Consider the following 56,812-nt stretch of genomic DNA (forward strand, 5'->3'; position numbering starts at 1 on the left):
ACCGACGACGAAGGTGCGGTCCAGGCGGGCGACGGCATTACCGATATCCTCTTAATGCCCAAGGCGCATCCGTTCGTTGCGCCAATCCTGTCCGCAATCCCTGTGCAGCTGCTGGCCTATCACACAGCCGTGTTCATGGGTACCGACGTCGATCAGCCGCGAAATCTGGCAAAATCGGTCACTGTGGAATAATGGTTGCAACTTTGTTCTGTTGAAAAAACTGTCAAGCTTGCCACCTATACAATTCGACGCAGCGATTCTCTGTGGTGGAGCAAAAATTGGACCAGGACCAAACACCTGAAAACCCTCTCGAGGCCTTGATTCATCCTGAAAAGCCATCCTTTGGCCGACGGATTGTAAACTATTTTTTCGCCGGGCTGGTTCTGGCAGGGCCGATTGCCATTACGCTTTATCTTGCCTGGGCATTTATCGGGTTGGTTGATGGCTGGGTGGTGCCCCTGTTGCCGCAATGGCTCAACCCGTCGCGATATCTGCCATTTGGTATTCCCGGCCTTGGATTGATCGTTGCGATCGTGGCCATCACGCTCGTCGGCTTCTTTGCCGCCAATTTTGTCGGGCGCCGCCTGTTCCATCTAGGAGAGCGGATCGTATCGCGGGTGCCGGTAATTTCGTCGGTTTATGGAGCGCTCAAGCAGATTTTCGATACGCTGATCACGCAGCGGGGTACGAGTTTCAAGAATGTCGGGCTCATCGAATATCCCCGCAAAGGCGTCTGGGCTGTCGTTTTGATTGCTTCGGAAGCGCGTGGCGAAGTCGCGTACAAAATACCGGGTGAGGATCTGATCGGTGTTTTCATGCCCACGACCCCAAACCCAACAACGGGGTTTTTGATGTTCCTGCCGCGTAAGGACGTTATCGTTTTGGATATGTCGGTCGAAGAGGGCGCAAAGCTGATTATTTCGGCGGGCCTTGTAGCGCCTGTTTATCATCCGAAGGTAGCAAAACTGGCCGAAGAGGCGATGAACAAGCGCAACCTGGAAGAGCAGGGAGCTACCGCCGAGCCTTTATCCGGCCTTGATGAGCGGGATGGCGAGGTCCTTTCGGAAAAGGTAGAGGAGCGCACGTAGCGCATCACCGTCCGGCCCTGTCAGGCCAGGATTGCGCTCCAGCGCGGCGCGGGCATCTTCGTGGGCCATTTCCAGAAGATGCCTGTGAACGTCCGGTACAGCGATGCGGTAGCCGGGCATGCCGGATTGGCGCGTGCCCAGAAGATCGCCGTGCCCGCGCAGTTCAAGGTCTTTTTCGGCAATCTCAAAACCGTCCTCGGTCTTGCGGATGGTTTCCAGCCGCGCTTTTGCCGTTTCGCTCAAAGGCTCAGAATAGAGCAGCAGGCAGGCGGAGCGCGCCGAACCGCGTCCCACGCGGCCGCGCAACTGGTGCAGTTGAGCCAGGCCAAAGCGTTCGGCATGCTCGATAATGATGATTGTGGCGTTGGGAACGTCCACGCCCACTTCAATCACTGTCGTTGCAACCAATATCTGCGCTTCGCCCGACTGGAAGCGCGCCATGGCATTTTGCTTTTCGTTTGCGCTCATGCGGCCATGGACAAGCTGCACCTTGTCACCAAAGTGCTTTTTGAGATCGGCAAAGCGGTCTTCGGCGGCAACTACGTCGAGTACCTCGCTCTCCTCGACCAGCGGGCAAACCCAATAGGCTTGCGCGCCTTCATCAAGACGGGAGGCGAGGCGTGAAATAACACGCTCATATTCGGATATGGGCAAGGTCGCGGTGTCGATCGGCTGCCGGCCCACGGGTTTCTCACGCAGCACCGACACGTCCATGTCTCCGAAATGGGTCAGTACGAGCGTTCTGGGGATGGGCGTTGCCGTCATGACAAGAAGGTCTGTGCGATGGCCTTTGCCCGAGAGCGCGAGGCGCTGATGGACGCCGAACCGATGCTGTTCGTCAACCACTGTCAGGCCGAGATTTTTAAATTCGACGTCAGCCTGAAACAGCGCATGGGTGCCCACCGCGATTGTGATCTGTCCATCGGCCAGCCCTGAGAGGGCCTTGCGGCGTTCAGCAGCCGGCATTTTCCCTGTCATTAGCACGATGCCAATCCCAGCAGCGTCGCAAAGCGGCTTGAGCGTTTTGAAGTGCTGGGCGGCAAGAAGCTCGGTTGGCGCCATCAGGCTCGATTGCGCACCGCCTTCTGCTACGGCAGCCATTGCCATGAGCGCAACCACGGTTTTGCCCGATCCCACGTCGCCCTGAAGCAAGCGTGACATGCGTTTGGGTTTGCCCAGATCTTCCTTGATTGCGGCAATCGCTTCGTGCTGGCCATCGGTTAGGGCAAAGGGTAGGGCGGCTTGAACCCTATCGGTCAATAGTCCTGTAAAGGTACGCGCTATGCCAGTATCGCGCACCAACGTGGAACGCACGAGGTTCAGCGCTAATTGTCCGGCCAGATATTCGTCATAGGCAAGCCGCATGCGTGAGGGCGAAACGATATCGCCTTCTGCAGGCCGCTGGGGCGCATGAATGTGTTTCAAGGCTTCGGAAAAGCCCGGCCAGCCCATCAGCGTGCGCCGATCCTTGTTGATCCATTCAGGGATGATCGGCACGGTATCGAGAGCGTTGAGGATAACCTTGCGCAGAACCTTGGACGAAAGCCCATGCGTCAAGGGATAGACCGGTTCGACCATCGGCAGGGTCGCGAGTTTATCTGGCTCGACGATGTAGTCGGGGTGGGTCATCTGCTTTTCACGTCCGAAAAAGCCGATTTCCCCTGAGACGTAACGAGTTTCGCCGATCGGCAGCGCGCGTTCGACCCATCCTCCTTGGGCGCCGAAGAAGGTCAGGGTGATTTCGCCCGTGTCGTCATGCGCCTTAACACGCATCGGCGCGCGATTGTTGCCGCGCGGGGGCAAGATATGGTCGTCGATATGTAGCTTCAGCGTTGCAATGGCGCCAACCTGCGCATAAGCGATGCCGTTTTGGCTGCGCCGGTCGATGACGCCGGATGGCATATGCATGAGGACATCGAGAACCACCGCATCCTGTCCGTCAGGTGCGCCGAAAAACTTGGCGAAAAGCACACCAAGTTGCGGGCCGACGCCTTTCATCGACTTGAGAGAGCGAAACAGCGGGTTGAGGATATCGGGGCGCGGCACGATCGATCCGGTGGTGGACTGGGCTTGGGCGAGGTTAACCGGCGTTGGCGTGCCCGGCAATCGGGTGTGGTGACAAATGCGGCGCAAGGTCTTATGAAAACCCTCCAACAGCGAAAAAGACTCTCATGACTGACCTCGAAAACGTGGAAGTCCGGCGCAAGCGTCTGCTCTACCGGGCCGAGCATCGCGGAACCCAGGAACTCGACATTCTGATTGGCGGATATGTTGCCGACCATCTCGATTCGCTCGATCATGCGCAGCTTGATCGGCTCGAAGCGCTGCTGGACAACGAGGAGACTGACCTTCAGGCTTGGATCATGGGGCAGCGCGATATTCCCGCAGATGCCGATCATCGCCTGATCGACGCTATTCGTGAGCATCAGATCAAGCGGGTCGGCACGTGAGTATCGACGCCGCAGCGATGCTGGACAGACCATCGCGCGTTCTGGCCAACCTGCCCGACGGTATGCAGCCGGCGGTGCTGGCGCGTGAGATCGAACAACGCTTAAAGGAAGCTCCGCAAGCCCAGGTTTCACTGGTCTTTGTAGCGCGTGACGGGCGGCGGCTATTGCGTATGGCCGAGATTTTGGAGCAGATGCTTCCCGGTCATCCGATTCTGACACTGCCTGCCTGGGACTGTCTGCCCTATGATCGTGTTTCGCCCAATGCCGTAACGATAGCGTCGCGCATGGCAACGCTCAGCCGGTTGACGGATCAATCGGTGCAGGGCGCTGTGGTGCTCACCGCAGTGAATGCGCTGATCCAGAAAGTCGTGCCCAAAGACATCGTGGCCGCGATGACCTTTTCTGCTGCGGCCGGTGCCATGGTCGATAGCGACAGGCTTGTCGCATGGGCGGCTGATAACGGGTATCTGCGCGTGCCGACCGTGCGGGAAGCCGGTGAATTTGCCGTGCGCGGCGGGCTTGTTGACCTGTTTCCAGCAGGACGTGATGCGCCGCTGCGTTTCGACTTCTTTGGCTCACAGCTTGAAACGATCCGTTCCTTCGATCCCGAAAGCCAGCGCACGACCGGCAATATCAAGCGTGTAACGCTGGTGCCTATGAGCGAGGCTCTGCTGACCGAGGACACAATCCGACGGTTCAGGCGCAATTATACAACAGCGTTTGGTGGTAATACTGCGGATGACCCGCTTTATGGTGCGATCAGCGCCGGTCAGCGTTTCGCGGGTATGGAGCATTGGCTGCCGTTCTTTTACGAGCGGCTCGATACCTTGGCGTCTTATGTGGGCGACGCGCCCTTCTTTTTCGACGATCAGGCGAAAGAGGCTTTTGCCGAGCGGCGCGAGCAGATCGTTGACTATTACGACGCCCGCGTTCAGGCGCGCGAGCAGGGCGGTGCCGCTGCGGCCGGCGCGCCCTATAAGCCTATCGCGCCGGATCTGCTCTATCATGTCGATCAATCTGTGTACGAACTGGCACTCGGCCATGAGATAGCAGAGCTTTCGCCGTTCCTGCCGGCCGATGACAGCCTGCCCGTCATCGATTGCGCCGGCCGACTTGCTCCCAATTTCGCAGCCGAAAGGCAGGCAACTGACACTAATCTTTTTGAAGCGGTGATCAGCAGGATCAAGACCGAAGCGCGGGCAGGGCGCAAGACTATCATCACTTGCTGGAGCGAGGGCACGCGTGATCGCATGGGGCAGGTGCTGCGCGATCACGGGCTGAAAGCGATACGCAAGCTGGAAAACTGGCACGCGGTATCTGCCCTTAAGGTCGGGCAGCTCGGACTTGCAATTTTGCCGCTCGAAACTGGCTATGTGACCGACGACATAGCGGTTATCTCCGAGCAGGATATTCTAGGCGAGCGGATCATTCGCTCCACGCGCCGCAAAAAGGCATCGGATGCGCTGACAGAAGCGACCAGCCTTTCGGCCGGCGATCTGGTCGTGCATGTGGATCACGGCATTGGACGCTTTATCGGCCTTAAGGCCATTGAGGCTGCCGGTGCACCCCATGATTGCGTTGAGATCGAATATGCGCGTGGGGACAAGCTCTATCTGCCGGTTGAGAATATCGAACTGCTCTCTCGTTATGGTTCGGAAGGCGCCGAACTTGATCGGTTGGGCGGAGCGGCTTGGCAGGCCAAGAAATCCAAGCTCAAGCAGCGCATCCGCATCATGGCGGAACAGCTTATAAAGATCGCTGCGGCTCGCCATATGGCATCCACTGATCCGGTAGAGGTGCAAACCGGGGCCTACGACGAATTTTGTACGCGCTTTCCCTATGAGGAAACTGAAGATCAGCTTACCACCATCGATGTGGTTTTCGACGATCTGACGTCGGGCCGGATCATGGATCGGCTTGTCTGCGGCGATGTGGGTTTTGGCAAGACCGAGGTTGCGCTGCGGGCGGCGTTTGTTGTGGCCATGAGCGGGCGGCAGGTGGCCGTCGTGGTGCCAACCACACTGCTCTCTCGCCAGCATTTCAAGACCTTTTCGGAGCGTTTCGCTGGGTTGCCAGTTACCGTGCGGCAGGCTTCCAGACTGGTGTCGGCGGCGGACCTTAAGGCCACCAGAGAAGGCATCAAGGATGGCAGCGTGGACATTGTCGTGGGCACTCATGCCCTATTGTCCAAGTCCATCGAATTCAAGGATCTGGGCCTTCTTGTGATCGACGAAGAGCAGCATTTCGGCGTCGGTCACAAGGAGCGCCTCAAGGAGCTCAAGGCCAACGTCCATGTGCTGACGCTTTCAGCGACGCCGATACCGCGGACGCTGCAACTGGCACTGACAGGCGTGCGCGATCTGTCACTGCTGGCAACGCCCCCGGTGGACAGGCTGGCAATTCGCACTTTCGTTTCGCCCTTTGATCCCTTGGTGGTGCGCGAAGCGCTGTTGCGCGAGAAATATCGCGGTGGGCAGGCCTTCTATGTCTGTCCCCGGATTTCTGACCAGGCCGATATTGCAGATTTCCTGCGCAATCATGTTCCCGAGGTCAATTTTGTCGTGGCTAATGGCCAGATGCCGCCCGGCCAGCTCGATGACACGATGAATGCCTTTTATGATGGCAAGTTCGATGTGCTGGTTGCAACGACGATCGTGGAGTCGGGGCTGGACGTGCCAACCGCCAATACGCTGATCGTGCATCGTGCCGACAAGTTTGGTCTGGCGCAGCTTTATCAGATACGCGGACGTATCGGTCGCTCCAAAACGCGGGCCTACGCGATTTTCACGGTGCCAGCGGATCGTAAGCTCAACGATCAGGCACAGCGGCGATTGCAGGTGCTGCAATCGCTCGAATCGCTTGGGGCAGGGTTCCAGCTTGCAAGCCACGATCTCGATATTCGCGGCGCGGGCAACCTTCTGGGCGACGAGCAATCGGGCCATATTCGCGAAGTCGGCTTTGAGCTTTATCAATCGATGCTCGAAGAAGCAGTAGCCTCACTCAAGAGCGGCGAAGCCGAGGGCGAGTCCGAAGGACAATGGTCGCCGCAAATCTCGCTTGGTATGCCTGTTATGATTCCCGAAGGTTACGTTCCGGACCTGCAGGTGCGTATGCAACTCTATCGACGCCTGGGCGAATTGACCGAAGCACGAGAAATTGATGCCTTCGGTGCGGAATTGATCGATCGATTCGGCCCGTTGCCTGAAGAAGTCGAAGGCCTGCTTAAGGTGGTGCTGGTCAAGTCGCTTTGCCGCACGGCAAATGTCGAAAAGGTCGATGCGGGCCCGAAGGGAGCGTTGATCACACTAAGGAACGGAATCTTCCCCAATCCTGCCGGGTTGGTGCGTCATATTGGGGATCGCGCTCAAGCCGCAAAACTGCGGCCGGACCAGAAAATCATGTTCGCACGCAATTGGCCGACCGCAGACCAGCGGCTCAAGGGCAGTGCGGCAATTTTATCGCGGTTGGCGGCGTTGGCGGGTGAAGGGCGAGGACTTTGAGGCACACGCCGATGCCATAACGCATTGGAAAGGGAAAGGTGTCATGTTATTGCCCGAATTTGCGGTTCTTGAAGTAATAAATATCACCGGATTCGGCGGGGTGCGCTTCGCCCAGAAACAACGGGAAACTCAATGACTTTTAAAAATGCACTTGTTGCTGGTTTTGTTGCGACGAGCTTGGCCCTTTCAACAGGGGGAATCGCCTTGGCGCAAGAGGAAGCGGGTATGATCGAAACCGCTGCCACCGCAGCCTCGGAGCGCAGCCCGGAAGATAACTGGCTCAAGGTTTGCGACACACTTGATGATGGACGTCAGGCCTGCATCATGCGCCAGGTCGTGACCAATGGCGGCGTATTTTCAGGATCGTTCCTGCTGCGTGACGATCCCAGCCAGGAAAGCCGCTTGCTTGCCGTCGCGGCGGTGCCGCTCGGCGTTCTGCTGCCATTCGGCCTTACATGGCAGATCGACGGCAGCAAGCCTGTTCGTGTTCCCTTCATGACCTGTGACCCGCAGTCCTGCGCGGCACAGCTTGTTGTCAATGAAGCTTATATTCAAAGCCTCAAACGAGGCGGCACACTGCGTCTGACGGCGAAGAACCGCCGCAATGAAGATTTGAATGTCGATATCACGCTGGCAGGTTTCACAGCCGTTTATGACAGCGAAGATGCGATGACCATCGAACAACTCAATCAGGCTAATACGACTGAGAATGTTCTGGAGCGGGTTCTGCAGGATCGTGCCGAGGAACTGCGTCAGCAGCTTTCAGGTGAGGGCGAAGCGCCAGCGGAAGCCCCGGCGCAGTAATCATTGCCATATACAGAGATAAGAGGCGGGCCGTTTGGCTCGCCTTTTTGCTGTCAGTTGCGCCCCATGCCGAACTCGATGGCAAATTTGCGCAATGGCTTAAATGACTTGAGTGCCCATAGTCCGACTGAACGCAAGGCTTGCGCTGGCAGAAGGTCGGAAAGCAAAGACTTGAAGAGTCCGTCAACAAAATGTCCGGTTCGCATCAGGTCATGCGCGCGGGTTTCAGCATATTGAGCGACCAACCGATCGGCCCAGCCGTACGACTGGCGATTGACCAACGCCAGGCACGCGGCAAGATCGGCGACATCGCGCAGTCCGAGATTGAGTCCTTGGGCCCCTATAGGCGGGAACGCATGTGCCGATTCGCCGACGAGCACGATGCCATTATTTCCTGCCTTTGCCACCGAGAGCGCCGACAGGGGGAACACATGGCTTTTCGTTAGCGGCTCGATCGCTCCGAACAGCCTCTGGGACTTCTCAAAGAGTGCTGACTGAAAACGTTCCGGGTCGGCCTGTGCAGCCAGGAGGTTTTCCTTGGTATCAATCCAGACAAGATTGGCCTTGTCTCCTGCGGCTGGCACAAGCGTAAATGGTCCGTTTGGGTAGTGAAATTCTATCGAACAGTTCCCAATGGGCCGCTCTAGCGCCAGGTCGCAGACAAGCGCGGATTGGGCATAGCTATGTTCGCGTGTCGCAATACCTGCAATCTGGCGGGTTTTCGATTGCTTGCCATCGGCACCGACGACCAATTCGGTGCTGAGCGTGGTGCCATCTTTGAGTTTCAGGTGCCAAATGCCGTCAGTGCGTTGGGCGGCGGATAATGTTGTGTTCCGAATCTGTAGGGGTGCGCCATCGGGCGTCGACTTGCGAAAAGCCGCGCTCAAGGCGGTATTGGCAAAATTCCATCCGAACGCGTCGAGGTTGAATTCCTGTGCCGTAAAAAGCGTCTCTGGCGCACGCAGCATTCTGTTTGTGGCATCGATGATGCGAATCTGCGCCAAAGGCGTGCCAAGGCTGGACGGTTCACCTATCAGCCCGACGTCCTGCATGAATTTCACGCTCGGCATCATCAGCGCCGATGTGCGGGCATCAGGTGCGCCCGACGGGGCGACATGCACGGTTGAAAATCCGCTATTTGTTGCGACATGTGCGGCCGCAATGCCGGCAAGACCGCCGCCGATAACCGCAATGTCGACATGTTCGGTGGATTGCTCTGACATCTTCGCCTCGCGTCCTTATTGGTTTCAGAGATAGGCTCTGGCGCGATCTTGGGCAAGTTCGGATCCGTTGCGACAAATTGATGCCAATGTTCCTCTTGGTGTTTTCCGGCGCCGTATGCAAAGTTCGTTCAATGGCTCGTCCGTTTTTCGTACCCGGCACAAAAAGACCAAGGGGAAGGATCTCAACCTCATGAAAGCAGTATTTGTCGATGAATTCGGTGGCGCCGAGGCAATGACCGTGCGCGATGCCGAAGCGGGAAAGCCCGGTTCGGGCGAACTCTTGATTCGTCACCACGCGATCGGGGTCAACTTTATCGACGTTTATCACCGGACTGGTCTCTATCCCAACCCGTTGCCCGTGACACCCGGTTCGGAAGGGGCGGGGGAAGTGCTGGCTGTTGGACCCGGCGTTGCTGGTTTCAAGCCGGGGGATCGAATCGTTTATCAAGGCGCAATCGGAGCATATGCGCAGGAGCGTGTTTTGCCGGCTGCACGGGCCGTAATTTTGCCCGACGGTATTGATTATGAAACCGGCGCGGCGATCATGCTCAAGGGCCTTACTGCCTATTATCTGCTTTTTCTGACATGGCCGGTTCGGGCCGGAGAGACCATTCTATTTCATGCCGCTGCTGGGGGCATGGGGCTTATCGCCTGCCAATGGGCCAATTCGATCGGCGCGCGGGTCATTGGTACGGCAGGTTCGCCGGAGAAGGTTGAACTGGCAAAGGCCAATGGCTGCGATGAGGTCATCAACTACAGTGAAGAGGATTTTGCCGAGCGCGTCAGTGAGTTTACGGGGGGCAAGGGCGTCGACGTGGTTTACGATGGCGTCGGACAGGCCACGTTTGAAAAATCGCTCGACTGCCTGCGCCCCATGGGCCTGATGGTCAGCTATGGCAATGCAACCGGCCCAGTCTCGGTGCCCGATCTCGGCATTCTGGCTCGTAAGGGGTCTCTGTTCGTCACGCGGCCAACCGGAGCGCATTACTTTGCCGAGCGCGAAGCGTTGCTGACTGGCGCCAAGGCGCTGTTTGCAGCCGTCGAATCCGGCGCTATCAAGCCGCATATCGGACAGCGCTTCAAGCTGGAGGAGGCCGCGGACGCGCATCGTGCGCTTGAAGGGCGCAAAACCGTAGGATCGACGATTTTGCTGCCATAATTATGCTGTTTTCGGCGCTGTATCGCTGATACGCAAAGTGACCGGCCCAATGCGGACCGTTCACTGGCTTTATTGTGAGGATCCCTCCAATGCACCGCGCAACTCTGGTCGGCTTCAGCGCCGTTTTGATGTGGTCGCTGCTTGCGCTGTTTTCGAGCTATGCTGGGGCCGTACCGCCGTTCCTTTTATGCGCGCTTTCCTTTGCTGTTGCGACGGTGGTTGGCTTTCTTGCCACGGGTTTGCGCAACCCCGCGGCCAAAGCAAAGGTTCCGGTTGCGGCTTGGTGTGTGGGCGTTCTGGGCCTGTTTGGCTACCATTTCTTCTATTTCTCGGCCGTTCAGAACGCGCCGGTCGTTGAAGCAAACCTCATCAACTATCTCTGGCCGTTGCTGATCGTGGTGGGGTCGGCGTTGATGCCGGGCGAGGGGTTGCGCTGGCATCATATTGCCGGAGCAGGGCTGGGGCTCGCCGGGACAGTCTTGATCGTTTCCGACGGCGGACGATTCACCTTTGAAATGCAATATCTCGCCGGCTATGGGCTGGCGGTCTGTGCGGCCATAACCTGGGCCAGTTATTCGCTGATCTCCCGCCGGTTTTCTCAGGTCCCCACGCGCATGGTGACATGGTTCTGCGCGGCGGCATCGATGCTCTCGCTCGTATGCCATCTCCTGCTGGAACAGACGGTGATGCCCGCCTCCCCGACTGCCTGGCTGGCCGTTCTGGGGCTTGGACTGATGCCGGTCGGTGGAGCATTCTTTGTCTGGGATTATGGGGTCAAGCACGGAAACATTCAGGTACTCGGGGTGTCCAGCTATGCCGCGCCGCTCTTGTCGACCCTTATCCTGATTGTGGCGGGAGCCGCTGTCATGACCGTACCGGTTGCATTGGCATGTCTGCTCATTACATTTGGTGCGTTGCTGGCGTCCAAGGACATGCTCATAAAGCGTAAGCCGGATTCGACTTCGGTGGTACTGGACAGGCCCGGCACAACCGGCTAAACGGCTGCTTGCAACGCCAAAGGCACGCATTAACGGGTGGGTGGCAGAGTGGTTGATTGCACCGGTCTTGAAAACCGGCGGGCGTGAGAGCGTCTCGGGAGTTCGAATCTCCCCCCACCCGCCATTTGCCTCCGCCCTTACCGGGATGAGGACTGCTCCATAATGATCTGCTCCGGGCTGGCTTGCCTCGCGGCGTAACAGGCTTGGGGCCGACATTGTGTTGAACTGTCGCCCGGCCTGCCGACAGTCTATGCCTTCGTTCTGGTGATTTTTCGCAGCACCCAATCCACATTGAGCCCGAGCCACAATTTGTTGCTGCGGCTGGCCTCCGATCTGTCGAGATTGGCAGAGACGTGGTGGAGCCAGGCCAGGATCACCAGATGCCGGATTGTCTGTGGATCATCGTGCCAATCGAAGCTGCCATCGGGCGGGGGGCCAAACCAGGAGCGTTCGGCAGGACGCCAGGAGGGTTTCCCGAGCAACTCGTGGACAATAGGCCCCAGTTCCTGCCCCTCGGCCATGGTTCTGGTGATGAGTGCCAGCGTGCAGATGTCGAAGCCCTGCGGTGCATCATATTCGGCATGATCCCAATCGAGGATGCCTGTCAGGCGCAAATGAGTCAGACCGCGTGCGTCTTTCTTGGCGTTGTGTTCGAACAGAAGATTGCCGGGCGAGAAATTGCCATGGCTGGCGCCGAGCGGCAGCGTGCGACCGAGCCAGAAGTCGGACATATGCGCTTCGAGCGCCGGCAGCAGGAGTTGCCTTGACGTGCGGGCGCGGGGCGTGCCGTGTGCACCCAGTATCGCCAGGGGCGCATTTATCCACCGCCGCTTCCAATCCTGCGCGATTTCGATTTCGGTCGCTGTCGCGTGATGGATTGCCGTTATCGCGCGTGCAGCATCAGCAAGGCTGCTTATGCGGTTGGCGTCGGGTGAAAACAGCACACTGCTGCCTCGTCGTCCAGGTAATACTGCTTCGGCACACATCAAGGCGCTGGCATGGCGATCGCTGAAAAGCGTTTGCGGCAACAGATGTTTTAAATCCTGCAGGCGTGGATTGGAGCGCAGGCTTTCGCCCATGAACATTTCGCGCGTCAATGCGTCAATGCCGGGGGTGCTCCAAGCAATCTTGAGACAGACATTGGGCTGCGAGGGAACTTCTGCACCAGTTTGAACCCGGGCAAGTGTGAGAGTAAGGCTATCTTGACTGCGTATCTCGTTATTGAGAACGCGCCATTCCTGCCCATCAGAGGCCCCGAGTTTGTTGGTCGCACTGGCAATGAATTCGTCCAGTTCCACGTTGTGATCGGCAGCGGGCTTGCTTCCCAGAATGCCGCGCAGGAAACGAGCCGCGGCAGTTGCAAGATTGAGGCTGGCATTGAGGGAGCGTTCCCGGCCATAAAGCGCAACGCCGACGATGCAGATGATCACCGCAACCAGCGTTTGCGCGATGAGCCAGCCATAGGCGACGGCAACCGGACCCAGGACCGGCAGCAGGAGGAAGCTGGCGGCAACCACGAACACAAGGGTGAGCCATTGAACGGCGGCCATGGCACGCACCCAGTCCTTGGCGCGTGCGAGCGCGAGGAAGATGGAAATAAATCCCCAAGGGATGGCCGATAGCGCCAGAACGCGCAGCATGTGGGTGCCCTCAACAGTGTATTCAGCGCCGAACAGGGCCATCAACCATGGAGCGGATATGCTGATCAGTAATGCGGCCAGAGTGACCGGAAGTATAGATTGTACGATCGCTTCTCCGATGAGAGCAGGAATGCGCTCTGCATTCACTACGCTCTCGGCCAGCAGGGATACACCCATTGCGCGCCCGAGCATCACGAGGGAATAAGTGATTGTCCAGGTAATGTGATATTGCGCGCTGGATTCGGGGCCGCCAGTATTGATGACGAGTATAGGCGCAATCCCAACTGCAATCGTCATCGAGAGGCCGGCAAGGTAATCCCAGCCGAAGAACCGCAATATATGGGTTCGCGAAATCGGTGCAGTCTGCTGTCCGGCCATCGGCTTTGGAGGTAGAAGGTGCCGCATCAGGAAGTACTGCGTTACGAGGATGGATAGAACCAAAGGTACCATCCACGTACCCAAGAGGCTCATGCCATAGCCGGCGACGCCAATAAAAGCGACCAGCATCAGGATTTTACTGATCGCATAAAGCGCGTTGATGAGCGGAACCCACACCGATTCCCGCAAGGCGCTCAGCGCGCTTTCCTGAAGCGAGAAAATTGTCCAGATCGCGATGGAGGCGCCGAAGGCCAGCGCCAGCAAAGGCATATGGGCAAGAAAGGCGAGTTCGGGAACGAAGTGGTCGGCAAAAATGATGAAGCCGACAGCCAGCACAAGCCCGCAAATAATGCCGAATCCGTAGGATGAATAGAGCAGCTTTTTCGAGTTGTTACCTGAGACCGGCAGGAAGCGCTGCAACACGTTGTTGAAGCTCATCCTTGCAGCGCTGGACAGGGTGACGACGGTCGAAATCAGAATGCCGCCGAGCCCCACTTCCGTCTGGCTGTAGAGCCGGGCGGCCAATATCCAGAAAACCATGCCTAACCCGGATGTCAGCACGGTGCTGACCATAAGGGCGTAACCATTACGGGTAAGAGACGAGCCCAAAAGGCGGCGGAGTGCGCCACGCGGGCCACGAGCGTCTTCCAGAATGGCGTCAAGACGGGTGCTTTTGTCGCTCACTGCCCGACCTCATTGGCCGGGTTTAATGTTTTTCTCTTGCCGCCGATATTGGAGGGTAGGGTTGGGGTGGATAGAAAAAACACAGCAAACAACCGAGACATTCTTGCCTCCGACGGCTCAATTACGCCCTGCCGCTCGCCAAGCTGCAAAGCCTTAAAATATATCGCCAATTGTAATCGCAACGACGTGAGAAAGCTGTTTCATGGCGATGCCGCAATATCCGACTCTATGGTATTTCCCGGATATTGAAAAGCGGCGTCATGGGAAGTTTACTTGGATTGTATTATGGGCAGGTTACACGATTTTGAAATCTGCATCAGGATGCGAAATCCGCTCAATCCTTAAAGCCGATCATGCGCTTGACGAGGCCCCGCGCAGTCGCGTCGATGCGGGTGATCGGCAGTTTTTCTATAAAATATTCCTCGTACTCATACGGCATGGCGCCAAACCCTTCCTTGAACTGACTCAAGGACTTGGACCAACCGGACTCGCCCATGTGATAGTAGCGGCATCCTGCGTTGACCGCATGTTCGATCGCCATTCGATGCAGCAACTCATTTGAGCGGGTTGCCCCGACCCTTTCCTTGTCCATGGCACCGCGGGCATAATTGGCATTGCCCGCTTCAAGCACGACGATTGCGGCAATCGGGATACCCTCAAAACGCGCGAGCCATATGCGCATGGCACCGCCCATTTTTTTTGCAGCAATCTCGAACTTCGAGATTGGATCCCGCATTCCTCCGCGCAGCCGCGTCAGCCACAAAGGCTCGTTTTGCTGGCTGCCCCACCGAGTGAACGATTCTGTCAGCAGGCCATAAAATTCTGGAACCAGACGCCCGGTTGTATCGCTTTCGATCTCGACCCCCAGCTTTTCGGCTTTGCGTACTGCCGTCCGCTTCGGACCATTAAATCGTGTTTCCCACACGGTCTGGAAGCCCCCCGATAGATCGAGTATGTGGGAGCGACGTGGGATCGCATGGACCCCTGGCGGTCGTGTTGCTGCCCAAACTGGTCCCTGCCGTGGATTGGGCCGCAGTTGGATACGCAAATACGGCAGTTGCAGAAGGTCTTTCCAGACTGCTTCGGCGACCTCGATCGTAAAGGGGCGCGTGCCGATTATGCCTCCCTGACCACAAGCGCTTGGCATCGAAGCGGCTGTTGCCAGCCGTTCCGGAACGCCTTTCGGGCGAACCATTGGGAGAATGAACGCGCCACCGTCTTCAGCCGTGTAAAGGCGGCTGCAATCGAGAAATCTACCAGATTGGCAAATGCTGTCGAACCATTGCGGGAGATGGTAGGCAACCGCTTCAGGATCATTTTCTAGCGCCTGGACCCAAGCTGTCCGGGGAGCAGGTGTGCTTGCGGTCAGTCTGTTGTAAACGGCGTACATGTGCGCCCCTCCAGGCATCCCAACACATACTGGCGAATAGGATCAACCTCAATAAGCCTCAAAATACACCGTGCTCCAAGAACTTTTGACTACTTTATACTGTAAGTTTAAGGTAGGTGGTACAATTTCAGCTATTTCATTGAAATTGTTATCTTTTGCTTTTACTTGACGAGAGTGTTTGTTTTCAACAATCTTGTTCCAGATGGTCGACAAGCAAGAACGGTGCTCCAACGATGCCGACGGAGTTTGCGTCATTGTTGATACAAGGGGGGGTATTGGGCTCAGGAGGACTGGGGCCACAAGCCGTCTTTGCCGCTGTCCCATTTTTTAGAAGCAAGCCTGTTGTTCTAGAGGTGCAAACGCCGGCACCGCGTGACCATTGGCGGCGGCTCCTGGATCTCGATCCTGAGGCTATGCCGGACCAGTCGCCCGAAATCACGGACTGGATTTGTGAAGCTGGCCGGTTTCGGGATGCCAGCCGGTATTATCGCGCCGATGACGGTGCCGAATTCATATTGCCAATGGTTCGTTCCCGGAAGCTGCCAACGCACTTTGGTATGGCCGCTTCATTGCCGCTTGCATGGGGTACAGGCGGAATCATCGGCACGCGACCGGTCGACCCGGCCGTTGTTTCGCAGATTTTCGGGGATCTGGCAGGATTGCCCTATTTGCAGATTGTCATCAGCCCCAATCCGCGGGTTGGTTCCGTTTGGAAAGACGCCGTGCCGCCCAATGTTGTGACCACACAGCGCCTTGCCCATGCCATTGATGTTGCCGAGGGGTACGATCATGTGTGGGCAAAAAAGTTCAGCAAGACGACACGTTCACGCATACGCAAGGCAATGCGGCACGGCCTGCATGTAGAGGCTGATAATACCGGGCGCCTGATGCCGGTTTTTTGCGACTTGCTCAAGCTCTCACTCGATCGGTGGGCAAAGAGCCAGAACGAGCCGAGAATGCTTACGCATCTGCGCGGATATTTTCGGGATCCGCCCAGCAAGTTTGAAGCGCTCGCACGGCACATGGGCGAGGCTTGTATGGTTTGGGTTGCCTGGGACGGGCGTCGGCCCGCAGCAGCGTCCATCGTTCTTTACGGGCGCAACGCCAACGACATTCGCTGCGTCATGGACAAGGAAATCGCCAGCACCAGCGGCGCAAACGATTTGCTGCTACATCACTCTATCGCCCATGCCTGCGAACGCGGGGCGGGGCTATACCATCTCGGGGAGACCGGGCCATCTGCATCACTGGCGCATTTCAAGAAGCGGTTTGGCGCCGAGCCGTATCCATACGCTGACTACGCCGTTGAAAAGCTGCCGTTAACGCGCTTTGACAGGTCGGTCCGCTCGATCGTGAAGCGGATGATAGGGTTTAAGGATTGAAAGCCAGTGTCAGGTATTTCGTACCTTGGGCGTGAATGCAATGACGTTGGGTTGCGCGTTCTCTGGTGATTTGCGGTAAGCAATTTCCCAAGCGTTTTCCAAAAGCTCTTCGATCGACAGGCTCAACGGCGCCGGCAAGCCCGAAGTGCGGAAAAGAGTATCAAGCAGCACATCGGCCTGATTGCAGACTGTGCGTGCTTGTCCATCGATGGGAGAATTTTGAGCCATGGCTGGATGATCGCATGAGCCTACAAACGCATGGCAAAAAACGGTGCGAGGATTTAAGTTAAACTTGTTCTGAAAAAGTGAGCAAAAACAAATAAAAAGGGCGCCGCTTGGACGCCCTTAATATCAGAATGGCGGCGCGAAAATTGCGCCGAAAACCTTATGCTGCGTCAGAAAGATTGACTGCAGAAGTGCGGCCGTCACGGCCAGCTTCGAGTTCGAAGTTTACCTTCTGGCCTTCAACCAGGGTCGACATACCCGAACGTTCTACAGCGGAAATATGCACGAAGGCATCTTTGCCACCATCGTCAGGCGTAATGAAGCCAAAACCTTTGGTGGTGTTGAAGAACTTTACGGTACCGGTAGCCATATTGGATATCCCATTTAGTGGAGCCCACCGTCCAGGAACGTGGGCAGAATTTTCCGGAAACACCATGTTTCCGAACCTAGACGCTCGCAAAATCAGGGTATCCAAATCAACCGGCAAGCCGGGCAGTTAGGGTAGCCAAGAGCTTCGAAACGTATGACGCGCATTTTGCATACCAATCGTGAGCAAAGCAAGGCAGAACTCGCGTAATATTTGAAATATCAGAGTTTTGGTGGCTTGCGATCTTCCGGGTCCATGCGTGTGGAGCGTCGTTTGCGCCGACGGGTAATGATATACATAAGGACGGCGACGATCAGTGCGGCTACGAGCATGACCGCCCCGAATTGTGCAGCATCCAGGCCTGCGCCCAGCATAAGCAGCACCGCCAGCAGGATCATGGCGGCAATGGCAAATATCCTCTTGTTTTGCATAAATATCCTCGCCCGATTTTCCGCCATGCTGAAGCTTAATGTCTCGATTGGCAAGTGGCGGCTTGGCAAGGCGATATCAATCCAGCATGTATGTGGCGGGTTGATTTGGGTCAAAGGGCGCAACGAGTGACTGACAGTATTAGCAACGACATCGTTCCTACGCTCATGCCATTGGGCGATGCCGGGATGCTGGTGAAATTTTCCAATGTTCTGAGCGATATGGCGAACCGGCGGGCCATTGGGTTTTCACGCCTCGCAGAGGCGAAGAAACTGCCCGGTGTTGTCGAAGTCGTTCCCAATCTGGTGTCGGTCCTGCTACGCTATGATCCAATCGAGATCAGTTTTTCAAGACTTGCCGGTGAAGTGCGCATGGCGCTTCAAAACCAACCAGACGCATTGGCCGTTGAGGGGGGGCGCCACGAGATTGCCGTCGTTTTCGGTGGCGAGTCCGGGCCTGATCTGAACGAAGTCGCCAAGCTGCTGGACCTGGAACCTGAAGCCTTTGTCGAGGCGCACAACAGCGCACCTCTGCGGGTGATAGCCACTGGTTTTGCGCCGGGATTTGTATATTGCGGCATGCACGAAGCGGAACTGGTGGTGCCGCGTCGTGCGCAGGTTCGCCGCATCGTTCCGGCGGGGTCGGTTCTGTTCGCGGCCGGGCAAACCGCAATCGCGGCAACGGATATTCCAACGGGCTGGCATGTGATCGGCAGAACCGATTTCAGAAACTTCGATCCCGGCGTCATGCCGCCCACACGGCTGCGGGCTGGCGACACAATCGTGTTTGCAGCGGCAGAAGGCATATTATGACCCACGGTATTGAAATCACACGAGCAGGGCCGCTTGTGAGCATCCAGGATCATGGCCGTCCTGGCTTGCTGGCACATGGAATATCGGCATCCGGTCCAATGGATCGGCAGGGGTATTTCGCAGCCGGGTGCGCCTGCGGCAGCGCAGATGCCGCGATTGAATTTGGCGTTCTGGGGTTTGATTTCACCTATCATGGCGCAGCGGAAACCATTGTGGGCTTTTCCGGCGGGAAATTCTTGCTTGCGATCAACGGCAAGCGCGTCGCTTGGCCAGGCAGCGCTACGTTAGAGGACGGAGATCGCGTTACGATTTCCATGGGTGCGCAGGGCAATTACGGCTATGTCCGGTTCGATCGCTCTATAGAGGTTCGGACCCTTATGGGTAGCAAGGCTACAAACATAACCGCTGGCTTGGGTGGATTTGAAGGGCGACCGCTTGCAAAGGGCGATTTCATTTCATTTTCGCAAGATCGCGTATCGAAAGCGCGCGGCGAAGGTGCGACGGAGCCATCGCAACCCGATTGCGATTCCATTCGATTTATCTGGGGTATTCATGCTCATGTTTTTGCGCCGGGCACGCAGGCTACCTTTTGTGAAGCTGATTTCACCATTTCATCGCAGATCGATCGCATGGGAATACGCCTTATTGACAAGACCCGCGTTTTTGCCGGTCAGCAAGTTTTGTCGCTCGTTTCGGACGCAGTTGTGCCGGGAGACATCCAGATACTGGGCGATGGAACGCCCGTCGTTCTGATGCGCGACCATCAGCCAACCGGCGGCTATCCTCGGATCGGAACGGTGATCGATGCCGATATGGACCGGCTGGCACAACAAAGACCGGGCGCGACTATCAAGTTCCAGCCTATTCGGGTTGAGGTCGCGCAGCGTTTAGTAAGGGTAGGTGGTGTCTAATGGGCAAGCTTGATCTCAACGCCGATCTTGGAGAGGGTGTCGGCGACGATGCTGCCATGCTCGCCATTGTAACCAGCGCCTCGATTGCCTGTGGCGGTCACGCGGGCGATGAAGCGACGATGCGGGCGGCCATTCGGTCAGCGAAGGCCCATGGTGTCACCATTGGCGCGCATCCCGGCTTTGTCGATCCAGATCATTTTGGCAGGCGCCGCCTCGATTTGCCACACGATGTCATTGCTGGCCAGATGGTCGAGCAGGTCGCGAGGCTGATTGCCGTGGCTGCGGAGGAAGGGAGTAGTGTGGCTTACGTAAAGATCCACGGTGCCCTTGCCAATATGGCTGCCGAAGACCGCGCGCTTGCAGTAGCGATATTTTCTGCAGTTAAGGAGGAGTTCCCCCAACTTGCGGTTTTAGCGCTCGAGGCCTCCGAGCAGGAAAAGGCAGCATTGGAACTGAGCATGGCTGTCATTGCCGAGGCCTATGCAGATCGCGCTTACCAAGGGCCGGGTCGCCTCTTGTCGCGCAGTGTTGCCGGTAGCGTGTTGCATGACAGCGAAGAAATCGTGCGCCGTTGCCTGCGGCTTGCCGAGCGTGGCGAGATCGTTGCTGCTGGTGGCAAGCCGTTCCATTCAAACGCCCGCTCTCTCTGCCTTCACGGCGATACGCCGGGTGCTGTCGCAATTGCTGCGGACATCAGAAAGTCGCTTGAGCAGGCCGGATTTCTGGACGGATTTTCATGAGCGAATTCACTTCTCATTAACGGACTATACACAAAGCTGTGGTTTTTCGGAGGCTTGAGGGGGCTGAGCCGTCACACAAGTTTTACCGATAGGTCTGGTTGTATGAGTTTGCGTTCGTTAGTGTTGCGTAAGTCTTCCAAGGGGCTTTTGCCGGTCGCGTCTGCGTGCTGCGCACTGTTTCTCGCCGGATGCGGCGGGCCGATGGCCGACATATTCAACGGAACGAAGTTTTCCGAAAGATCGATGGGCGTTTCTGCGTCTCCGCGTGTCACCAGTTCGCGCAACGTCCCCAAGGGAGGCGGGCGCCATCAAGTCGGCCAACCCTATACGGTGGCTGGTCAGACCTTTGTTCCACGCGAGCAACCCAATCTTGATGTCGTGGGGCAGGCGTCGTGGTATGGCCCGGCTTTCCACGGGCGCTTGACAGCAAATGGCGAGATTTTCGATCAATATCATCTGTCCGGCGCGCATCCGACGCTGCCGCTTCCTTCTTACGTGCGTGTCACCAATGTCGCCAACGGGCAATCCGCACTGGTGCGGATCAACGATCGCGGGCCGTTCTCGCGTAACCGGGTGATCGATCTTTCGCGCCGCACAGCGGAAGTGCTCGGATTCAAGCAGCAGGGTATCGCCAATGTTCGCGTACAGTATGTCGGTCCAGCACCACTTAACGGCGATGATACGCGTTTTCTGGTCGGCGCAATAAATCAGTTGACGCCATATGAGCGCGACATGGGCACGCGGATGGCCTATCAGGATATTCAAGTAGCTCAGACCCCGGCGCCGACTGCCGTAGACGCGGTCGCCGGCGCTGTCGATGCCCCGCCCGCCGACGTGCCGTTCCAGATTCTGTCTTACGGTCAAGGCGCAAGCCTAGATATTGCCGCTGACATCGAAAGCGAGCCGTCAGGAACGGCCGTTCGCCTTGATCTTGGCAATTTTTCGGACGCCGGGCACGCACAGATGATCGCACGCGAGTTTGCTGTGCTTGGTGCCGTGGATCAAGTCGAATACACCTACGAGCATGGCTCCAGCATTACACTCACACTCAGCCACCTTCGCGAAGGTGTTACAGAAAACGATGTACGATTGCTGGCGGATCAGCTTGGCTTAACTGGTTCATTTTAGTATAAAATACCTGCAGTTCTTTTGGGGAGGCGTTTCGGCGCGCAGGTGTTTGTAATGAGTGTTTGGGCACGTTTTTTCCGGTTGGCTGTCGGTGTCGCCGTGATTATGTGCTTGGCCTTGGTGCCAGCCCGTGCGCAGCTCAATTTTGAAACATCGGCCCCCTACGCTCTGCTGATGGATTACGAGTCCGGCACAGTGCTGTTTCAGCGCGATGCCGACGCGCGCATTGAACCAGCCAGCATGGCCAAGCTCATGACCTTGGCCGTGGTTTTTGATCTGCTGAGGCGCGGCATTATCAATCTTGAGGACATGTTTTATGTCAGCGAGCACGCTTGGCGCACCGGCGGTGCGCCTTCTGGCGGCTCGACGATGTTTGCCGAAATTCATTCCGAAATCAGTGTCGACGATCTTATCCACTCGGTCATCATCCAGTCCGGTAACGACGCTTCGATAGCGCTGGCCGAAGGCATAGCCGGATCGGAGGTTGCCTTTGCGGCCATAATGAACGAGTTGGCCTACGAGATCGGGATGGAAAATTCCCACTTTACCAATCCCAGTGGCTTGCCGGATCCGGACATGTACTCGACGGCCCGTGATCTGGCACAACTGGCCCGTTATATCATTCGTGAATTTCCTGAGTATTACGACTGGTTCGCGGTGCCTGACTTTACCTGGAACGGCATAAGACAATCCAATCGCAACGATCTTTTGGGCAGCAGTATCGGTATCGATGGGCTCAAGACCGGCCACACGCGAGCGGCGGGTTATGGTATCGTTGTTTCCAACAATGACGGTGGGCGGCGGCTTGTAGCGGTCCTTCACGGCATGGAAAGCGCGCGTGAACGCAGTGAACAGACGCGGCGGCTTGTTACTTGGGGTGCGCGCAATTTCGAGCGCATTCCGGCCTATGGCGCAGGTGAGATCGTCGGGCGCGTACGGGTGTATGGCGGGGAAGTGTCGCATGTCGGTCTGGTTGGGGAGGGCAGTATCGACATTTATATTCCCCGTGGCAGCCGCCGATGCCTTTCGGCAAATATCACCTACAATGCTCCGATCAGGCCACCTGTGCGAGAAGGACAGAGACTTGCGCAACTCAACATACTCTGCGATGACCAGATCATTCAGACGGCGCCGCTCTATGCGGCCGAGTCTGTGATTGATGGCGATCTGGTGCGTAAGGCTACCGATGCGCTATGGGAACTCGCGCTGGGCTGGATTTAGCGGCTGGCTCTCGCTTCGCAATCCGGGATCTTGAACGGCTGATATGAGCAGCATGGACGACAACACTCGCGCGCCGGTTTCCTCGCGGTTTATTACCTTTGAGGGTGGGGAAGGGGTCGGCAAGTCGACGCAGGTGCGAAAGCTATGTGAGCGCCTTTCGGACCAAGGCATTTCCTCCGTCCGGACCCGTGAACCTGGCGGCACACCCAAGGCCGAGGCCATTCGCTCCTTCATACTTCAAGGCAAGCCCGAAAGCTGGGGCGTCGGTGCAGAAGCTGTGCTGTTTGCGGCCGCGCGTCTCGATCACGTCAACGCATTGATCGCACCCGCGCTGGAAGAAGGAAAATGGGTGATCTGCGACCGGTTTGCCGATTCCACGCGCGCGTATCAGGGACTTACCGGCGGGGTCGATAGCAAGCTTATCGACTCGCTGGAGGCCCTTGCGCTTGACGGCCACGCGCCTGATCTTACAATCCTGCTGGATATGGACCCAGGCACCGCGTTCGGACGTGTTCGCCAGCGTGCTGCCGAAGACGGGCTCGCCGGCATCATCGACCGGTTCGAGAAGGAAGACCTGAGCTTTCATCATCGTCTACGCGACAATTTCCTCGCCATTGCAAAAGCCAACCCGCAGCGCGTGATCGTTCTGGACGCCGACAAGGACCAGGAGGCCCTCGCTGCGGCTATCTGGCAGGTGGTCGAGGAGCGGTTTCCGGAGTTGACGCAAAACCGGCGGGCGATTTAACCGCAATGGTGTTCGAGCAACGCGAGGCGGATCAGATTGAAGGCGTTGCCGCGCCTGAGTTTGGTAAGCTTGTTGGGCATGGCGAGGCGTTCGCGGGTCTCGCTGCCGCATTGACGGCGGACAGGATGCCAAGCGCGGTGCTGCTGCATGGTCCGCGAGGGATCGGTAAGGCAACCCTTGCCTTTGCCGTGGCGCGACACGTTCTGGAAGCAACTTCGGACGAAACGCCCGCGCGCATTGCTGCGCAGGTTGAAGCGCTGTCGCATCCCAACCTTTTCGTCTTGCGCAAGGCCAAGGACCCGATCAACAGCCAGAAATTCTTCTCTGCCATTCGTGTCGATGACGTACGCGCCACGCGCGACGCTTTGCAGCGCACACGCGGCCGTGCTGGCTATCGGGTTTGCATCATCGACAGTGTGGATGACTGCAATATCAATTCGGCCAACGCGTTACTTAAAACACTTGAAGAACCACCTGAACAAACGCTGTTCATTGTTCTCTCGCACCGGCCTGGCGGCATGCTTGCCACTATCAAGTCCCGCTGCCAGAGTTTTGGCTTGCGGGGGTTGGCGCCGGATGATGTTGCGAAAGTCATTTCCCGTGCGCGGCCCGACATTCCGGCTGATGCCATCGAACGCGCAACGCAGCTTGCAGCAGGACGTCCCAGGCGCGGGTTTGAGACCCTCATGCTTGAGGAAGGCGATGTGCTCGATGCCCTGATGGCCTGGCTGGCATCACCCCATAACCAACCTACCCGTGCTCAACTGGCAATTGCGGAAGCCTTGGCTGGCGCAAAAGGGGCCGAACTCTTGTTCGCGCAGGATATGATCCGAGACTGGATGGCGCGAGAAGCCGAGCAAGCCGCGCGGGCAGGGCGGGGCGCGCGTTTCCGGCTTGCTTCGGCCAACGTGCTGTGGGACAAGGCCAACGCCCTGTTTGCCGATGCCGATATCTACAATCTGGATCGCAGGCAGACCTTGGTCGCCGTGTTCGATCTGATCCGTGACCATGCGCGCAAAATAGTCCCTCAAGGTTAGTTCCGCTGATGAGTCGCTCTACATTTTATATTTCCACGCCGATCTTTTACCCCAATGGTGTTCCTCACATCGGTCACGCCTATACCGCGATGGCCTCGGACGTCATTGCGCGATTTCACCGGCTGGATGGCAAGGATGTTTTCTTTCTGACCGGCACAGACGAGCACGGCCAGAAGATGCAGCAGACGGCGGAGAAAGAGGGCATGAATCCGCTCGATCTCGCGACGAAGAACTCGCAGGTTTTCAAGGATTTATGGTCTGTCCTTAATATCTCGTTCGACGATTATATCCGAACGACCGAGCCGCGCCATCACGATGCCTCACAAGCGATCTGGAACAAAATGGCCGATCGCGGCGATATCTATCTCGATTCCTATTCGGGTTGGTATTCGGTTCGTCAGGAGGCCTTTTTCGATGAGAAGGAAACGACCGTCGGCGAAGATGGCGTGCGCCGCGAGCCGCTCGGTTCGCCGGTTGAGTGGGTTGAGGAAGAAAGCTATTTCTTCAAGCTCTCGGCTTACCAGGACAAACTTCTTGCCCATTACGAGGCCAATCCCGGTTTCATCGCCCCAGGCGAGCGCCGAAACGAGGTTATGAGCTTTGTCAAATCCGGGCTTAGAGATCTTTCTATTTCGCGCACGACCTTCGATTGGGGCGTAAAGGTTCCCAATGATGCCAAGCACATCATGTATGTCTGGGTCGATGCGCTGACCAATTACCTCACGGCAATCGGCTATCCGGACGAGGCCGACAGCCGCTGGAAATACTGGCCTGCCGACATTCACATGATTGGCAAGGATATCGTGCGCTTTCATGCGGTTTATTGGCCGGCCTTCCTGATGAGCGCCGGTATCGAACTGCCTAAACGCGTCTTTGCGCATGGCTTCCTGTTCAATCGCGGGGAGAAAATGTCCAAGTCCGTCGGCAATGTCGTCGATCCGTTCGATCTGGTCGAGCGCTACGGTCTTGACGCAATGCGCTATTACTTCCTGCGCGAAGTCTCGTTCGGGCAGGATGGTTCGTATAATCACGAGGCAATCGTCAATCGGATCAATGCCGATCTTGCAAACGATCTGGGCAATCTGGCGCAGCGTTCCTTGTCCATGGTGGCCAAGCATTGCGAAGGCAAGGTACCGGTGCCGGGCGCGTTTTCTGCCGATGACGACGCTATCCTCAAGGCTGCCGATGCGCTGCTTGCTCAGTCGCGCGCGGCCATGGACGAACAGGCGATCCACGCCATGCTTGGCGCCGTCTGGCAGGTGGTCGCCGATGCCAACCGCTATTTTGCGGCGCAGGAGCCTTGGGCGCTGCGCAAGAGCGATGTCGAGCGTATGCAAACGGTGCTTTACGTTACGATAGAGGTTGTGCGCCAGATCGCCATTCTTGCCCAGCCGGTAATGCCGGACTCCTGCGGAAAACTGCTCGATCTACTCGGATTGGACGCGGATAAGCGTGATTTTGCGCATCTGGGATCGGATAACCGGTTGGTTTCTGGCGTCGATCTGCCCGCGCCGCAAGGCGTTTTCCCGCGCTATGTCGAAAAGGATGGCGAGGCCGCTTCATAATGCTGATCGACAGCCACTGCCACCTCGATTTCGATGTGCTTTCGGCCGATCTCGAAGGCCTGTTGGCGCGTGCGCGCGCCAATCAGGTTGTCGGCTGCGTTACGATTTCCACGCGCATCCGTCGCTTTGATGCCATTTCCGCCATCGCTCAGGTCCATGAAAATGTCTGGTGCTCGGTCGGCACGCACCCTCATAACGCGCATGAGGAACTTGATATAAGTGCCGAAGAAATAATCAAATTATCTCAACATCCAAAATGCGTTGCTATTGGTGAAGCCGGTCTCGATTATCATTATGACTCATCGCCACGCGCGGCGCAGGCGCAAGGCTTCCGCAAGCACATCGCGGCAGCGCGAGAGACTGGTTTGCCTTTGGTGATCCACGCGCGTGCAGCCGACGACGACATGATCGCAATACTGGAAGAAGAAGCAGAGCAGGGGGCCTTTCCCTTTGTTCTGCATTGTTTTTCCTCCGGTGTGGCCTTGGCCAGACGCGGGCTTGAGCTTGGCGGCTATGTTTCCTTTTCCGGCATTGTGACCTTCAGGAATGCGGTTGAAATTCAGGAGGTTGCACAATTTGTGCCAGCCGACAGGTTTCTGGTGGAAACCGACGCACCATATCTGGCGCCGGTGCCGTTTCGCGGCAAAACCAACGAGCCGGGTTTCGTCCGGCATACGGCTGAAAAGCTGGCGGAATTGCGCGGAGAAAGTTTCGAGCGCATAGCCGGGCAATCGACCGAAAATTTCTTCCGGTTGTTCTCAAAAGCCCGGATGGACTGATGGACCGCGCGGCGCCTTCCACACGCATTGTCGCGCGGATACTGGGCTGCGGCTCGTCGGGCGGCGTGCCGCGTGTCGGTGGCGACTGGGGCGCGTGCGATCCTGCAAATCCGAAAAATCGCCGGCGACGTTGTTCGCTGCTGATTACGGGAACCTGTGCCGATATGCCGGGCAAGACACAGATTCTGATCGATACCGGCTGCGATTTACGTGAACAGCTACTCGATGCCGAGGTTAGCGAGATCGATGCGGTTTTCTACACGCATGAGCATGCCGACCATACGCATGGGATCGACGATCTGCGCGTTCTGGCGCTCAATTCACGCCGTCGCGTCGATGTCTATATGAGTCTCGATACCGAGCGGCGGCTGCGTCAGGCCTTCGGTTACTGCTTCTCGGCGCCTGAAGACAGCCCGTATCCGCCGATCCTCAATGCCAATTCCATTGCTGCTGGTGAGACCACACTTATCGAAGGCGCTGGCGGCGCTATCGAGATCACGGCCTTTGAGCAAGTCCATGGCAACATTACCTCGCTCGGCTTCCGGGTTTGCGATTTCGTCTATTCCTGCGATCTTTCGGACATTCCAGAGCAGTCGGCTGCGGCAGTCAGTGGGCTCAAGACCTGGGTGCTCGATGCGCTGCGCTACAAACCGCATCCCAGCCATCTCAATCTGGAGCAATCACTGGCTCTGATCGAGCGCTATAGACCTGGACGGGCGGTTCTGACGAACCTGCACGTGGATCTCGATTACAATGTGCTCAACGCCGAAACACCACAATCGGTAGAGCCGGGATTTGATGGCATGGAGATCGTGGTGCGCGGCTGATTTTGGCTTGCCGACCGGCGTTTTCGCCAGAACGATTGCATTCCTACATCTCAAAAAGTTCCATAATATATATTATGCGAATTACTGATATGGCGGCTATTTGGTATCGAGACAGTTGAGCAAGTTATAGATAAGCAGCCGGTCGCGGTGTCGGCAGTCATTGTACAGTCCTAGCCCTCGCCCTTCGATCAGGAGGCTCGTTTGGCCGTTCTAACAACCCAGAGGCTGACTGACGGAAATGATCTCAGTTCCTCTCGGTCGCAAGTCGAATGGCAAACCAGGTCAGGCAGCCGCCGACGCCAGCCTCGATCCACCGCCGTGCCCGATCATAGGCCAACCGGAAAGGGCGCGACGACAGGAGCACAGCATAGGTCCCGTGGCCTAACAGCGATATAGAGAAGGCGCCAGCCACGAAGAGAGCGACCACGGCCGTCGGCGCGTTCTGGGTGGCCCCGACGGCGGCGACGGCCAACCAGAAGACGATGGCCTTGGGGTTGGTCAACTGCATGGCGAGCCCAATCCCGAAGGATCGCGCAAACCCTCCTGCGCCAACCGCCGGTGCGATCCCTATGACGGGTGGGGTCAACGCTCTTTGCCAAGCATTGATCGCCAGCCACATCAAGTAGCACGCTCCGACGACGCGGATCACGGTCGATAGCCAGGCCACTTGCTCCATCAATAAGCCCAATCCCTGAGTGGTGGCAAGCGCAAGGCAAGCCGCCCCGACTGCGATGCCCAACGAGGCGGCGAGCGCAGGCGCCCGTCCCTGTGACAGCGCCAACCCCAGCAGCATCGCGACTCCGGGACCAGGTGAAGCGACCCCGATAGCCTGGATCGCATAGGCCGCCGCAAAGCCAGGCAACCAGGGCAGCAATCCGTCAAACATCTCAGTTCCTTCAACTAGCGGCCGCAAAAAGCATTTTAAACACCAATCAACTTGTTCTAGACACCCGTGAACGTGATCGCAAGTGATCGCTCGCCTACCCAGTGATGGCACTGTCCGCTGAGGGCTCGAACGGTCGGTCTGGAAGGGAAGCGTGAACGACTACAATGAGATCGGAACCTGCAATTCACAGCGGTGCGCGTGAATTGGAGTTGCACTCCCCCTGCCCGCGCCCGTCCGGGCTGCTTTTCTGGAGAATATTTTGACCAAGACTTTCGCTCAGTTGAGTGCAAGCGGTCCAGCCTTCAGAAATTCCTTCGGCCAAGAATAGCTCAGGCTCTCGCCAATACCCTCACGACGGCACAGCGCAGCAATACTCTCCTCGCTTGACAAGCCGGTAACGACGATCCTGATCTTCTCCTCCGCCGAATACCGTTTGCGGCTCTTGCGCTTGGTCCCTCTGAGCGAACCAGAATGTCATGACGGTTCAATCCGAAGCGCCTTCAAGTTCAGCTTTGGCAAAATGTGTGTTCTCGGCTATCCTGCGTAGCGAGGGCCGACAGGCCGGTCTCGACGGTATGTCGCCCGCACAAGGGAGGACAACATGCGAGTGGACTGGAAGAAAAGACTTGGTGTCGCCGGACTTTCCCTGCTGTTGCTGGCACCCGGCTATACAATAGCCCAGGATATGGTAGGCGATCCGGCGAGCGGCGAAGCGGTGTTCAGGCGGTGCATGGCCTGCCATGCCGTCGGCCCCGGCGCCCGGGACAGGCCATCTGGTCCTCATCTCAACGGGATTATCGGCCAGGAGGCCGGAACCAATCCCGGCTTCAACTACTCGAATGCCAACAAAGAGTCCGGCATCGTCTGGGATGCCGAGACGCTGATGGCCTATCTCGAGAACCCGCGGCAGTTCCTGCCCGGCACCAGGATGGTGTTCCCGGGGCTTTCGAGCGAGCAAGACCGGGCCGATGTTGTCGCGTTCCTTGCGCAGTTCGATGGCGAAGGCAACCCGGTCTCCGAGGACTGAAGGCCGCAGGGGTAGCCGGATATGCCAAGTATCTAAGAGGGCCGGGTTTATTGACATCTGGCCAAGTCAATGGGACTATTCAACATTATGGACGGCGCCCGACCATCGGCGCCGATTAGCGAGTTGCGTAGAGTCGGTTCCAAGCATGTAAGGTCACCGGGAGGGGTGATGCGCGGAGCGTGGCCATGCAGACGACCACATCGCCACACGACGGCTGCCAAAGCCGGCTAGGGTTCACCTTAATGGTCTGATCCTGGCGCGCCATGCCCACTCCGGAAGAGAGGTTAGGGCACGATGTTAGTTGCACTGATGATGGTGCTGGTTGTTGTCGGCTCGATTGTTTTTCATTTTCTCAGTCCCTGGTGGTTTCCGCCGCTGGCATCGAACTGGGGCTATATCGACGACACGACCGTTCTCACCTTCGCGATAACCGGCGCAGTCTTTGCCGCAGTTGTCTTGTTCATGGCCTATTGCCTGTACCGTTTTCGGCACAAGGAGGGGAACAAAGCCACCTACGAGCCCGAGAACAGGCGTCTGGAGGTGTGGCTGATCAGCCTGACCACGGGCGGCGTGATCGCCATGCTGGCGCCGGGACTGTTCGTATGGGCGCAGTTCATATCGGTTCCCGATGACGCCATGGAGGTTGAAGTCATCGGCCAGCAATGGCTGTGGAACTACAGGCTGCCCGGAGAGGATGGGCGGCTCGGCGCGGCCGACAACCGGTTCGTCACGTTCGACAATCCGCTCGGGATCAGCCCGCACGATCCGGCCGGGCAGGATGATCTGGTTGTCATCGGCAGCGATCTCTATCTGCCAGTCGATCGCCCCATCCGGTTCGCGCTGCGCTCGGTCGATGTGTTGCATAACTTCTATGTCCCGGAGTTCCGGGCGAAAATGGATATGATCCCCGGATCGTCGACCTATTTCTGGGCAACGCCGACCAAGGTTGGGACCTACGAAATCCTGTGCGCCGAACTGTGCGGTGTCGGTCATTCGTATATGCGCGGCATCGTCCACGTCGTGACGCAGGAGGAATACGACGATTGGTTGGTTTTGCAGCGCACATTCGCCGAATTCTGATTGCGATCCAGCGTGTAGCCCACGTGGCAATGAGGAGACTTTGATGGCCAATATACCCCACGATGCGACTAACACAGCGCCACCCGCAGAGCTCGGGGAAATGGAACTTTACCACCCCAAGAGCTGGTGGACCAAATATGTCTTCTCTCAGGACGCAAAGATCATAGCGATCCAGTATGCGGTGACGGCGCTTGCCATCGGCTTTGTGGCGCTGGTCCTGTCCTGGCTTATCCGGCTGCAGCTCGGCTTCCCCAACACATTTACCTTCATCGACGCCGAGCGCTACTACCAGTTCATCACCATGCACGGTATGATCATGGTGGTGTACCTGCTCACCGCGCTCTTTTTGGGCGGCTTCGGCAATTACCTCATCCCGCTGATGGTGGGTGCAAGGGACATGGTGTTCCCCTACGCCAACATGCTCAGCTATTGGATCTATCTGCTCGCCGTGCTGGTACTGGTTGCCAGCTTTTTCGTGCCCGGAGGGCCGACCGGCGCGGGATGGACGCTCTATCCGCCACAAGCGATCACATCGGGCACACCCGGCGACGAGGGCGGCATCATCCTCATGCTGGTGTCGCTCATATTGTTCATCATCGGGTTCACGATGGGCGGGCTGAACTATACCGTCACCGTGCTGCAGGCCCGGACGCGCGGCATGACATTGATGCGCATGCCCTTGACCGTGTGGGGCATATTCGTCGCCACCATCATGGCGTTGCTGGCCTTTCCGGCGCTGTTCGTTGCAGCGGTCATGATGCTGTTCGACAAGCTGCTGGGCACCAGCTTCTTCATGCCGACGCTGGTCGAGTTCGGCGAGCAGCTCAGTTATGGCGGCGGCAGCCCGATCCTGTTCCAACACCTGTTCTGGTTCTTCGGGCATCCGGAGGTCTATATCGTCGCCCTACCCGCCTTCGGGATCGTGTCCGATCTCATCAGCACCCATGCGCGACGCAACATCTTCGGCTATCGGATGATGGTATGGGCCATCGTGATCATCGGGGCGCTGAGCTTCGTCGTTTGGGCACACCACATGTATGTCAGCGGCATGCACCCCTATTTCGGGTTCTGGTTCGCCACCACCACGCTCATCATCGCCGTACCGACCGCCATCAAGGTCTATAACTGGGTGTTGACGCTGTGGCGCGCCGACATCCACTTCACGACACCTATGCTGTTCGCGCTGGGCTTCATCGTAACCTTCGTCAATGGCGGATTGTCGGGCCTGTTCCTGGGCAATGTGGTGGTCGACGTGCCCTTGTCTGACACCATGTTCGTCGTCGCGCACTTCCACATGGTGATGGGCATCGCCCCGATCCTCGTGATCTATGGCGCGATCTATCACTGGTATCCCAAGGTGACGGGCCGGATGCTCAGTGAGGCACTGGGCAAGTTCCATTTCTGGGTCACGTTCGTGGGCGCCTATCTCATCTTCTTCCCCATGCACTATGTGGGATTGATGGGCGCGCCGCGGCGTTATTTCGAAACCTCGGACATCATGGTGCTTCCGGATTCGGCCATCACGCTCAACGCCTTCATGTCGATTGCGGCCTTCGTCGTCGGCTTTGCGCAGATGGTGTTCATCTTCAACGTCGTCTGGAGCCTGAAGAACGGCAAGGAAGCCGGTGGAAATCCTTGGCGCGCAACGACGCTCGAGTGGCAGACCCCCAAAACGCCGCCGGAGCACGGCAACTGGGGCAAGGAACTCCCGATCGTCTATCGCTGGGCCTATGACTACAGCGTGCCCGGCGCGCCCGAGGACTTCGTGCCACAGAACCAGCCGGCCGCCGCGACCCAAGGGGCACCGTCATGAGTGCCATCCTCATCTTCTTGACTGTGCTTGCGCTGGGAGCGGGTTGGTGGTTGTCCCGGCAGGGCTTGACCGTCAAGCCCTGGCTGCAGGTGGATCACGCCGGCACGGTGGCCGATCCGGGGCCGTCGCGCCATTCCCCCGCCCAGCTTGGCCTTGGCCTATTCCTTGCCGTTGTCGGTTCGCTGTTCGCTCTGCTGATCAGCGCCTACATCATCCGGGCGGAGGCGGGCGATTGGCGCGGCTTCCCCCTGCCCTGGATCGTCTGGGCCAACACCCTGACCCTGTTGGCCGCCAGCCTTGCGCTGGAGTGGGCTCGTTCGGCAGCGCAACGCGGCGCGCTCGCGGTTGCGCGAACCGGCGTCATTGCCGGCAGCGGGGCCGCCCTGCTGTTCGTGACCGGGCAGCTGGTGGCGTGGGCAAGCCTCACCGAGAGTGGATATGATATCAGCTCTGGCCCCGCGGGCAGCTTTTTCTACCTCATGACGGCGGCGCATGGGCTGCACGTCGTTGGCGGGATCTTTGCGCTGGGCCGCACGCTCGGCCATATCAGGCGTGCCGATCAGGACAATCTGGGGTGGCAAGAGCGCAAAGAACAAGCCGGCCTGGTGCGCATAAGCGTCGATCTGGCAGCCACATATTGGCTGTTCATGCTTTTCGTCTGGGTAGTCCTTCTGCTGGTGCTGTCGGGCTGGGCTGGCGCGTTTCTTGCGCTGTGCGGGCAGATTTTGTCGGGGAGTGGACTGACATGAGCGAGGCAACAGCGAACGAGAACAAGCCGGTGCAGACCCTCGAACCCGGCCTTAAGGGAGTCGTCGCGGATTGGGCGTCCGATCAGCGCTCGTTCAAGACGGCCTCATGGGGCAAGGCGATGATGTGGATCTTCCTCGTCAGCGACACCTTCGTCTTCGGCATTTTCCTGCTCTCTTACATGACGACCCGCATCTCGACGCCGGTCGCTTGGCCGGACCCCAGCCACGTGTTCGGGTTGCACGTCTTTGGTGTGGAAGTGCCGCTGCTACTCATCGCCATCATGACATTCGTGCTCATCACTTCGAGCGGCACGATGGCCATGGCCGTCAACTTCGGCTATAGGCGCGACAAGGCCAAGACGACGCTCATGCTGCTTGTCACCGCGCTGTTCGGGGCAACCTTTGTCGGCATGCAGATTTTCGAGTGGACCAAGCTGATCCAGGAAGGCGTCCGGCCCTGGGGCAACCCGTTCGGCGCGGAGCAGTTCGGCGCCAGCTTCTTCATGATCACCGGCTTTCACGGCACGCACGTCACCATCGGGGTCATTTTCCTTCTGATCGTCGCACGCAAGGTCTGGCGCGGTGATTTCGACAACGGGAGGCCGGGCTTCTTTACCGCCCGCAAGGGACGCTATGAGGTCGTGGAGATCATGGGCCTTTATTGGCACTTCGTTGATCTCGTCTGGGTCTTCATCTTCGCCTTCTTCTACCTGTGGTGAGAAAGATGGATCAGAGCGAAACACACACTGAAACCCACCAACAGCATCCCATAAAGCTCTATCTCGTCGTGTGGGGCTGGCTGTTCGTCCTCAGTATCTTCTCCTACATGGTCGACATCATCGACTTTCGGGGACTTCTGCGCTGGAGCCTGGTGGTCACGTTGATGATGCTCAAGGCAGGTCTGATTGTGGCAGTCTTTATGCACATGGCGTGGGAGCGATTGGCGCTGACCTATGCCATGCTGGTGCCGCCGGTGCTGATCCTTGTCTTTGTCGTCATGATGATATTTGAAGGCGGCTACACTGAGTGGATGCGCCTCGTGTTCCTCGACAAGGCGGACGCAAACGCTCTGGCGGGAGATATTGGCGCGGCTGGCTACTGAGAGGGCTTATCGATTCGAACGGCGCTTGCGCACCTCCCTGCCAGGTTGGGGCGCAATCATCTTGCGGTAGAGGTGCCAAGTGGCGTGACCGAGCACCGGCATCACGATGACCAGGCCGACGAATAGCGTCACCATGCCAAGTGCCAGAAGCACGCCCACCAAAAGTCCCCAGAAAAGAACCGGTACGGTATTGATCGATGTCGCCTTCACCGAGGTCCTGATCGCGACGCCGGCCTTGACGTTTCGGTCCAGCAGAAGCGGGAAGGTAACTACAGAAATCGACAGCACGGCCAGCGCGAACAGGAGGCCGACCAAATTACCGAAGATGATCAGCATCCAGCCGCGTGTGGTCGTGAACACCTCGTAAAACAGGGCCATGAATGACTCCGGCGCTTGTGATCCGAACAGGCTGGTAAACAGCAACTGCGCCGCAACCAGCCACGCGATGAACAGTGCGCAGAGCAGGAGACCGACAGCCAGGATGGCGGGAAAGGCAGGCGAACGTATCGCGCCAAATCCGTGCTTCCAGGAGGTATCGAGCCCCAACTCCTGCCTTCGGCTGATTTCATAAAAGATTAGCGCTACGAATGGTCCTAATAGGGCGAAGCCCGAAGCCAGAGGATAGATCAGCGGAAGCACGTTGCGGCCGGAGACCCAGAACCCGACCACCACCATCACGACCGGATAGATCAGCGCCGCAAAGGCGTAATGTGAGGGATGTTCCCAGAAATCTTCAAAGCCGTGACGCAGGGCGTCGTTCACGTCGGATATTGAGATATCGCGGATTTGCAGATCGAGTGTGTGCTGATCCGCGGCGTTGATCTGCGTCATAACCGGTCCTCCTTGGCGAGCCATGATCTGGCCGTCGGCTGCGGGATATACCGGAGCTATTATGCGGTCCGGCAACGCAACCGCGACCTGTATGCTTCAACTATAACTCCAATTTGACACCTTGTCGTCAACCATGGCCTGAGCTCGCGCTGTCTCCCCCCGCCATTCTCACTTTGCTTTTTCTCCGACTGCGCTGGACCGGACTTAGAGAGATTTCCAGTCGCAACCTACCCGGTCAAAAAAAGGACTTTCGATATGGATACTCTCGTCATTGTGGTGATGCCTGCGAACAAGAACTGCCGTATTCCGACCGGTGTGTCGGTAGCCCATGTAATTACTTCTGGGTTGACCGAATAAGGGGGCCTGGGCAAGGGGAGCGGCTTAATCCACGAACTCTTGTATGATCTCCGGCGAGGCATGGATGCACACCATCTCGAGGCGATCGGTTCCGCAGTTCTTGAAAGCATGAATCGTTCTGGGACCAACGGTTACGATGTCCCCCGCAACGACGCGCAGTTCGTCGCCATCCGCGCGGACCAGAGCTTCGCCGCTTATGACTACCCAGGTTTCGGCATAGGGATGCCAATGCAAGCCAGGACCTGTATTGGGCTTTGCGTTCACCCAGAATATCGATACGCCTGCGCCGTGATCTATACCGTCAAACCGCGCTGTACTGGATTGTGACAGCTGGTTTTCGGTGCGCGTCGTAATCGTAATCATGCGGGCCTGCTCGCAATGCCGTCGAGCCAGAGCGTATCCGTCTCGTGACGATGCGATCCGGTGGTGCCGACGTGTTTTGCGTCGATCTTTGCCCCGTTCTTGATGACATGCACGATTGCCATGCCGTGGCCGCGCCCAAGGCCGTAATCGCTTTTCAGCCACTCCAGAATTACACCGGCCTTCACGGACTCGTTATTAAATCCTTTTTCTCTAGCGACTTCAATCAGTTGCCGTGGCGTTAGTCCTGTTTTCTTCTCAACCGCATCCAGATATGCCTGAAATGACATGACCCTTTTCCTTGTGTTTCTGGCGTCCTAAGCGCGTGCCAAAATATAAGACGAAGCCGTTGCTCTTGTCCCGACATCAAAGGGCGTATTTCCGGCAAGATCAACAAACCGACCCTGACAATGGATCCGGGTTGATGGTTGGAAGTGTGGCCGGTCCGTTGCAAAAAAGTCTGTCTCCTCGGCTTTGAACCGGGGCAAGCTATGCGTGCCGCTCTCAGTTTGTTCGCAAGGTCTGCTCCAAACTCTAATGTCACCGCGGCACCATTGCTCTCTGGTCATTCCCGTATGCCCGGCGCTAAACTGGGCGCCAATGCCCTTCCCGACTCACACAGGTTTTTCATGCAGCCCTCTCGCGATATCTCGGTTCTTCTCGAAATCATGGCGCGCTTGCGCGACAAGGAAAATGGATGCCCTTGGGATGTTGAGCAGGATTTTCGCTCGATCCGGCATTACACGATCGAAGAAGCCTATGAGGTGGCCGATGCGATCGAGCGGGAAGACTATGAGGATTTGCGCGACGAGTTGGGAGATCTGATTCTGCAGCCCGTTTATCACGCGCAAATGGCCAAGGAAGAAGGGTTATTCGATATTGGCGACGTGATTTTCTCGGTCACAGAAAAACTGATCCGGCGCCATCCGCACGTCTTTGGCGATGATGATCCGGGCAATTCGGTTTCCACCGAAAAGCGCTGGGAAAATATCAAGGCGGCCGAGCGTGCTAAAAAGGCCGAAAAGCGCGGCGGTGAAAAGCCCCCTTCTCTGCTTGACGATGTACCTGTTGGCCTTCCGGCGCTGGCGCGGGCCGGAAAACTCGCCAAGCGCGCGGCGCGTGTAGGGTTCGATTGGCCCGACACGGCTTCGGTTCTGGCCAAATGTCAGGAAGAACTCGATGAAACCTCTGAGGTGATGAATGGCGGCGACATCGCCGCTATGACAGAAGAAATCGGAGATCTGCTGTTTTCCGTTGCCAATCTTGCGCGCCATGCGGGTATCGATCCCGAGGCAGCCTTGCGAGAAGCCAACGCCAAGTTCGTGCGCCGGTTTGAGCATGTAGAGGCCCGTTGCCGCGAGGATGGCATTGCCATCGCGGAAGCCGGGCTTGAGCGTCTCGATGGCTACTGGAACGAAATACGCACGGCTGACAAATCAGGAATCCAGAGCCGTTAGCCGTCCGGCAAACCGTTGCAGAAACTCGGCCCGATGGCGGGGTTGCACCCGAACAGTATAGCGGGTTCCCTCTTCATCGGGCTCATCACGGCTGACCACTTCCGCATTTGCGTAAAGCCAGCCGGTATCGGTGCCCGCATCATGGGAGACGAGAACGCTATAATGGCGCGCATCGGCCGCGAGTGTTTTCTCGATTACGCCAAGAAGGTCAGCAAGACCCTGTCCCGTGACCGCAGAGACCGGAATACTCGCCGCAACCTTGCCAACCGGCGTCACGCTTGCCAGTCCCCTGCCCGTTTCATCGGGATTTTCGGGAAGATTGTCGATTTTATTCCAGACTTCGATGATCGGGGTGTTTTCTCCAGTGACCCCCAGATCGGCGAGGACTGAAAGCACGTCTTTGGCCTGCGCGGGGTGATCGGGATTGGAGACGTCGCGCACATGCAGAATGACGCGCGCGTCAGTCACCTCCTCCAGCGTGCCGCGAAAAGCCGCAATCAGGTCGGTCGGCAGATCGGAGATGAAGCCCACGGTATCGGAAAGAATGATATCACGACCATGGGGCAGCTTTGCTTTACGCACCGTGGTATCGAGTGTTGCAAACAACAAGTCCTTTGCCATGACCTCCGAGCCGGTCATTGCGTTGAAAAGGCTGGACTTGCCTGCGTTTGTGTAACCGACAAGTGCAACCACGGGAAATGGGATTGCCGCTCGAGGGCCGCGTTGGAGCTGGCGGGTGCGACGTACTTTTTCCAGGCGCCGCTCGAGAACGAGAATTCGATCCTGAATCTGGCGTCGATCCGATTCAATCTGAGTTTCACCAGGACCACCGAGAAAACCGCCGCCGCCACGCTGGCGTTCAAGGTGCGTCCATGATCGAACCAGACGGCCCTTCTGATAGCTAAGGTGGGCCAACTCGACTTGCAGAACGCCTTCCCGCGTTGCCGCGCGTTCTCCGAAAATTTCGAGAATCAGCGCCGTGCGATCGAGCACCTTGACGCCGATTTCGCGTTCGAGGTTGCGTTGCTGGATTGGCGACAGCGCCGCATCGATAACGAGCAATTCGACATCTTGCGCCTTGGCCCATTCCGCCAATTGGCTGACCTGCCCTCCACCAAGAAAGGTCGAGGGCTTGATTTCGCGAACGCGCAGAATCTCGGTGAAGATCAGTTCAAGATCGATGGCCGCCGCAAGACCAATGAATTCCTCGTGCCGCGCATCTGCCGTGCGGCCATAATTGTGGTGCCGCGCATCCGGGGTAACGAGTCCGGTTCGCGTGCGCTTCTTTTCAAGATCGATGAAGCCCTTGCCCTCGCCGAGTGCATGGTCGTCATCATCATCGGGGTGGTCTTGACTCAATCCGTATTGCTCTCGGGATCAAAAAGCTGGATCGGCGCGCCAGGCATGATCGTGGAGATCGCATGCTTGTAAACCAGTTGGGACTGAGCATCGCGGCGCAGAAGCAGACAGAAGTTATCGAACCAGGTAATGACACCCTGCAACTTTACGCCATTCACCAAAAAGATAGTGACGGGGACTTTCTGCTTGCGTACGTGATTAAGGAAGGAATCCTGCAGGTTTTGCACCTTTTCACTGGGCATTGTTCGGCCTCTTTTCGCGTCGGTTGTGATGAAGAAGGTCGTCTCCTGCGACATACAGGTAAACTGGTCGTTCCCGCTTCAAACTCTGACGCTGTTGCGTGTTCACAATGGTAACTATGGCATAAGTATTTGCTGATGCCTACTGGCGTTACCAGCGTTTTCCGGCGAAAGCGGCAAGGAATACAAGAATTTCGATGCGGGCGATCGTTCCCAGCGCTGCGATCGTCATCAAGGTCCAATCCGAAACTGCGCCATCGGACATACCGGGCGCTGCGGCAAATACAAGGCTACCGACCTGGGCAAAGGCGCCATTGGCGAGTGTCATTGCTGCCCCAAGCTCATATCCTTGGGCAGCAAAAAGGATGATGCCTATGGTCAGAGTCAGGATTGCCAGGAAGAACGCGCTCCATACCGCCTTGGCGATTTCCCGTGCCTGATCGGTGTGTTGCACGTCATCCTTCAGGATTGCATTGGGATACACCAGGCGGTTCAACTCGTTGCCAAGGTGCTGAAGCATCGTGCCAAGCCTGAACACCTTGATGCCTCCCGCCGTGGAATAGGAACAGCCGCCCACAAAGGAGATCAACAGAATCAACTCCAGCGGCAGTCCTATTCCCAAGCGTTGATCATGTGTAATGCCCGTGGTCGTTGCAATCGCGATCGTGTCGAAAGCAAAGTTAAACGCATGCTGGACATTGCTGTGTAGCACATGAGGTTGAAACAGCGAGGTCAGTGCCCCAAACGCAACCAGCACGAGAACCGCAGTAACGAACAGCATACCTTCGCTTTGTTCGCGTGCTATCGACCAGCGCCGCTCGACAAGCATGCGATGCCAGACAATTGAGGTGGCGCCGATCACCATAAATGCGATCATCACGGTTTCTGCGGCCACATTGTTAAGCACCGTGCCTCCGCTTTGATAGGGCACAAAGCCATTGGTAGAAAGCATACTCATGGCAACGACGACCGCATCGGAAGCCGGCACGCGCGCCAGCGCCAGCAATAGGGCGCAAAGCGCCGTCAATCCCAGATATGGCAGCAGTACCGCTTTCAAAGTCAGAAAAAGTCTTGGGTGGGACTCGGTGCGTGCGTGCTGAACAAGGCGGAGGTTGTTGTTGGGCGTGCCCCCCACCTGATAAGGACCGATGACATAGACTGCCAGCATAAGCGTTGCCAAACCGCCGAGCCAAGCGACGGTTCCCCGATAGAACGCCATAGCGATGGAAATTTCTTCGAGCGGCCTGATCGTGGTTCCCAAAGTGATTGAGGCAGACGTTGCTTCAAATATCGCGTGAACGAGGCTTTGGCGCTCAACCAGCATGAAAATCGGTGTTGCGGCTGCAATGAGAGCCAGCCAGATAACGATAGCCGAGACAAACACACCGCTGCGATTGAGGCGACGGCGCTTTGAATTGAGCGCCATGATTGTTATCGATGCGAGAAATCCGTAAGCGACCATGATCAGCAATATCGCTTCGAGCGCGCGCGCATTTCCGGTCAAGGCGGCGGCGATTGCCGGCAAGATCATCACGCAGGAAAAAAGCGCAAAGACACCAGAAGCAAGGATTCCGATTGTGGGCACTGTGCAGGATGCCTTTGCTCGTCGGTTCGTTAAAAGAAGTCGATGCTGACCCGGAACATTTGTTCGACCTGGCGCAGATTGGTTGCAAGCGCAAACACGATCACGAAATCTCCGGCCTGCACGATGGCGTCACCGCTTGGCATAATGGCTTTGTTGCCCCTTATGATCGCACCAATCCTCACACCGTCCGGCATGGAAAACTCGCGTAAGGGGCGTCCAACCAATGTCGAGGTTTCCAGCGCCTCGGCTTCGAGCAGTTCCGCGGCGCCGTTAGCGAGCGTATAGACACCGCGTATGCGTCCACGGCGCACATGGCGCAAGACCTTCGAGACAGTAATCGAGCGCGGATTGATAAAAGCATCGACACCGAGCCGACGTGCGACACGCGGATAGTGCCCCTGATTGACCAGCGCGATGTTGGCACGACAGCCCATTTCGCTGGCCATGACCGAAGCGAGAATGTTGGTCTTGTCATCATTGGTGAGCCCGAGAAACATATGTGCGTCGCGAATGTCCACCTCGCGAAGGATATCTTCCTGCAGCGCGTCACCGAAAACAACGATCGAATGGTCCATGGCTTCAGCGGCGCGCTGGGCGTTGGAGCGCTCGGATTCAATAATCCGGACCGAGACGCCTTGTCCCTGCTCTTCAATGCGCCGGGCAACATAGCGCCCTACATTGCCTGCGCCGGCAATGACAATCCGCGACGGGGGCGTTTCATCTCGACCAAACAGACCGAGTACGCGGCTTACCTGATCGCGCGCAACGGCAACGATGGCCTGATCGCCGGCAATCATTTGTTCGTGAGAATGGATAACCCGCATCACGCCGTCACGCCGGACGCCGACGACAGTTGCCTGCAGATTAGGAAAAAGATCTGTGAGGTGGCGCAGCGGTGTATCGATCACGGCACAATCGGCGCGCACGTCAATCTCCAGGACGACGACCTGATTGTCTTCAAAGGTTACGATTTCATTGGCGCCCGGATAAGCCATGCGTTGCAGAATCAGATCGCCGACTTCGACCTCGGGCGAAATGATGACATCGATCGGCAAGTGATCGCGCGTGAACAGGTCACTCCATTCCGGGTTGAGGTAAGACTGCGAGCGGATGCGTGCGATTCTGGTGGGTACTTCGAAAATCGAGTGTGCAACCTGGCAGGCCGTCATGTTGACCTCGTCGACCTGCGTTACCGCGATAAGCATGTCGGCGTCTCGCGCGCCGGCCTGCGCCAAAACATCAGGATGCGAACCGTGACCGTGCAATCCCCTGGCATCCAACGTATCGCGGACGCGCTGAACGAGGGTGGGATTGTTGTCGATCACAGTAATTTCGTTGCCTTCGGAAGAGAGCCGCTCGGCAATGCCATAGCCCACTTGTCCGGCACCGCAAATTATTACACGCATCCGCTTTAGCCTCTGAAGTCAGATTTGCCCTGTTAACACGGCGCGCGGATGCACTAAAGCCCCAGAGATTTTATCTTGCGGTGCAAGGCACTACGTTCCATTCCGACAAATTCTGCGGTTTTTGAGATATTGCCACCGAAACGCTCGATCTGGGCGATCAGATACTGCCGCTCAAAAACCTCGCGGGCCTCTCTTAGTGGCAGGCTCATCAGATGAGCTGAGGAATCTGTGTCCCCGATGGTTGGCAGGACTTCGCTAATATCGGATGGCAGCATGGACGCTGTAATGACGCCGTTTTCAGGCTTCTGGTCGCGAACAAGTATCAGCAACCGTTCAATTGCATTGCGTAACTGGCGCGCGTTTCCGGGCCATTCCTGTCCTTGCAGAACCGCAATTGCATCGTCTCCAAAGCTGAAACGCGGCAGGTTATGCATGCGTGAAATCTGGGTGACGAAAAGGCCCACGAGAGCTGGAATGTCCTCGCGCCGCTCACGCAGCGAGGTGAGCTGCAGCGGAACGACCGACAACCTATGGAAGAGGTCAGAGCGGAACTTGCCATCTTCGATAAGAGACGCAAGGTTTTGCGAACTGGATGAAATGATCCGCACATCAATAGGAACGGCCCCATTGCCGCCGACGCGCGTGAACTTGTTCTCAACGAGTGTACGCAAGAGCGCCGTTTGCGCCTCGCTTGGAAGACCGGCGACTTCGGACAGATACAGTGTGCCGCCATGCGCGCGCTCCAGCGCGCCGACTTCGGTTCTAAGGCCGTTCTTATCGCGTATTTCGCGACCGAAAAGGACAACTGGGATTTCTTCGGGCGCGTAAAGCGATGCGTTGATTTCGATAAACGGGCCGTTTGCTCGCGGGCTTTTCAGATGCAGGAGGCGTGCGCAAAGGCCCTTGCCGGTCCCTGCACTACCTGAAATGAAGACACGCGAGCGTGTGCCCGCTGACTTGTCAATGAGCGAGCGCACCTGGCTTATGGCAGAAGAAACACCTGCAAGTTCGGACTCGTCACCGCCGGTGCGCTCCTTCAAATCAGCCACTTCGGTGCGCAGCTTGCTTGCCTCGATTGCCCGCTGCGTGATGAGCAGCAACCGATCTATCTTGAATGGCTTTTCGATATAGTCGTATGCGCCGCGCTGAATGGCCGAAACCGCCGTTTCGACATTTCCGTGACCGGAAATCATGACGACGGGCAGGTCGGGATGATCCGTCTGCAAGAGGTCGAGCAATTGCAGTCCATCAAGGCGTGAACCTTGCATCCAGATGTCGAGATAAACCAGATTGGGTCTGCGCTGTGCGATGGCCTCAAGTGCAGAGTCGGCATCACTGGCCTGCCGCGCTTCATAACCTTCATCCTCAAGGATTCCGGCTATGAGTTCGCGGATATCTTCTTCATCGTCAACGATAAGTATGTCACGGGCCATTACTTGAATGCCATCGCCGAAACGGGCGACGTCTCCTCTTGTTGTCCTATTTGAGACCGTTTCTCCGCCGCTTGCGCTTCGGTCTCGGGAAGGTGTGTTCCACTTTCTTGCAACGGCAATGTGAAGGCAAAACACGCACCCACCCTGCCCTGCATATCGGGTTCGGAATCGCGCAGATCGATCCGTCCGCCATGCTGCTCGATGATCTTTGCGACAATAGCAAGGCCGAGCCCTGTGCCTTTTTCGCGGGTGGTCATATAGGGTTCGAGCAATTGATGCCGGTTTTCGGCAGGCCATCCCTTGCCGTTGTCGCTTACCGATATAATTGCTTCGTCACCGTGCTGGCTCGCGTGGATTCGGATTTCAGGCTTCTCGATCTGGTCGAGGCCAACGGATTCAATGGCTTCGACGGCGTTCTTGATCAGGTTGGTAAGCGCCTGCGATATCAGGCGGCCATCGAAATGCGCATAGAGTGCTTCGTCCGGCAAGTCGGCAGTGACTTCGATCGCGGGTTGGCGGACGCTTTCAAGAAACACCGCCTGACGGATTGTATCGGAGAGATCTGTCTGTACGATTGCAGCGCTGGGCATACGCGCAAAGGACGAAAACTCGTCCACCATGCGGCCTATGTCGCCTACCTGCCGGACAATCGTAGAAACACATTTATCGAAGACATCGAAGTCGTCGACCAGCTTGTTTGCGTAGCGACGGCGCAAACGCTCTGCCGAAAGCTGGATGGGCGTCAATGGATTCTTGATCTCATGGGCTATACGACGTGCAACGTCGGCCCATGCACTATTGCGCTGCGCGGCGACAAGTTCGGTAATGTCATCGAGAGTGATTACGTAGCCTTTGGACTCGGTAATCGTACCTTCGCGTGTCAAGCGCACCTGATAGGTACGACGGTCAAATCCTGTTGCCAACTGAACTTGATCTTGCGCACGTCCCCGGCGGGCCGAACGCGCCCGATCGATAATAGGAGCGAGTTCAGGAACGGCCTTTCCCAGGTCCGCATTCATCAGGTCGAGTTCGTCCTTGCCAAGCACTTCGCAGGCCCTCGCGTTTACGAGCGTAATGGCGCCGAAGGCATCCAAGCCAATGATACCAGCCGACACCCCCTCCACGACCGCTTCGGTGAATTGGCGACGCTGGTCGTTGGTGCGACTGGCCGCGACCAGCGCATCGCGCTGGTTCCGCAATTGCTGCGTCATCTTGTTAAAGCGCACGGTCAGGTCATGCATGTCGCCGCCTCGCCCTGGAATCGGGAGGCGTACATCGAGGTCTCCGCTGGAGACCCGATTTGAGGCGATCATGAGATTTCGTATTGGATCGACCAAACCGTTGGCGAGCGCAATCCCGATCCACAAAGCCGCAAGCAGAAAGACAAACGCTACGCCCACATACATCAGTGTGAAGGTGATCTGGAACACAAGCCTGTTGGAATCATAGAGCCGATATTCAGTGATGTTTTCGTCGGTCAGGCGCACATATTCGAGCACCTCGGGGTCAACGGGCCTGGCCGCGAACAGATAAGCGTCGGAATAGCCGCGCAACTGGACAATGGCGCCAACAAGATTTCCCGCGCCAAGGTTGCCTGCCCCCGGCGCAATCAAGGTGGGCGCGCCAACGGTAGCGGCGGCAAGCGCGGGAAGCGGTACGGGTGGAGCTGGAATTTGAACGTTGATCTGAGCACGCATAATCGTCTCGCCCTGACTGTTTACGATACTCGTAAAGGGCAAAGAGCGCGTGGACGCCAGCGCGGTCAGAATGCGCTGATAGCGCGTTTGGTCGGTCTGGTAGGTCTCACGGGCGGCTTCGAGTTCGCCGGCGACCCAGACAATGTCATCACGCAGAACATGTGCGTGCTCAAGCATATAGGACCGGGCCACAAGTCGAGAACTTTCCACCATCGACCGTGTGCGTTCGGAAAACCACTGGTCCAGTCCCTGATTCAGCGCAATTGTCGCTACAATCGCAACAATGAATGCTGGTCCTGCCGCAATGATAGCAAACATGGCAACGATGCGGACCTGCAGGCGCGCACCGGCCTGCTTTTTGATCCGCGCCTGCACCAGCATGGCGATTTCGGTCAATACGAGCGCAATGACGAGCAATACGAGGACCGCGTTCGCGACCCAGATCAGTGTCCAGATTTCTGGTGCAGGCTCGAGCGGCGTGGCACCGCTCATGATCAGGAACGAGCCGGAAGCGACAAGCACCGCAAGCAGGACGATGAAAAACCCCACCTGACGGATCATCTTGTTGCTGTGAAACAGCGATCTGGCAGATGATTGCGCAGACGGGCTCAATGTCCGGGCTTTGGTCGATGCTTGCGTCATATACCCTGCCGGGTGGCAGCCCCTTTTGTCGTGACCCTACCGTAGAGTCTGACCGATCTCATCGCTAGGTTCAAGACAATTGTTGCCAAAATGTGACAGTGACGCCCGTTCGGATGCCGAATGGCAGGTTTTGCGGGTTTTCGCCGGCATCTTCGTCCGCAACCTGTCCGGGGCTGTACCTGCTCTATCCCAAACGGGATTGCTTGACAATTTCGATGCCGTGATTGCGAATCTTCTTTCGCAGCGTGTTTCGATTCAGACCCAGAAGTTCGGCGGCCTTAATCTGGTTGCCGCTGCACAGGTTCAGGACCGTCGAGATGAGAGGCACCTCAACCTTATCGAGCACCCGTTGATATACGCCGGGCGGCGGCAGGTTTGGCTCATGCTCCCGGAACAATTGGGCCAGCTCGGTTTCAATCACCGTAGTGATATCGGCCGGGCCGGCTTGGGGCGAGAAGGTCGTCTTGTCGGTGAGATTGAGTTCATTCTGAACGATTTCGACAGAGATGATCTCGTCCACATATAGCGCTGAAAGGCGCCGAACGAGGTTCTCCAACTCTCGGACATTTCCGGGCCAATGATATTGTTGCATGAGCCGCAGCGCGTCGCTTGACAGCACCTTTGGTGCTTCGCCTTCCCGCTGAGCAGTCTTGAGAAAACTGGCTGCGAGATCAGGTACGTCGTCAATACGCTCCCTAAGCGGTGGTAGTCGCAGCGGCACAACATTAAGGCGGTAATAAAGATCCTCGCGAAAGAGGCCCTGGCGGATCAACTGGCTCAGGTCGCGATGCGTTGCCGCGACGATGCGCACATCGGTCTTGATGGAGGTCCGCCCGCCAACCATTGTATATTCGCCTTCCTGAAGGACACGAAGCAGCCTGGTTTGAGCATCCATCGGCATGTCACCGATTTCGTCCAGAAACAGAGTGCCACCTTCTGCTTGCTCGAAGCGGCCTGAAGAGCGTGCTGTGGCCCCTGTAAACGCGCCTTTCTCGTGACCGAAGAGTTCAGCCTCAATAAGATCGCGCGGTATAGCCGCCATGTTGATGGCAACGAATGGGCCGTTTTTGCGTTTGCCGAAGTTGTGAAGCGCCTTGGCAACAAGCTCTTTGCCGGTTCCGCTCTCGCCAGTAATCATGACCGTGAGGTCGGTTTGCATAAGTCTGGCAAGGGCGCGGTAAATGTCCTGCATGGCCGATGAACGGCCGACCAACGGCATGTTTTCGCCGCCATCTTCGCCACGCCGGTTGGTTTCCGGTGGGCGACTTGCCTCAGCGAGTGCACGACCGACAACGGCTAGTACTTCGGTGATGTCGAAAGGCTTGGGCAGATATTCATACGCGCCAAGTTCGGACGCTCGGATGGCCGTCATGAACGTATTTTGCGCGCTCATTACAACTATGGGGAGTTCGGGCCGCATCTTGCGGATTTTCGGCATCACATCGAAAGCATTGCCATCCGGCATGGAAACGTCGGTGATGAGCAGATCCCCTTCCCCACGCGTTACCCAATTCCACATGGTCGAAATATTGCCGGTAGGCCGAACCTCATAGCCAGCGCGTGAGAGAGCCTGATTGAGCACCATGCGAATTGCTGCGTCATCGTCGGCAAGAAGGATTGTTTGTCCGGACATGGCTACTCTTCGATTTCGCTCGATACATGTTGCTGGCCAGAGGCCACGGGAAGAAGGATACGGAAGCGGGTTCGGCCGGGCCGGCTGTCGCAATCAATGACACCACCATGGTCGCCGACGATCTTGGCGACAAGGGCAAGGCCCAGCCCCGAGCCGGTCAGTTTTGTCGTCACGAACGGATCGAACAGGAAAGGCAGGATATCAACAGGTACACCCGGTCCATTGTCTTCAATGACGATTTCAAGCGGTAGCGAAATCCTTTGCGATACTCCGCTGACGCTGATCCTGATACCCGGTCTGAACGCGGTGGAAAGCCGTATTTCGGGATTTGCAGTCCGTTCAAGCGCTTCGGCAGCGTTCTTGATCAGATTTAGCACGACCTGGATGAGTTGGTCACGGTCGCCAAGAACCGGCGGCAGGCTCGGGTCATATTCCTCGGAAAATGTAATGTTCTTTGCCACGCCATTGGCGGCAAGGAGCTTAACCCGTTCAAGAATGACGTGAACATTGATTGGCATGCGCTCGACCGGGCGCTCGTCGCCGAATACTTCCATGCGATCGACGAGATCGACAATGCGGTCGGTTTCGTCCCGTATGAGGCGGGCCAGAGCGCGGTCGTCACCCGTGGCAGACTGCTCCAGCAACTGTGAGGCGCCGCGAATACCAGACAGCGGATTTTTGATTTCGTGCGCCAGCATCGCAGCAAGACCAGTTACCGATCGCGCCGCGCCTCTGGAGACCATTTGGCGGTCGATCTTGTCAGCCATCGTGCGCTCCTGGAACGTCAACGCGACATAGCCATCCAGTTCCGGGATCGGACTGGCATACACGTCCGCAACGCGGTCTTCTTGAGAGCGGGACGTTCCAACATGAACGCGGTACTCAATCATTGGCGCCTGTCGCGCCGTTACACTGTCGACAAGGCTGAGAATGGGGGAGCCGAACGCGATGAAATCGGAAAGCTTCTGGCGGGTCAGGATGCTTGACGAAGCCTGAAAGAAGGTTTCGGCCGCATAGTTGGCAAATGCAATGCTGTAGTCACCAGCACAAACCAGCACGGGCTGCGGCAGGGATTGCACGATTGCGAAATGAAGATCAATTTCTCTTACAGCCGTAGTCATGCTGCCTTGCCCCACGATTCCAGAACAAGCTCTGGCAGGCGTTGATAAACGGTATCAGTGGTTTCCGCCGTCATTATGGGGCGGCGTAGATCTGCATCGGTCTGGCCGATCACATCAAGATACCAACCCAGATGCTTGCGAGCGACCCGAATGCCCAATTCGGTGCCGTAATCGCTCAAAATCGCTTCGTAATGGGCGAAGATATGGTTCAACAGGTCCTGTCGCTTTGGCGCTTCAATAACGGCCGCGCCCGCAAGCTGGGCTCCGATCTGCCCTACGAGCCACGGCTGCCCTTGTGCGCCGCGCCCTATCATTACCGCATCTGCTCCTGAGAGCTGAAGCGCCTTTTGTGCCGCGTCGAAACTCGTGATGTCGCCATTGACGACCAAAGGAACCGAGACCGCATCCTTGACCGGACGGACCAGTTGCCAGCGCGCATCGCCCTTATAGAACTGCTGCCGTGTGCGACCGTGAACTGTGATCATCTGAACGCCCGCTTCTTCCGCTCGCCTAGCAATGTCAGCGGCGTTGAGGTTGTCATCATCCCAACCGAGGCGCATTTTGACGGTAACGGGTAACGTGGTTGCCTTGACGGTAGCCTCAATCAACCGCAGAGCTTGATCGGGCACACGCATCAGCGCCGAGCCTGCAAACCCGTTCGTTACGCGCTTGGATGGGCAGCCAAGATTGATATCGATTATGTCGGCACCGGCATCCTGCGCGATTTTTGCCCCAACCTCGAGCCAATGCGCTTCGCAGCCCGCCAATTGTATTACGTGAGGCAGGCCTTCGCTTTTATGGGTCTTGCGAAGCATTTCCGCCTGCCCCGTGCCAAGGGCGGCACTGGCAATCATTTCGGACACAACCATACCCGCGCCGAAGCGCGTCGCGCATTCTCGCATCGCCCGGTCTGTGATCCCGGCCATGGGAGCGAGAAATGCTCGATTAGGTAGTCGTATATTTCCAATGCTTATTCCGCAGGCAAACTGCGACAATCTTTTGCCTCAAAACTGTTCAATCAGAATGTATTGGTGACAGATTAGTCAAAATGGCCGCCAATTCAAGAAGGCAAAGCGGATCAGTTTGCTAAAGTCAATCGTGCTGACCTTGTATAGATCGCGATGCAAGGCTAGAGGTTGCCGAAGTCGCATAGCCAAAACAAGGTTCAGGTCATCTAACATGTCAACCGGGAGTCGCATAGCAGTTATCGTTGTGGCCGGTGGCGTAGGAGCCCGTGCAAACTCGGCGTCGGACACGAGCTTGCCCAAACAGTACCGCCTTGTCGCCGGAATTCCTCTACTCTCGCGAACACTTGCGGCGTTGCTGGAGATTGACGCGGTTTCCGTGGTTGTTCCCGTGATTGGTAGCGATCATCAGTCCTTTTACAACGACCTCGGCTTGTCGCACGCAAAGCTGCGCGGGCCCGTAATTGGCGGCGAGACACGGCAATTGTCGTGTCTTGCCGGTCTTGAGGCCTTGCAATCGGAAAAGCCTGACCTCGTTCTGATCCACGATGCAGCCCGCCCTTTTGTAGATGCGGCATTGATCGAAGGGGTAGCCGCCGCACTTGCAGACGCTGACGGTGCTATTCCCGTCACGCTTGTCACCGATACGATCAAGCGTTCCCTTGATGGGAAAACGGTCGGTGGCACCGAAGACCGCACCCAATTGTTTGCAGCTCAGACGCCGCAGGGCTTTCGCTATGAGCCTATCCTTGCGGCCCATCGCCGGGCCGTGGAGCTTAGCGACGGTTTCACCGATGACGCGGCAATTGCCGAATGGGCCAATCTTCGGGTCGCGCTGTCGCAAGGCAGCACCCGGAATATCAAGATCACGTTACCGGAAGACTTTGCGCGAGCAGAGCGGATGATATTGGGGAATAGGCGCATGGAGGTTCGGGTCGGCACAGGTTTTGATGTCCACGCCTTTGAGCCGGGCGATCATGTAATTCTCGGCAATATCGAAATCGCGCACTCAGCGCAGCTTAAAGGCCATTCGGATGCCGACGTGGTTTTGCATGCTCTTGCCGACGCTCTTTATGGCGCTCTCGCCGACGGCGATATCGGCGCCCATTTCCCCCCTAGCGACGACCAATGGAAAGGGGCGGATTCGACCATATTTCTTAAACATGCTACCCAGCGTGTCGCCGAGCGAGGCGGTCGGATTCTGCACCTTGATGTCACGATAATCTGTGAGCGGCCAAAGATCGGACCGCATGTCCAGGCCATGCGCAAGCGCATTGCCGAAATCGCGGCGATCGATATCGGTCGGGTTGCAGTAAAGGCAACCACTTCGGAGCGATTGGGCTTTACCGGACGAGAAGAAGGTATTGCGGCGCAGGCGGCGGCGACGATCGAACTGCCCGGTGAGGCACTCCATGATGCTTGATAATGAAACTCTGGCGCTGGCCCGAAAGGTCAATGAACGGCTTTTCATCGCCAGGAAAATCATGGTCACAGCGGAAAGCTGCACGGGCGGTCTAATTGCGAGTGCGGTGACATCGGTTCCCGGTTCGTCATCCATTCTGTTCGGTGGATATGTAACTTATGACAATCGCGCCAAGATCGAAATGATCGGGGTGCCAGACGACCTGATCGATCAATACGGCGCAGTATCGGAGCAAGTCGCAATTGCCATGGCCGAGGGCGCGCGCAGCACATCGCGTACTGACCTTGCAATTGCCGTGACCGGCGTTGCCGGACCGGGCGGAGGAAGTGCCGACAAGCCCGTTGGCCTCGTTCATTTCGCGCTCACTACCGGCGAGACGACCATGCATCGCGAACATCGCTTTGGAGCCTTGGGCCGCGATGAAATTCGTCAGGAAACGGTGCGATTTGCCCTGAAAATGATAATTGACGCGGGTAACGATTAGCCGAAGCGTTTTTGCGCCTCGGCGACAAAGGCGTCGATAATCTCTTCCTGCTTGGCGGCAAATGCCGGTTCAGCCACCGAACGGATCAGCGGGTTGGCGATCTTGAAGTCGATCTCAAACCGGATATGGCTCCCCTGCTGCGCTGGCAGAAAATGCCAGATACTCGAGAGATAACTGAATGGGCCGTCGGTGGCGCGTGCACTGAGCGTTTTGGCTTCCGGATTGATCGTGATCGCGCTGGTATAAGCCTGAAAGACCGGGCCGAAACGAATGTGCATGCGCGCCGAGAACCGGGTCTCTGGCGCGCTTGTGCTACGGGTCACTTCCATCTTCTGGCAATAGGGAATGAAGTCGGGATAGGACTCCACATCCGCTACAAGCGCAAGCATCTGGTCCGCTGAATGCGGAACAATCCGCTCAAAGGTTCGCTGCATCAGGCCTGGCCGAGTTTCGCCTGACGTGCTGCTCGCAATTGCGCAAAGTCTTCGCCCGCATGGTGCGACGAGCGCGTCAGCGGACTGGACGAGACCAATAGGAAGCCCTTGGTCTTGGCAATGGTCGCATAGGATTTGAACTCTTCAGGCGTTACGAAACGATCGACCTTGTGGTGTTTGCGCGTTGGCTGGAGATATTGCCCGATTGTTAGGAAATCCACATCAGCAATGCGCAGATCATCCATGAGTTGCAGCACTTCATTCCGCTCTTCTCCCAGCCCCACCATGATTCCGGACTTGGTGAACATCTGCGGATCCAACTCCTTCACGCGCTGCAGCAGCCGGATGGAATGGAAATAGCGGGCGCCTGGCCGCACGGTCAGATATTTGGATGGCACCGTTTCCAGATTATGATTGAACACATCGGGCTTGGCTGCCACTACGATTTCAAGTGCTCCGTCCTTGCGAAGGAAGTCCGGCGTGAGGATTTCGATGGTTGTCTTGGGATTGAGCGCGCGAATTGCCAAAATCACATCAGCAAAGTGCTGGGCGCCGCCATCGGGCAGATCGTCACGATCCACCGAAGTGATAACGACGTGCTCGAGGCCTAATTTATGGACGGCTTTGGCGACATTTTCAGGTTCATTGGGATCAAGCGGTGTGGGCAGGCCGGTGCGAACATTGCAAAACGCGCAAGCGCGTGTGCATATCTCGCCCATGATCATCATGGTCGCGTGTTTTTTGGACCAGCATTCTCCGATATTGGGACATCCTGCCTCTTCGCAAACAGTGACCAGCCCATGTTGGCGCACGATCTCTTGCGTTTCGCGATAGACCGGCGAACCGGGAGCCTTTACCCGAATCCAGTCGGGCTTGCGTAGCATTTCCGTATCGGGACGATTGGCCTTTTCCGGGTGCCGGGCAGTCGAGCGCGCGGCCGTATCGAGCAGAGTAACCATGTAGCCTTTCCGGTGTAGCCGGGCACTTTCTAGTCAAAGACCCGCGCCACAACAATGACAGATAACGCGCCAAGCGTAGAAATCGCTATATGGCGCACAAGCCAGTCGGAAATCGGCACCTGAATTCCCGCCCATAGGGTGAGATAGCTAACGATCACAGCTCCAGCAACCCCCGCTGCAAGATAACGCCATACACTTCCTTGTGTAAAAGCAAACGTGGCAAACAGGCCAGTGGCGAAACCAACCAATAGCCACACCATCATGGGGTGCGATGCAATCGTATTCATTGACGTCCCTCGTCATCAGGCAATGATGCGTGCAACGATAGTTACGATAATAGTGCCGATTTTAGATGTATTGACCCAAACATAAAGCGAGCGGTGATCTTTGGGTCAATTCTTTGTAAAGAAAATACGTAGCCTCCTAGTCGTGAACTGCAAATCTAATTTCATTGATGTCGGGATTTTCATCTCCTAAATCAAGTTGATGGTGTGTCGAGAATATCCTCTATTTCAATCCAGTCGCCGCCACTGGCCGCTGAGGTCACAGTTGCCCGGACAAGCGCCATGCTCATGATGTTATCGGCGCCGGAGCTGAAGAACTTCGGTTCGCCACCGGAAACTATTGCACTGGCGATTGCATTGAGTGCGCCCGCTCGATCAAGATGCTCAAGCTTTCCAAGTTTCGGGTTCGCGGGCTTCTTGCCAAGGGGGCTAACCCGGACAATATCAGGGTAGCTTCCGTTTGGCTTATGGTCGCGCGATGACCAGGAAATTTCACCTTTTGAGCAATCCATGGACCATTCACCTGACCAAGACGTGTCATTGGCACCGCTCATCCATGAGCCGCGATAGCTGACAATCGTGCCTTTTTCAAATTCGATGGTCGCAACGCCTATGGGATGATGGACAAACTGGCTGTCCTTAACGTTCCAGGTGCGACAGGAAACACGCTTTGGATTGTCGCCCAGAACCATCCGCATCAGATCGAAATGGTGGATCGACATATCCGCAAGCAATGGATCGGGAATATCCCAAAAGCGATAGCCGACCGAAGGTGCATGCTTGCGGAAATCGATGGATACGAGATTGACGTCGCCCAGCGTTTTACTGGCCACCATTCTGGCGACTTCGATGGGCGCGGGATGATGGCGGTAGTTCTGGCTCACCATCAGTATGCGGTCTTTCGCCTTGGCCTTGGCGACCAGCGCATGTGCCTCCCGCATCGTCGATGTAAACGGTTTCTCGACAAGCACATGCAAGCCGAGGTCCAAGGCCTGCCCGACAACGGGAAAATGGGCCTCGGTACGAAGTGTGGCGATCACGAGATCGGCCTTTGTCGACGCTGCCGCCTCGGCAAGATTGGCAAAGCACATTGCGGGCGCAATACCCAACTCGTCCTGCGCCCGTTTGAGCGTGTCGGGGCTGGCATCGACATAAGCAACCGGTTCGATTGCACTTACCGTCGGAATAACATCCTTGGCCCAGGAAAAGCCCCAATTGCCAAGTCCGACCTGTATTGCTCTGACCATAAGGTGCCCCTTAAATGTTGAGCGCCTGTCCGTAAGCGTCCAGAACGCTTTCCTTCATGGTTTCAGACAGCGTTGGATGCGGGAAGATGGTGTGCATCAAATCTTCTTCTGTCGTCTCGAGGTTCATCGCAACGACGAAACCTTGAATAAGTTCCGTTACTTCCGCTCCGATCATGTGCGCGCCCAGCAATTCGCCGGTTTTCTTGTCGAAAATGGTTTTTACCAATCCGTCGGGCTCGCCCAAGGCGATAGCCTTGCCGTTGCCGACAAAGGGAAAACGCCCCACACGGATTTCGCGTCCCGCTTCCTTGGCTTTGGCTTCGGTCAAGCCGACACTGGCCACCTGTGGCTCGCAATAGGTGCAGCCGGGAATCTTGCTCTTGTCCAAGCCGTGTACCTTCTTGCCGGCAATGGTTTCGACGGCAATGACGGCTTCATGCTCGGCCTTATGCGCCAGCATCGGGGGGCCGGCAACATCGCCGATGGCCCAGATGCCCTCGACATTAGTGCGACCGTGGCCATCCACGACGATGATACCCCGATCGATCTTAACGCCTGCATTTTCCAGCCCGAGATTTTCCGAATTGGCCTGAACTCCGACCGCGGAAATCAGTACATCGGCCTTGATTTCTTTCTTGTCGCCATTCTTGAGTTCAACATGAGCGGTGATACCGTCTTTGGACTTATCGACCTTGGAAACCTTGGCGTCGGTCAGAATCTGGATGCCTCGCTTTTCAAAGCGTTTGCGTGCAAGACCGGAGATTTCCGCATCTTCAACCGGCATAATCTGAGGCAGCAACTCGATTACCGTCACTTCGGCACCCATCGAGCGATAGAAAGACGCAAACTCGATGCCGATTGCGCCCGATCCCATCACTGCGACTGATTTAGGCATCGTTTCGGGCTTGAGCGCTTCGAAATAGGTCCAGATCCTGTCGCTATCGGGCTCAATCCCAGGCAGAACACGGGGCCGTGCGCCCGTTGCGATGATAATGTTCTTGGCCTTGTAGGTCCCCTCACCCAACGTTGTTTTCGGCTTGGGGTGCTGCGGCTCGACTGGGTTCTTTTTCATCGCCTCGACCTTGACCTCGCCGGGTTTCGTAATCGTGGCTTCGCCCCAGATGATATCGACCTTGTTCTTTTTCATCAGGAACTGCACGCCATCGTTCATCCGGCCAGCAATGCCGCGCGAGCGCTTGACGATCTCGGCAATATCGAAGCCGAACTTGTCGGCCTTAAGTCCGTAATCCTTGGCATGACCCATATGGCCGTAGATTTCGGCCGAACGCAGCAGCGCTTTTGTGGGGATACATCCCCAGTTCGAGCAGATGCCGGCCATATGCTCGCGCTCGACAATCGCAGCCTTGAGGCCCAACTGCGATGCACGAATGGCCGCGATATAGCCACCAGGGCCGGCGCCGATCACCAGAACATCGTATTGATCCGCCATTGGTTTACCTCTTTAAAATTGCCGGGCCTATAGCCCTAGAAGTTCGGAAACAAGCGGCGCAAGCGCGTCGCCAATCGCGCGCGTATTCTGCGCGTCGAGATGCACACCGTCTGCAGGATGGGCCTTTGCCACCGTCGCCGCGTCAAAAAAGCTGGCGCCGATGTCGTTTGCGACTCGCGCATAATGCGATGCAAATTCGCGCGATTCCGAAACGCCGCCTTCAAACATGGGTGAAAGGTCGGCGTGAGTCGTATTCGTTGCGTAAGGTGGAGAGACCAGCACGACCTTGGGAACCGGCATGCCTTCGCCATAAGGGAAAGTCATCACGATTTCCGCCAGGCGTTTCATGCCCATCGCAGCGCCGAGCGCGGACCCGCAGATATAGGATTTGAGGTCGTTTGTCCCAAGCATGATGATAACGGCGTCGAGCGGCTTATGTGACGCGAGCAGCGTTGGCAGAATGCGCGCACCGTTTCGATCTGCCATAGCGCTGTGGTCGTCGAACACGGTAGTGCGACCACCCAGGCCCTCCGCGATGACGCGGGCCATGCCGCCCAACCCGACTTCAAGCCGGGTTGGCCAGAGATCCTGGTAGGCATGGCGCCGACCTTCGACGACCGGATCGGAACCGAACGTCAGACTATCGCCATAGGCAAGGATCGTCTTCATGCGCCGCGCCTCCGGTTCAGGCCAGCATCATTACAGGCGTTTCAATCAAAGTCTTGAAGGCTCCAAGGAGTTCTGCACCAAGTGCGCCATCGACCGAGCGGTGATCGCAGGACAGAGTGACCGTCATGAAATTGCCGGACTTGATCTCGCCCTTTTCGACATAGACCCGCTCTTCGCCGGCGCCGACCGCAAGAATCGTTCCATGCGGCGGATTGATCACGGCTCCAAAATGCTTGATGCCGTACATGCCGAGATTGGAAACCGAGGACGCACCGCCCTGATACTCATGGGGAGCCAGTTTCTTGTTGCGGGCGCGGGTGGCCAGATCTTTCACTTCATCGGAAATTTGACGAAGAGTCTTGGTATCACAAGACCTTACGACCGGTGTGAACAGCCCGCCCGGAACAGCGACAGCAACCGCAACATCGGAACGATGGTGGTAAAGGATAGCATCACCAGCCCAGGTTGCGTTGGCTTGCGGAACCTGTTGCAGCGCGAGGGCCCAGGCCTTCATGATAAAATCATTGACCGAAAGCTTATAGGCGGGCTTACCTTCCTTGTCTTTCGGAGCTGCTGCATTGATGTCGGCACGGGCCTTGAGCAGGGCGTCGATACGACAGTCCAGTGTGAGATAGAAG

The 56,812-nt window shown here is 57.1% G+C and carries 54 protein-coding genes, 1 tRNA gene and 1 pseudogene (2 of these 56 only partly in view); 28 read left to right on the plus strand and 28 right to left on the minus strand.

From position 1 onward, the window contains the following. On the plus strand, window positions 1-192 hold the 3' portion of the coding sequence (glmS, locus tag EO133_RS02030; RefSeq protein WP_127071009.1) for a glutamine--fructose-6-phosphate transaminase (isomerizing). The gene continues 1,635 nt to the left of window position 1, outside the view; 192 of the gene's 1,827 nt are visible here — the last part of the coding sequence; the start codon falls outside the window, past its left edge; it ends in the stop codon at window positions 190-192. 86 nt (window positions 193-278) lie between these two features. Next, window positions 279-1,088 (plus strand): DUF502 domain-containing protein, encoded by an 810-nt coding sequence (locus EO133_RS02035; protein ID WP_244640788.1) that lies wholly within the window; start codon window positions 279-281, stop codon window positions 1,086-1,088. On the opposite strand, the gene recG is transcribed toward EO133_RS02035, so the two are convergent. Next, window positions 1,026-3,086: an ATP-dependent DNA helicase RecG gene (gene recG / locus EO133_RS02040; RefSeq protein ID WP_244640799.1), complete on the minus strand. Its 2,061-nt coding sequence runs from the start codon at window positions 3,084-3,086 to the stop codon at window positions 1,026-1,028. The genes EO133_RS02035 and recG overlap by 63 nt on opposite strands. 173 nt (window positions 3,087-3,259) lie before the next feature. Between recG and EO133_RS02045 the strand changes: the two genes are divergently transcribed. The 3 genes from EO133_RS02045 to EO133_RS02055 all read left to right on the plus strand — a co-directional run bounded on the left by EO133_RS02045 (window position 3,260) and on the right by EO133_RS02055 (window position 7,842). Continuing rightward, window positions 3,260-3,538 carry a succinate dehydrogenase assembly factor 2 gene (locus tag EO133_RS02045; RefSeq protein WP_127071010.1) on the plus strand — a complete coding sequence of 93 codons (279 nt, stop codon included), beginning with the start codon at window positions 3,260-3,262 and terminating at the stop codon, window positions 3,536-3,538. 17 nt (window positions 3,539-3,555) lie between these two features. Further along, complete coding sequence (gene mfd, locus EO133_RS02050; RefSeq protein ID WP_188681897.1) at window positions 3,556-7,038, plus strand: transcription-repair coupling factor; 3,483 nt, start codon at window positions 3,556-3,558, stop codon at window positions 7,036-7,038. 132 nt (window positions 7,039-7,170) lie between these two features. Then, window positions 7,171-7,842: an invasion associated locus B family protein gene (locus EO133_RS02055; protein WP_127071011.1), complete on the plus strand. Its 672-nt coding sequence runs from the start codon at window positions 7,171-7,173 to the stop codon at window positions 7,840-7,842. Window positions 7,843-7,895: 53 nt separating this feature from the next. Here the strand turns inward: EO133_RS02055 and EO133_RS02060 are convergent, their stop codons facing one another. Then, a complete protein-coding gene (locus tag EO133_RS02060; RefSeq protein WP_127071012.1) occupies window positions 7,896-9,065 on the minus strand; it encodes an FAD-dependent monooxygenase in 1,170 nt (389 codons plus the stop codon). A gap of 190 nt (window positions 9,066-9,255) precedes the next feature. Here EO133_RS02060 and EO133_RS02065 point away from each other — a divergent pair, with 190 nt between their 5' ends. The 3 genes from EO133_RS02065 to EO133_RS02075 all read left to right on the plus strand — a co-directional run bounded on the left by EO133_RS02065 (window position 9,256) and on the right by EO133_RS02075 (window position 11,346). Further along, entirely contained in the window at window positions 9,256-10,224 is a 969-nt protein-coding gene (locus tag EO133_RS02065; protein WP_127071013.1) for a quinone oxidoreductase family protein, read from the plus strand. Window positions 10,225-10,313: 89 nt separating this feature from the next. Continuing rightward, entirely contained in the window at window positions 10,314-11,222 is a 909-nt protein-coding gene (yddG, locus tag EO133_RS02070; protein WP_127071014.1) for an aromatic amino acid exporter YddG, read from the plus strand. A 34-nt stretch (window positions 11,223-11,256) separates the two neighbouring features. Continuing rightward, window positions 11,257-11,346: transfer RNA gene (locus EO133_RS02075), tRNA-Ser, on the plus strand. Between the two features lie 124 nt (window positions 11,347-11,470). Here EO133_RS02075 and EO133_RS02080 read toward each other — a convergent pair. Next, a complete protein-coding gene (locus EO133_RS02080) occupies window positions 11,471-13,924 on the minus strand; it encodes a phosphotransferase (RefSeq protein WP_127071015.1) in 2,454 nt (817 codons plus the stop codon). A 334-nt stretch (window positions 13,925-14,258) separates the two neighbouring features. Then, window positions 14,259-15,314, minus strand: coding sequence for a GNAT family N-acetyltransferase (locus tag EO133_RS02085; protein WP_164734843.1), 1,056 nt, complete (start codon window positions 15,312-15,314; stop codon window positions 14,259-14,261). A 353-nt stretch (window positions 15,315-15,667) separates the two neighbouring features. On the opposite strand from EO133_RS02085, the gene EO133_RS02090 reads away from it, so the two are divergent. Next, window positions 15,668-16,696, plus strand: a complete 1,029-nt coding sequence (locus tag EO133_RS02090; protein WP_164734844.1) for a GNAT family N-acetyltransferase — start codon at window positions 15,668-15,670, stop codon at window positions 16,694-16,696. 9 nt (window positions 16,697-16,705) lie between these two features. On the opposite strand, the gene EO133_RS02095 is transcribed toward EO133_RS02090, so the two are convergent. The 3 genes from EO133_RS02095 to EO133_RS02105 form a co-directional block, all read right to left on the minus strand. After that, a complete protein-coding gene (locus EO133_RS02095) occupies window positions 16,706-16,924 on the minus strand; it encodes a hypothetical protein (protein WP_127071018.1) in 219 nt (72 codons plus the stop codon). Between the two features lie 157 nt (window positions 16,925-17,081). After that, window positions 17,082-17,291, minus strand: a complete 210-nt coding sequence (locus EO133_RS02100; RefSeq protein WP_127071019.1) for a cold-shock protein — start codon at window positions 17,289-17,291, stop codon at window positions 17,082-17,084. A gap of 218 nt (window positions 17,292-17,509) precedes the next feature. Next, window positions 17,510-17,719: a hypothetical protein gene (locus EO133_RS02105; RefSeq protein ID WP_127071020.1), complete on the minus strand. Its 210-nt coding sequence runs from the start codon at window positions 17,717-17,719 to the stop codon at window positions 17,510-17,512. Window positions 17,720-17,845: 126 nt separating this feature from the next. Between EO133_RS02105 and EO133_RS02110 the strand changes: the two genes are divergently transcribed. From EO133_RS02110 to EO133_RS02155, 10 genes are all read left to right on the plus strand, one after another. After that, window positions 17,846-18,529, plus strand: a complete 684-nt coding sequence (locus EO133_RS02110; RefSeq protein ID WP_164734845.1) for a 5-oxoprolinase subunit B family protein — start codon at window positions 17,846-17,848, stop codon at window positions 18,527-18,529. Next, window positions 18,526-19,440, plus strand: a complete 915-nt coding sequence (locus EO133_RS02115; protein ID WP_127071022.1) for a 5-oxoprolinase subunit C family protein — start codon at window positions 18,526-18,528, stop codon at window positions 19,438-19,440. Before EO133_RS02110 ends, EO133_RS02115 begins: the two co-directional genes overlap by 4 nt. After that, window positions 19,440-20,180, plus strand: coding sequence for a 5-oxoprolinase subunit PxpA (locus EO133_RS02120; RefSeq protein WP_127071023.1), 741 nt, complete (start codon window positions 19,440-19,442; stop codon window positions 20,178-20,180). The genes EO133_RS02115 and EO133_RS02120 overlap by 1 nt, the downstream gene beginning before the upstream one ends. A 201-nt stretch (window positions 20,181-20,381) precedes the next feature. Continuing rightward, a complete protein-coding gene (locus tag EO133_RS02125; protein ID WP_248297981.1) occupies window positions 20,382-21,308 on the plus strand; it encodes a septal ring lytic transglycosylase RlpA family protein in 927 nt (308 codons plus the stop codon). 54 nt (window positions 21,309-21,362) lie between these two features. Then, on the plus strand, window positions 21,363-22,529 hold the full coding sequence (locus tag EO133_RS02130; protein WP_206513450.1) for a D-alanyl-D-alanine carboxypeptidase family protein: 1,167 nt from the start codon (window positions 21,363-21,365) through the stop codon (window positions 22,527-22,529). Window positions 22,530-22,581: 52 nt separating this feature from the next. Further along, the gene (gene tmk / locus EO133_RS02135; RefSeq protein WP_244640786.1) at window positions 22,582-23,274 is read left to right on the plus strand and encodes a dTMP kinase; all 693 of its coding nucleotides are present in this window, start codon (window positions 22,582-22,584) and stop codon (window positions 23,272-23,274) included. Window positions 23,275-23,279: 5 nt separating this feature from the next. Further along, the gene (locus EO133_RS02140) at window positions 23,280-24,311 is read left to right on the plus strand and encodes an AAA family ATPase (protein ID WP_127071026.1); all 1,032 of its coding nucleotides are present in this window, start codon (window positions 23,280-23,282) and stop codon (window positions 24,309-24,311) included. A gap of 8 nt (window positions 24,312-24,319) precedes the next feature. Further along, window positions 24,320-25,876, plus strand: coding sequence for a methionine--tRNA ligase (metG, locus tag EO133_RS02145; RefSeq protein ID WP_127071027.1), 1,557 nt, complete (start codon window positions 24,320-24,322; stop codon window positions 25,874-25,876). Further along, complete coding sequence (locus EO133_RS02150) at window positions 25,876-26,655, plus strand: TatD family hydrolase (protein ID WP_127071028.1); 780 nt, start codon at window positions 25,876-25,878, stop codon at window positions 26,653-26,655. Before metG ends, EO133_RS02150 begins: the two co-directional genes overlap by 1 nt. Then, on the plus strand, window positions 26,655-27,482 hold the full coding sequence (locus tag EO133_RS02155) for an MBL fold metallo-hydrolase (RefSeq protein ID WP_127071029.1): 828 nt from the start codon (window positions 26,655-26,657) through the stop codon (window positions 27,480-27,482). Before EO133_RS02150 ends, EO133_RS02155 begins: the two co-directional genes overlap by 1 nt. 244 nt (window positions 27,483-27,726) lie before the next feature. On the opposite strand, the gene EO133_RS02160 is transcribed toward EO133_RS02155, so the two are convergent. Together EO133_RS02160 and EO133_RS20780 are read right to left on the minus strand one after the other, a co-directional pair. Continuing rightward, window positions 27,727-28,368 carry a LysE family translocator gene (locus tag EO133_RS02160; RefSeq protein WP_206513451.1) on the minus strand — a complete coding sequence of 214 codons (642 nt, stop codon included), beginning with the start codon at window positions 28,366-28,368 and terminating at the stop codon, window positions 27,727-27,729. 294 nt (window positions 28,369-28,662) lie between these two features. Further along, window positions 28,663-28,800: pseudogene (locus EO133_RS20780) on the minus strand (transposase); the annotation flags it as partial. A gap of 169 nt (window positions 28,801-28,969) precedes the next feature. Between EO133_RS20780 and EO133_RS02170 the strand changes: the two are divergent. The 6 genes from EO133_RS02170 to EO133_RS02195 all read left to right on the plus strand — a co-directional run bounded on the left by EO133_RS02170 (window position 28,970) and on the right by EO133_RS02195 (window position 34,139). Next, window positions 28,970-29,395: a c-type cytochrome gene (locus EO133_RS02170; RefSeq protein ID WP_127071030.1), complete on the plus strand. Its 426-nt coding sequence runs from the start codon at window positions 28,970-28,972 to the stop codon at window positions 29,393-29,395. A gap of 294 nt (window positions 29,396-29,689) precedes the next feature. After that, window positions 29,690-30,475 (plus strand): cytochrome c oxidase subunit II, encoded by a 786-nt coding sequence (coxB, locus tag EO133_RS02175; RefSeq protein ID WP_127071031.1) that lies wholly within the window; start codon window positions 29,690-29,692, stop codon window positions 30,473-30,475. Between the two features lie 43 nt (window positions 30,476-30,518). Next, the gene (locus EO133_RS02180; RefSeq protein WP_127071032.1) at window positions 30,519-32,288 is read left to right on the plus strand and encodes a cytochrome c oxidase subunit I; all 1,770 of its coding nucleotides are present in this window, start codon (window positions 30,519-30,521) and stop codon (window positions 32,286-32,288) included. Further along, the gene (locus EO133_RS02185) at window positions 32,285-33,037 is read left to right on the plus strand and encodes a cytochrome c oxidase subunit 3 (RefSeq protein WP_127071033.1); all 753 of its coding nucleotides are present in this window, start codon (window positions 32,285-32,287) and stop codon (window positions 33,035-33,037) included. Before EO133_RS02180 ends, EO133_RS02185 begins: the two co-directional genes overlap by 4 nt. Next, on the plus strand, window positions 33,034-33,756 hold the full coding sequence (locus tag EO133_RS02190; RefSeq protein ID WP_127071034.1) for a heme-copper oxidase subunit III family protein: 723 nt from the start codon (window positions 33,034-33,036) through the stop codon (window positions 33,754-33,756). Before EO133_RS02185 ends, EO133_RS02190 begins: the two co-directional genes overlap by 4 nt. 5 nt (window positions 33,757-33,761) lie before the next feature. Then, window positions 33,762-34,139, plus strand: a complete 378-nt coding sequence (locus tag EO133_RS02195) for a cytochrome C oxidase subunit IV family protein (protein WP_127071035.1) — start codon at window positions 33,762-33,764, stop codon at window positions 34,137-34,139. 6 nt (window positions 34,140-34,145) lie between these two features. On the opposite strand, the gene EO133_RS02200 is transcribed toward EO133_RS02195, so the two are convergent. The 3 genes from EO133_RS02200 to EO133_RS02210 all read right to left on the minus strand — a co-directional run bounded on the left by EO133_RS02200 (window position 34,146) and on the right by EO133_RS02210 (window position 35,977). Continuing rightward, window positions 34,146-34,970: a DUF2189 domain-containing protein gene (locus EO133_RS02200; RefSeq protein ID WP_127071036.1), complete on the minus strand. Its 825-nt coding sequence runs from the start codon at window positions 34,968-34,970 to the stop codon at window positions 34,146-34,148. Between the two features lie 381 nt (window positions 34,971-35,351). After that, the gene (locus tag EO133_RS02205) at window positions 35,352-35,690 is read right to left on the minus strand and encodes a cupin domain-containing protein (protein WP_127071037.1); all 339 of its coding nucleotides are present in this window, start codon (window positions 35,688-35,690) and stop codon (window positions 35,352-35,354) included. Then, window positions 35,687-35,977 carry a DUF4287 domain-containing protein gene (locus tag EO133_RS02210; protein ID WP_127071038.1) on the minus strand — a complete coding sequence of 97 codons (291 nt, stop codon included), beginning with the start codon at window positions 35,975-35,977 and terminating at the stop codon, window positions 35,687-35,689. Before EO133_RS02210 ends, EO133_RS02205 begins: the two co-directional genes overlap by 4 nt. Window positions 35,978-36,262: 285 nt before the next feature. Between EO133_RS02210 and mazG the strand changes: the two genes are divergently transcribed. After that, window positions 36,263-37,144, plus strand: a complete 882-nt coding sequence (mazG, locus tag EO133_RS02215) for a nucleoside triphosphate pyrophosphohydrolase (RefSeq protein ID WP_308788787.1) — start codon at window positions 36,263-36,265, stop codon at window positions 37,142-37,144. On the opposite strand, the gene hflX is transcribed toward mazG, so the two are convergent. The 9 genes from hflX to dusB form a co-directional block, all read right to left on the minus strand. Continuing rightward, window positions 37,124-38,503 carry a GTPase HflX gene (hflX, locus tag EO133_RS02220; RefSeq protein WP_127071039.1) on the minus strand — a complete coding sequence of 460 codons (1,380 nt, stop codon included), beginning with the start codon at window positions 38,501-38,503 and terminating at the stop codon, window positions 37,124-37,126. The genes mazG and hflX overlap by 21 nt on opposite strands. After that, on the minus strand, window positions 38,500-38,745 hold the full coding sequence (hfq, locus tag EO133_RS02225; RefSeq protein WP_127071040.1) for an RNA chaperone Hfq: 246 nt from the start codon (window positions 38,743-38,745) through the stop codon (window positions 38,500-38,502). The genes hflX and hfq overlap by 4 nt, the downstream gene beginning before the upstream one ends. A gap of 148 nt (window positions 38,746-38,893) precedes the next feature. Next, window positions 38,894-40,327, minus strand: coding sequence for a potassium transporter TrkG (locus EO133_RS02230; protein WP_127071041.1), 1,434 nt, complete (start codon window positions 40,325-40,327; stop codon window positions 38,894-38,896). A gap of 29 nt (window positions 40,328-40,356) precedes the next feature. Beyond that, window positions 40,357-41,733, minus strand: coding sequence for a Trk system potassium transporter TrkA (gene trkA / locus EO133_RS02235; RefSeq protein ID WP_127071042.1), 1,377 nt, complete (start codon window positions 41,731-41,733; stop codon window positions 40,357-40,359). Between the two features lie 53 nt (window positions 41,734-41,786). Beyond that, window positions 41,787-43,166 carry a nitrogen assimilation response regulator NtrX gene (ntrX, locus tag EO133_RS02240; RefSeq protein WP_127071043.1) on the minus strand — a complete coding sequence of 460 codons (1,380 nt, stop codon included), beginning with the start codon at window positions 43,164-43,166 and terminating at the stop codon, window positions 41,787-41,789. Continuing rightward, window positions 43,166-45,505 carry a sensor histidine kinase NtrY-like gene (locus EO133_RS02245; RefSeq protein WP_127071044.1) on the minus strand — a complete coding sequence of 780 codons (2,340 nt, stop codon included), beginning with the start codon at window positions 45,503-45,505 and terminating at the stop codon, window positions 43,166-43,168. Before EO133_RS02245 ends, ntrX begins: the two co-directional genes overlap by 1 nt. Window positions 45,506-45,689: 184 nt before the next feature. Beyond that, window positions 45,690-47,138 (minus strand): nitrogen regulation protein NR(I), encoded by a 1,449-nt coding sequence (gene ntrC, locus EO133_RS02250; RefSeq protein ID WP_127071045.1) that lies wholly within the window; start codon window positions 47,136-47,138, stop codon window positions 45,690-45,692. A 2-nt stretch (window positions 47,139-47,140) separates the two neighbouring features. Then, window positions 47,141-48,259 (minus strand): two-component system sensor histidine kinase NtrB, encoded by a 1,119-nt coding sequence (locus tag EO133_RS02255; protein WP_127071046.1) that lies wholly within the window; start codon window positions 48,257-48,259, stop codon window positions 47,141-47,143. Beyond that, on the minus strand, window positions 48,256-49,254 hold the full coding sequence (gene dusB / locus EO133_RS02260) for a tRNA dihydrouridine synthase DusB (RefSeq protein WP_127071047.1): 999 nt from the start codon (window positions 49,252-49,254) through the stop codon (window positions 48,256-48,258). The genes EO133_RS02255 and dusB overlap by 4 nt, the downstream gene beginning before the upstream one ends. Window positions 49,255-49,438: 184 nt before the next feature. Between dusB and EO133_RS02265 the strand changes: the two genes are divergently transcribed. Beyond that, window positions 49,439-50,647 (plus strand): bifunctional 2-C-methyl-D-erythritol 4-phosphate cytidylyltransferase/2-C-methyl-D-erythritol 2,4-cyclodiphosphate synthase, encoded by a 1,209-nt coding sequence (locus EO133_RS02265; protein WP_127071048.1) that lies wholly within the window; start codon window positions 49,439-49,441, stop codon window positions 50,645-50,647. Beyond that, on the plus strand, window positions 50,640-51,131 hold the full coding sequence (locus EO133_RS02270; RefSeq protein WP_371870920.1) for a CinA family protein: 492 nt from the start codon (window positions 50,640-50,642) through the stop codon (window positions 51,129-51,131). The genes EO133_RS02265 and EO133_RS02270 overlap by 8 nt, the downstream gene beginning before the upstream one ends. Here EO133_RS02270 and EO133_RS02275 read toward each other — a convergent pair. From EO133_RS02275 to EO133_RS02305, 7 genes are all read right to left on the minus strand, one after another. Further along, on the minus strand, window positions 51,128-51,565 hold the full coding sequence (locus EO133_RS02275; protein WP_127071050.1) for a type II toxin-antitoxin system RatA family toxin: 438 nt from the start codon (window positions 51,563-51,565) through the stop codon (window positions 51,128-51,130). The genes EO133_RS02270 and EO133_RS02275 overlap by 4 nt on opposite strands. After that, window positions 51,565-52,524, minus strand: coding sequence for a lipoyl synthase (gene lipA / locus EO133_RS02280; RefSeq protein WP_127071051.1), 960 nt, complete (start codon window positions 52,522-52,524; stop codon window positions 51,565-51,567). Before lipA ends, EO133_RS02275 begins: the two co-directional genes overlap by 1 nt. A gap of 29 nt (window positions 52,525-52,553) precedes the next feature. After that, window positions 52,554-52,811, minus strand: a complete 258-nt coding sequence (locus EO133_RS02285) for a hypothetical protein (protein ID WP_127071052.1) — start codon at window positions 52,809-52,811, stop codon at window positions 52,554-52,556. 191 nt (window positions 52,812-53,002) lie between these two features. Further along, window positions 53,003-54,055: a Gfo/Idh/MocA family protein gene (locus EO133_RS02290; protein ID WP_127071053.1), complete on the minus strand. Its 1,053-nt coding sequence runs from the start codon at window positions 54,053-54,055 to the stop codon at window positions 53,003-53,005. A gap of 10 nt (window positions 54,056-54,065) precedes the next feature. Next, entirely contained in the window at window positions 54,066-55,505 is a 1,440-nt protein-coding gene (lpdA, locus tag EO133_RS02295; protein WP_127071054.1) for a dihydrolipoyl dehydrogenase, read from the minus strand. Window positions 55,506-55,532: 27 nt separating this feature from the next. Beyond that, window positions 55,533-56,174, minus strand: a complete 642-nt coding sequence (locus tag EO133_RS02300; RefSeq protein WP_127071055.1) for an SGNH/GDSL hydrolase family protein — start codon at window positions 56,172-56,174, stop codon at window positions 55,533-55,535. Window positions 56,175-56,190: 16 nt separating this feature from the next. Further along, window positions 56,191-56,812, minus strand: the end of a protein-coding gene (locus EO133_RS02305; protein ID WP_127071056.1) for a pyruvate dehydrogenase complex dihydrolipoamide acetyltransferase. The gene runs 704 nt beyond the window's last position; only the last 622 of its 1,326 coding nucleotides appear in the window; its start codon lies beyond the right edge, outside the window — the gene reads right to left on this strand; the stop codon is at window positions 56,191-56,193.

Origin of the sequence: Pelagibacterium lentulum, from assembly GCF_003992625.1 — a bacterium.
GTDB lineage: Bacteria > Pseudomonadota > Alphaproteobacteria > Rhizobiales > Devosiaceae > Pelagibacterium > Pelagibacterium lentulum.

Excerpts from the sequence above, each read along its gene's own strand:
- EO133_RS02120 (WP_127071023.1), top strand. The coding sequence starts at position 19,440 with ATGGGCAAGCTTGATCTCAACGCCGATCTTGGAGAGGGTGTCGGCGAC.
- EO133_RS02185 (WP_127071033.1), top strand. The coding sequence starts at position 32,285 with ATGAGTGCCATCCTCATCTTCTTGACTGTGCTTGCGCTGGGAGCGGGT.
- hfq (WP_127071040.1), bottom strand. The coding sequence starts at position 38,745 with ATGCCCAGTGAAAAGGTGCAAAACCTGCAGGATTCCTTCCTTAATCAC.
- EO133_RS02130 (WP_206513450.1), top strand. The coding sequence starts at position 21,363 with ATGAGTGTTTGGGCACGTTTTTTCCGGTTGGCTGTCGGTGTCGCCGTG.
- EO133_RS02100 (WP_127071019.1), bottom strand. The coding sequence starts at position 17,291 with ATGGCTACCGGTACCGTAAAGTTCTTCAACACCACCAAAGGTTTTGGC.
- coxB (WP_127071031.1), top strand. The coding sequence starts at position 29,690 with ATGTTAGTTGCACTGATGATGGTGCTGGTTGTTGTCGGCTCGATTGTT.
- EO133_RS02195 (WP_127071035.1), top strand. The coding sequence starts at position 33,762 with ATGGATCAGAGCGAAACACACACTGAAACCCACCAACAGCATCCCATA.
- ntrC (WP_127071045.1), bottom strand. The coding sequence starts at position 47,138 with ATGTCCGGACAAACAATCCTTCTTGCCGACGATGACGCAGCAATTCGC.
- EO133_RS02285 (WP_127071052.1), bottom strand. The coding sequence starts at position 52,811 with ATGAATACGATTGCATCGCACCCCATGATGGTGTGGCTATTGGTTGGT.
- mazG (WP_308788787.1), top strand. The coding sequence starts at position 36,263 with ATGCCCGGCGCTAAACTGGGCGCCAATGCCCTTCCCGACTCACACAGG.
- EO133_RS02140 (WP_127071026.1), top strand. The coding sequence starts at position 23,280 with ATGGTGTTCGAGCAACGCGAGGCGGATCAGATTGAAGGCGTTGCCGCG.
- EO133_RS02065 (WP_127071013.1), top strand. The coding sequence starts at position 9,256 with ATGAAAGCAGTATTTGTCGATGAATTCGGTGGCGCCGAGGCAATGACC.
- EO133_RS02210 (WP_127071038.1), bottom strand. The coding sequence starts at position 35,977 with ATGTCATTTCAGGCATATCTGGATGCGGTTGAGAAGAAAACAGGACTA.
- lpdA (WP_127071054.1), bottom strand. The coding sequence starts at position 55,505 with ATGGCGGATCAATACGATGTTCTGGTGATCGGCGCCGGCCCTGGTGGC.
- EO133_RS02300 (WP_127071055.1), bottom strand. The coding sequence starts at position 56,174 with ATGAAGACGATCCTTGCCTATGGCGATAGTCTGACGTTCGGTTCCGAT.
- EO133_RS02105 (WP_127071020.1), bottom strand. The coding sequence starts at position 17,719 with ATGCAAAACAAGAGGATATTTGCCATTGCCGCCATGATCCTGCTGGCG.
- EO133_RS02245 (WP_127071044.1), bottom strand. The coding sequence starts at position 45,505 with ATGACGCAAGCATCGACCAAAGCCCGGACATTGAGCCCGTCTGCGCAA.
- EO133_RS02085 (WP_164734843.1), bottom strand. The coding sequence starts at position 15,314 with ATGTACGCCGTTTACAACAGACTGACCGCAAGCACACCTGCTCCCCGG.
- EO133_RS02200 (WP_127071036.1), bottom strand. The coding sequence starts at position 34,970 with ATGACGCAGATCAACGCCGCGGATCAGCACACACTCGATCTGCAAATC.
- trkA (WP_127071042.1), bottom strand. The coding sequence starts at position 41,733 with ATGCGTGTAATAATTTGCGGTGCCGGACAAGTGGGCTATGGCATTGCC.
- EO133_RS02205 (WP_127071037.1), bottom strand. The coding sequence starts at position 35,690 with ATGATTACGATTACGACGCGCACCGAAAACCAGCTGTCACAATCCAGT.
- EO133_RS02180 (WP_127071032.1), top strand. The coding sequence starts at position 30,519 with ATGGCCAATATACCCCACGATGCGACTAACACAGCGCCACCCGCAGAG.
- EO133_RS02270 (WP_371870920.1), top strand. The coding sequence starts at position 50,640 with ATGCTTGATAATGAAACTCTGGCGCTGGCCCGAAAGGTCAATGAACGG.
- EO133_RS02060 (WP_127071012.1), bottom strand. The coding sequence starts at position 9,065 with ATGTCAGAGCAATCCACCGAACATGTCGACATTGCGGTTATCGGCGGC.
- recG (WP_244640799.1), bottom strand. The coding sequence starts at position 3,086 with ATGAAAGGCGTCGGCCCGCAACTTGGTGTGCTTTTCGCCAAGTTTTTC.
- tmk (WP_244640786.1), top strand. The coding sequence starts at position 22,582 with ATGGACGACAACACTCGCGCGCCGGTTTCCTCGCGGTTTATTACCTTT.
- EO133_RS02155 (WP_127071029.1), top strand. The coding sequence starts at position 26,655 with ATGGACCGCGCGGCGCCTTCCACACGCATTGTCGCGCGGATACTGGGC.
- EO133_RS02115 (WP_127071022.1), top strand. The coding sequence starts at position 18,526 with ATGACCCACGGTATTGAAATCACACGAGCAGGGCCGCTTGTGAGCATC.
- EO133_RS02275 (WP_127071050.1), bottom strand. The coding sequence starts at position 51,565 with ATGCAGCGAACCTTTGAGCGGATTGTTCCGCATTCAGCGGACCAGATG.
- lipA (WP_127071051.1), bottom strand. The coding sequence starts at position 52,524 with ATGGTTACTCTGCTCGATACGGCCGCGCGCTCGACTGCCCGGCACCCG.
- ntrX (WP_127071043.1), bottom strand. The coding sequence starts at position 43,166 with ATGGCCCGTGACATACTTATCGTTGACGATGAAGAAGATATCCGCGAA.
- EO133_RS02150 (WP_127071028.1), top strand. The coding sequence starts at position 25,876 with ATGCTGATCGACAGCCACTGCCACCTCGATTTCGATGTGCTTTCGGCC.
- EO133_RS02265 (WP_127071048.1), top strand. The coding sequence starts at position 49,439 with ATGTCAACCGGGAGTCGCATAGCAGTTATCGTTGTGGCCGGTGGCGTA.
- EO133_RS02290 (WP_127071053.1), bottom strand. The coding sequence starts at position 54,055 with ATGGTCAGAGCAATACAGGTCGGACTTGGCAATTGGGGCTTTTCCTGG.
- EO133_RS02125 (WP_248297981.1), top strand. The coding sequence starts at position 20,382 with ATGGCCGACATATTCAACGGAACGAAGTTTTCCGAAAGATCGATGGGC.
- mfd (WP_188681897.1), top strand. The coding sequence starts at position 3,556 with ATGCTGGACAGACCATCGCGCGTTCTGGCCAACCTGCCCGACGGTATG.
- EO133_RS02190 (WP_127071034.1), top strand. The coding sequence starts at position 33,034 with ATGAGCGAGGCAACAGCGAACGAGAACAAGCCGGTGCAGACCCTCGAA.
- EO133_RS02160 (WP_206513451.1), bottom strand. The coding sequence starts at position 28,368 with ATGTTTGACGGATTGCTGCCCTGGTTGCCTGGCTTTGCGGCGGCCTAT.
- EO133_RS02045 (WP_127071010.1), top strand. The coding sequence starts at position 3,260 with ATGACTGACCTCGAAAACGTGGAAGTCCGGCGCAAGCGTCTGCTCTAC.
- metG (WP_127071027.1), top strand. The coding sequence starts at position 24,320 with ATGAGTCGCTCTACATTTTATATTTCCACGCCGATCTTTTACCCCAAT.
- EO133_RS02170 (WP_127071030.1), top strand. The coding sequence starts at position 28,970 with ATGCGAGTGGACTGGAAGAAAAGACTTGGTGTCGCCGGACTTTCCCTG.
- EO133_RS02255 (WP_127071046.1), bottom strand. The coding sequence starts at position 48,259 with ATGACTACGGCTGTAAGAGAAATTGATCTTCATTTCGCAATCGTGCAA.
- EO133_RS02055 (WP_127071011.1), top strand. The coding sequence starts at position 7,171 with ATGACTTTTAAAAATGCACTTGTTGCTGGTTTTGTTGCGACGAGCTTG.
- yddG (WP_127071014.1), top strand. The coding sequence starts at position 10,314 with ATGCACCGCGCAACTCTGGTCGGCTTCAGCGCCGTTTTGATGTGGTCG.
- EO133_RS02095 (WP_127071018.1), bottom strand. The coding sequence starts at position 16,924 with ATGGCTCAAAATTCTCCCATCGATGGACAAGCACGCACAGTCTGCAAT.